General features: G+C 48.6%; 47 protein-coding genes (2 of these 47 only partly in view). 9 read left to right on the top strand and 38 right to left on the bottom strand.

Annotation, left to right across the window (positions count from 1 at the left end; translation table 11 throughout):
* From AC1S5B_RS26070 to AC1S5B_RS26025, 10 genes are all read right to left on the bottom strand, one after another.
* A protein-coding gene (locus tag AC1S5B_RS26070) for a hybrid sensor histidine kinase/response regulator (RefSeq protein ID WP_482038578.1) crosses the window boundary here: on the bottom strand, positions 1-862 show its 5' portion. It extends 710 nt beyond the left edge of the window; the window shows 862 of its 1,572 coding nt (coding positions 1-862); it begins with the start codon at positions 860-862; its stop codon lies beyond the left edge, outside the window.
* Positions 859-4,971 carry a PAS domain S-box protein gene (locus AC1S5B_RS26065; protein ID WP_482038577.1) on the bottom strand — a complete coding sequence of 1,371 codons (4,113 nt, stop codon included), beginning with the start codon at positions 4,969-4,971 and terminating at the stop codon, positions 859-861. Before AC1S5B_RS26065 ends, AC1S5B_RS26070 begins: the two co-directional genes overlap by 4 nt.
* Positions 4,972-5,262: 291 nt before the next feature.
* Positions 5,263-6,426 carry an MSMEG_0565 family glycosyltransferase gene (locus AC1S5B_RS26060; protein WP_482038576.1) on the bottom strand — a complete coding sequence of 388 codons (1,164 nt, stop codon included), beginning with the start codon at positions 6,424-6,426 and terminating at the stop codon, positions 5,263-5,265.
* Positions 6,423-7,448, bottom strand: a complete 1,026-nt coding sequence (locus AC1S5B_RS26055) for a sll0787 family AIR synthase-like protein (protein ID WP_482038575.1) — start codon at positions 7,446-7,448, stop codon at positions 6,423-6,425. The genes AC1S5B_RS26060 and AC1S5B_RS26055 overlap by 4 nt, the downstream gene beginning before the upstream one ends.
* Entirely contained in the window at positions 7,448-7,945 is a 498-nt protein-coding gene (locus tag AC1S5B_RS26050; protein WP_482038574.1) for an MSMEG_0567/Sll0786 family nitrogen starvation N-acetyltransferase, read from the bottom strand. Before AC1S5B_RS26050 ends, AC1S5B_RS26055 begins: the two co-directional genes overlap by 1 nt.
* A 269-nt stretch (positions 7,946-8,214) precedes the next feature.
* Positions 8,215-9,348 carry an MSMEG_0568 family radical SAM protein gene (locus AC1S5B_RS26045; protein ID WP_482038573.1) on the bottom strand — a complete coding sequence of 378 codons (1,134 nt, stop codon included), beginning with the start codon at positions 9,346-9,348 and terminating at the stop codon, positions 8,215-8,217.
* Entirely contained in the window at positions 9,345-9,776 is a 432-nt protein-coding gene (locus AC1S5B_RS26040) for a nuclear transport factor 2 family protein (RefSeq protein WP_482038572.1), read from the bottom strand. Before AC1S5B_RS26040 ends, AC1S5B_RS26045 begins: the two co-directional genes overlap by 4 nt.
* A gap of 94 nt (positions 9,777-9,870) precedes the next feature.
* Complete coding sequence (locus tag AC1S5B_RS26035; RefSeq protein WP_482038571.1) at positions 9,871-10,908, bottom strand: Nit6803 family nitrilase; 1,038 nt, start codon at positions 10,906-10,908, stop codon at positions 9,871-9,873.
* A 50-nt stretch (positions 10,909-10,958) separates the two neighbouring features.
* Positions 10,959-11,441 (bottom strand): MSMEG_0572/Sll0783 family nitrogen starvation response protein, encoded by a 483-nt coding sequence (locus AC1S5B_RS26030; RefSeq protein ID WP_482038570.1) that lies wholly within the window; start codon positions 11,439-11,441, stop codon positions 10,959-10,961.
* Positions 11,442-11,697: 256 nt separating this feature from the next.
* Positions 11,698-13,125: a LuxR C-terminal-related transcriptional regulator gene (locus AC1S5B_RS26025; protein WP_482038569.1), complete on the bottom strand. Its 1,428-nt coding sequence runs from the start codon at positions 13,123-13,125 to the stop codon at positions 11,698-11,700.
* Positions 13,126-13,461: 336 nt separating this feature from the next.
* On the opposite strand from AC1S5B_RS26025, the gene AC1S5B_RS26020 reads away from it, so the two are divergent.
* Positions 13,462-14,748 carry an MSMEG_0569 family flavin-dependent oxidoreductase gene (locus AC1S5B_RS26020; protein WP_482038568.1) on the top strand — a complete coding sequence of 429 codons (1,287 nt, stop codon included), beginning with the start codon at positions 13,462-13,464 and terminating at the stop codon, positions 14,746-14,748.
* 12 nt (positions 14,749-14,760) lie between these two features.
* Here the strand turns inward: AC1S5B_RS26020 and AC1S5B_RS26015 are convergent, their stop codons facing one another.
* Together AC1S5B_RS26015 and AC1S5B_RS26010 are read right to left on the bottom strand one after the other, a co-directional pair.
* Positions 14,761-15,384 (bottom strand): hypothetical protein, encoded by a 624-nt coding sequence (locus AC1S5B_RS26015; protein WP_482038567.1) that lies wholly within the window; start codon positions 15,382-15,384, stop codon positions 14,761-14,763.
* Positions 15,385-15,612: 228 nt separating this feature from the next.
* On the bottom strand, positions 15,613-15,852 hold the full coding sequence (locus AC1S5B_RS26010) for a ssr2422 family thylakoid membrane protein (RefSeq protein WP_482038566.1): 240 nt from the start codon (positions 15,850-15,852) through the stop codon (positions 15,613-15,615).
* A gap of 102 nt (positions 15,853-15,954) precedes the next feature.
* On the opposite strand from AC1S5B_RS26010, the gene AC1S5B_RS26005 reads away from it, so the two are divergent.
* A complete protein-coding gene (locus AC1S5B_RS26005) occupies positions 15,955-17,379 on the top strand; it encodes a pentapeptide repeat-containing protein (protein ID WP_482038565.1) in 1,425 nt (474 codons plus the stop codon).
* A 29-nt stretch (positions 17,380-17,408) separates the two neighbouring features.
* On the opposite strand, the gene guaD is transcribed toward AC1S5B_RS26005, so the two are convergent.
* A complete protein-coding gene (gene guaD, locus AC1S5B_RS26000; RefSeq protein WP_482038564.1) occupies positions 17,409-18,752 on the bottom strand; it encodes a guanine deaminase in 1,344 nt (447 codons plus the stop codon).
* A 290-nt stretch (positions 18,753-19,042) separates the two neighbouring features.
* On the opposite strand from guaD, the gene AC1S5B_RS25995 reads away from it, so the two are divergent.
* Positions 19,043-20,194, top strand: a complete 1,152-nt coding sequence (locus AC1S5B_RS25995) for an N-acetylmuramoyl-L-alanine amidase family protein (RefSeq protein ID WP_482038563.1) — start codon at positions 19,043-19,045, stop codon at positions 20,192-20,194.
* Between the two features lie 430 nt (positions 20,195-20,624).
* Positions 20,625-21,857 carry a hypothetical protein gene (locus tag AC1S5B_RS25990; protein WP_482038562.1) on the top strand — a complete coding sequence of 411 codons (1,233 nt, stop codon included), beginning with the start codon at positions 20,625-20,627 and terminating at the stop codon, positions 21,855-21,857.
* A 100-nt stretch (positions 21,858-21,957) separates the two neighbouring features.
* Here the strand turns inward: AC1S5B_RS25990 and AC1S5B_RS25985 are convergent, their stop codons facing one another.
* The 6 genes from AC1S5B_RS25985 to AC1S5B_RS25960 form a co-directional block, all read right to left on the bottom strand.
* The gene (locus AC1S5B_RS25985; RefSeq protein ID WP_482038561.1) at positions 21,958-23,220 is read right to left on the bottom strand and encodes a SufS family cysteine desulfurase; all 1,263 of its coding nucleotides are present in this window, start codon (positions 23,218-23,220) and stop codon (positions 21,958-21,960) included.
* Positions 23,221-23,277: 57 nt separating this feature from the next.
* Complete coding sequence (gene sufD, locus AC1S5B_RS25980) at positions 23,278-24,621, bottom strand: Fe-S cluster assembly protein SufD (protein ID WP_482038560.1); 1,344 nt, start codon at positions 24,619-24,621, stop codon at positions 23,278-23,280.
* Positions 24,618-25,403: a Fe-S cluster assembly ATPase SufC gene (gene sufC, locus AC1S5B_RS25975; RefSeq protein ID WP_482038559.1), complete on the bottom strand. Its 786-nt coding sequence runs from the start codon at positions 25,401-25,403 to the stop codon at positions 24,618-24,620. Before sufC ends, sufD begins: the two co-directional genes overlap by 4 nt.
* Positions 25,404-25,462: 59 nt before the next feature.
* Positions 25,463-26,512: a hypothetical protein gene (locus AC1S5B_RS25970; protein ID WP_482038558.1), complete on the bottom strand. Its 1,050-nt coding sequence runs from the start codon at positions 26,510-26,512 to the stop codon at positions 25,463-25,465.
* Positions 26,513-26,586: 74 nt separating this feature from the next.
* Positions 26,587-28,023: a Fe-S cluster assembly protein SufB gene (sufB, locus tag AC1S5B_RS25965; protein ID WP_482038557.1), complete on the bottom strand. Its 1,437-nt coding sequence runs from the start codon at positions 28,021-28,023 to the stop codon at positions 26,587-26,589.
* 104 nt (positions 28,024-28,127) lie between these two features.
* Positions 28,128-28,490: a ferredoxin-thioredoxin reductase catalytic domain-containing protein gene (locus AC1S5B_RS25960; protein WP_482038556.1), complete on the bottom strand. Its 363-nt coding sequence runs from the start codon at positions 28,488-28,490 to the stop codon at positions 28,128-28,130.
* A 169-nt stretch (positions 28,491-28,659) separates the two neighbouring features.
* On the opposite strand from AC1S5B_RS25960, the gene sufR reads away from it, so the two are divergent.
* A complete protein-coding gene (sufR, locus tag AC1S5B_RS25955) occupies positions 28,660-29,313 on the top strand; it encodes an iron-sulfur cluster biosynthesis transcriptional regulator SufR (RefSeq protein ID WP_482038555.1) in 654 nt (217 codons plus the stop codon).
* Positions 29,314-29,375: 62 nt separating this feature from the next.
* Here the strand turns inward: sufR and AC1S5B_RS25950 are convergent, their stop codons facing one another.
* On the bottom strand, positions 29,376-29,573 hold the full coding sequence (locus AC1S5B_RS25950; RefSeq protein WP_482038554.1) for a hypothetical protein: 198 nt from the start codon (positions 29,571-29,573) through the stop codon (positions 29,376-29,378).
* Positions 29,574-29,784: 211 nt separating this feature from the next.
* Between AC1S5B_RS25950 and AC1S5B_RS25945 the strand changes: the two genes are divergently transcribed.
* The gene (locus tag AC1S5B_RS25945) at positions 29,785-31,329 is read left to right on the top strand and encodes a S10 family peptidase (protein ID WP_482038553.1); all 1,545 of its coding nucleotides are present in this window, start codon (positions 29,785-29,787) and stop codon (positions 31,327-31,329) included.
* A 75-nt stretch (positions 31,330-31,404) separates the two neighbouring features.
* Here the strand turns inward: AC1S5B_RS25945 and AC1S5B_RS25940 are convergent, their stop codons facing one another.
* The 7 genes from AC1S5B_RS25940 to AC1S5B_RS25910 all read right to left on the bottom strand — a co-directional run bounded on the left by AC1S5B_RS25940 (position 31,405) and on the right by AC1S5B_RS25910 (position 40,671).
* The gene (locus tag AC1S5B_RS25940; RefSeq protein ID WP_482038552.1) at positions 31,405-33,318 is read right to left on the bottom strand and encodes a transketolase C-terminal domain-containing protein; all 1,914 of its coding nucleotides are present in this window, start codon (positions 33,316-33,318) and stop codon (positions 31,405-31,407) included.
* Positions 33,319-33,494: 176 nt separating this feature from the next.
* Positions 33,495-34,271 carry an SGNH/GDSL hydrolase family protein gene (locus tag AC1S5B_RS25935; protein WP_482038551.1) on the bottom strand — a complete coding sequence of 259 codons (777 nt, stop codon included), beginning with the start codon at positions 34,269-34,271 and terminating at the stop codon, positions 33,495-33,497.
* A gap of 186 nt (positions 34,272-34,457) precedes the next feature.
* Positions 34,458-36,272: a DNA mismatch repair endonuclease MutL gene (gene mutL / locus AC1S5B_RS25930; protein WP_482038550.1), complete on the bottom strand. Its 1,815-nt coding sequence runs from the start codon at positions 36,270-36,272 to the stop codon at positions 34,458-34,460.
* Positions 36,273-36,531: 259 nt separating this feature from the next.
* Positions 36,532-37,413, bottom strand: coding sequence for a helix-turn-helix domain-containing protein (locus AC1S5B_RS25925; protein WP_482038549.1), 882 nt, complete (start codon positions 37,411-37,413; stop codon positions 36,532-36,534).
* Entirely contained in the window at positions 37,410-38,204 is a 795-nt protein-coding gene (locus AC1S5B_RS25920) for a pseudouridine synthase (RefSeq protein WP_482038548.1), read from the bottom strand. The genes AC1S5B_RS25925 and AC1S5B_RS25920 overlap by 4 nt, the downstream gene beginning before the upstream one ends.
* A gap of 151 nt (positions 38,205-38,355) precedes the next feature.
* A complete protein-coding gene (locus AC1S5B_RS25915; protein ID WP_482038547.1) occupies positions 38,356-39,789 on the bottom strand; it encodes an ATP-binding protein in 1,434 nt (477 codons plus the stop codon).
* Positions 39,790-39,882: 93 nt separating this feature from the next.
* A complete protein-coding gene (locus AC1S5B_RS25910) occupies positions 39,883-40,671 on the bottom strand; it encodes a response regulator transcription factor (protein ID WP_482038546.1) in 789 nt (262 codons plus the stop codon).
* A 290-nt stretch (positions 40,672-40,961) separates the two neighbouring features.
* On the opposite strand from AC1S5B_RS25910, the gene AC1S5B_RS25905 reads away from it, so the two are divergent.
* Entirely contained in the window at positions 40,962-41,237 is a 276-nt protein-coding gene (locus tag AC1S5B_RS25905; RefSeq protein WP_482038545.1) for a YciI family protein, read from the top strand.
* A gap of 24 nt (positions 41,238-41,261) precedes the next feature.
* Here the strand turns inward: AC1S5B_RS25905 and AC1S5B_RS25900 are convergent, their stop codons facing one another.
* Positions 41,262-42,137 carry a pirin family protein gene (locus tag AC1S5B_RS25900; protein WP_482038544.1) on the bottom strand — a complete coding sequence of 292 codons (876 nt, stop codon included), beginning with the start codon at positions 42,135-42,137 and terminating at the stop codon, positions 41,262-41,264.
* A gap of 162 nt (positions 42,138-42,299) precedes the next feature.
* Positions 42,300-44,471, bottom strand: a complete 2,172-nt coding sequence (locus AC1S5B_RS25895) for an NACHT domain-containing protein (RefSeq protein WP_482038543.1) — start codon at positions 44,469-44,471, stop codon at positions 42,300-42,302.
* A gap of 287 nt (positions 44,472-44,758) precedes the next feature.
* On the opposite strand from AC1S5B_RS25895, the gene AC1S5B_RS25890 reads away from it, so the two are divergent.
* The gene (locus AC1S5B_RS25890; RefSeq protein ID WP_482038542.1) at positions 44,759-45,868 is read left to right on the top strand and encodes a hemolysin family protein; all 1,110 of its coding nucleotides are present in this window, start codon (positions 44,759-44,761) and stop codon (positions 45,866-45,868) included.
* Between the two features lie 103 nt (positions 45,869-45,971).
* Here AC1S5B_RS25890 and AC1S5B_RS25885 read toward each other — a convergent pair whose 3' ends face one another.
* From AC1S5B_RS25885 to AC1S5B_RS25855, 7 genes are all read right to left on the bottom strand, one after another.
* Positions 45,972-47,369: a UDP-N-acetylmuramoyl-tripeptide--D-alanyl-D-alanine ligase gene (locus AC1S5B_RS25885; RefSeq protein ID WP_482038541.1), complete on the bottom strand. Its 1,398-nt coding sequence runs from the start codon at positions 47,367-47,369 to the stop codon at positions 45,972-45,974.
* Between the two features lie 294 nt (positions 47,370-47,663).
* Positions 47,664-49,580 carry a molecular chaperone DnaK gene (dnaK, locus tag AC1S5B_RS25880; RefSeq protein WP_482038540.1) on the bottom strand — a complete coding sequence of 639 codons (1,917 nt, stop codon included), beginning with the start codon at positions 49,578-49,580 and terminating at the stop codon, positions 47,664-47,666.
* Between the two features lie 229 nt (positions 49,581-49,809).
* The gene (locus AC1S5B_RS25875) at positions 49,810-51,420 is read right to left on the bottom strand and encodes a Ppx/GppA phosphatase family protein (RefSeq protein ID WP_482038539.1); all 1,611 of its coding nucleotides are present in this window, start codon (positions 51,418-51,420) and stop codon (positions 49,810-49,812) included.
* A 5-nt stretch (positions 51,421-51,425) separates the two neighbouring features.
* A complete protein-coding gene (locus tag AC1S5B_RS25870) occupies positions 51,426-52,598 on the bottom strand; it encodes an LL-diaminopimelate aminotransferase (protein ID WP_482038538.1) in 1,173 nt (390 codons plus the stop codon).
* Positions 52,599-52,634: 36 nt separating this feature from the next.
* A complete protein-coding gene (locus AC1S5B_RS25865) occupies positions 52,635-52,970 on the bottom strand; it encodes a thioredoxin family protein (RefSeq protein WP_482038537.1) in 336 nt (111 codons plus the stop codon).
* Positions 52,971-53,126: 156 nt separating this feature from the next.
* Positions 53,127-53,912, bottom strand: coding sequence for a PspA/IM30 family protein (locus tag AC1S5B_RS25860; RefSeq protein ID WP_482038536.1), 786 nt, complete (start codon positions 53,910-53,912; stop codon positions 53,127-53,129).
* 143 nt (positions 53,913-54,055) lie between these two features.
* Positions 54,056-54,892, bottom strand: a complete 837-nt coding sequence (locus AC1S5B_RS25855) for a thiazole synthase (protein ID WP_482038535.1) — start codon at positions 54,890-54,892, stop codon at positions 54,056-54,058.
* Between the two features lie 85 nt (positions 54,893-54,977).
* Between AC1S5B_RS25855 and thiS the strand changes: the two genes are divergently transcribed.
* Positions 54,978-55,190 carry a sulfur carrier protein ThiS gene (gene thiS / locus AC1S5B_RS25850; protein ID WP_482038534.1) on the top strand — a complete coding sequence of 71 codons (213 nt, stop codon included), beginning with the start codon at positions 54,978-54,980 and terminating at the stop codon, positions 55,188-55,190.
* Positions 55,191-55,215: 25 nt separating this feature from the next.
* On the opposite strand, the gene AC1S5B_RS25845 is transcribed toward thiS, so the two are convergent.
* Entirely contained in the window at positions 55,216-56,940 is a 1,725-nt protein-coding gene (locus AC1S5B_RS25845) for an ABC1 kinase family protein (RefSeq protein WP_482038533.1), read from the bottom strand.
* 393 nt (positions 56,941-57,333) lie between these two features.
* On the bottom strand, positions 57,334-57,671 hold the end of the coding sequence (locus AC1S5B_RS25840) for a 5'-nucleotidase C-terminal domain-containing protein (RefSeq protein WP_482038532.1). The gene runs 1,741 nt beyond the window's last position; 338 of the gene's 2,079 nt are visible here — the last part of the coding sequence; its start codon lies off the right edge, out of view — the gene reads right to left on this strand; the stop codon is at positions 57,334-57,336.

Here is a 57,671-nt window from a genome sequence, read left to right as displayed (position 1 = left end):
GATAGTTTAACCGTTCTAATTCTTCCTTCTGACGCTCCAATACTTGAGTGCGTTCAAGCGCCCGGTTGTGTTCTTCTTGAAGGCGACGTTGGGTATCATCTCGAAAAATCAAGACGGCTCCAGTGATCAAGCCCTTCTGGTTTTGAATCGGGGCAACACTATCCGTAACGGGCAAAACCGCACCTTCTCTCGTAGTCAACAGCATAGGATTGTCGAGAAACACGATCGCGTCTTGCTGGATGGCAGTGACCGCCACATTGCCGATCGGCTGGTGGGTGTCTTCATACACTACATTAAACACTTCGGTTAATTCCCGATCGCGCGCATCTGCTTGCTGCCAACCCGTGAGCAACTCGGCAGAGCGGTTCAGAAACAGAATACAACCTTGAGTGTTCGTCACAATCATGCCGTCCCCGACGCTTTTGAGGACGGTCGCCATCAGTTGCTCTCGTTCATAACGACTGAGAGCCGTTTCAATCGCCACATACAGTTCCTTCCCCTTCACAGGCTTGAGGACATAGCCGAAGGGACAGGTGCTTTTCGCCCGATCTAAGGTGCTTTTATCAGAATGCCCCGTCACATAAATAACAGGAATTTGTAGTTGAGTCCAGATTTGTTCTGCCGCCTGCACCCCATCCATCTCACCCTGAAGCCGGATATCCATCAGCACCAAGTCTGGGCGTAGTACGCCTGCTTTTTCAACCGCCTCTGTTGCCGAACTGGCGATATCTAAAACGCCATAGCCCAAAGACTCCAGATTTTCCTGCAAATTGGCAGCAATGATATACTCATCCTCCACAATCAGGATTTGAATGGTTTCCGAGGGAGGAAAGCCCGATTGGTCGGTGTCTAATACTTTCATAATTGTCCTCTCGGAAACGTAATTGTGACGGTTGTGCCTGATTGCCTATGAATCGCCAAAGTACCCTGAAGCTGCTTCACTAGCCCCTGAACCAACGACATCCCCAGGGTGGTGGTTTGCTTCAGGTCAAAATCTTCAGGGAACCCCACTCCATTATCTTGCACAATTAGGCATAAAGATTGGTCTTGCTGTTCCTCAAGGCTTACTTGAATTTCACCCGCTTGTTGGTTGGAGAAGGCATACTTTAGGGCATTGGACACTAGCTCATTGATGATTAAGCCACAGGGGATCGCGAGGTCGATCGCAAGCGGAATGGCATTGATGTGAGTCACCAGCTTGATCTGATTGGAATGAATGTTGTAGGAGTCGAATAGGTGGGCGGTGAGATCGGAAATATAGTGAGCAATATTGATCTTTGCCAGATCATCCGAGTTGTAGAGTTTTTCGTGGACTAGCGCAATGGAGGTAATCCGGTTCTGGCTTTCTTTGAGCGTTTCGATGATCTCTGGGTTTTGCGATCGCCGCGCCTGCATTTGCAGCAACCCATCCACGATGCCCAGGTTATTTTTCACCCGGTGGTGGATTTCTTTTAGCAGCACTTCTTTTTCCTTTAGAGAGGCTTCAATTTGCTCTGCTGTTTGCTTCAGTTCGGTGATGTCATAGTTGATGCCAATCATGCGGTGCGGTATCCCTGCTTGATTACGCTCCACCCGTGCATAGGCTTTGAGGTAACGGACGGTGCCATCCGAATGCCTGATCCGAAACTCATGCTCGTAGTCTTTCTCTCCAGCTAATGCCTGTTGACTCGCGGCTTCGGCAAGGGGGCGATCGTCTGGATGTATGCAATTGACCCAATCCTCATAGATGTTGGTGAACTGATCGGGGGTGATGCCATACAGTTCACACATGCGGTCATCCCAAATGAGCCTATTCACTGTGATGTCCCAGTCCCAGGTGCCAATGGAGCCGGACTTGAGTGCCAAGGTGAGGCGATTGGAGAGGTCGCGCAGTTGATCTTCGGATTGCTTGCGCTCGGTAATATTCTGCTGCACCACCACAAAGACAGCGCCATAGTTGGGATGTTCAAACACCGACGTAGTCGCTTGACACCAAAACGTAGTACCGTCTTTTTTGACATTGTAAACTTCATAGACGGCTTCACCCTGCTCCAGAATAGTTTTAGCTAGCGCCTTGTAAAGCTCTGTGGTATTGGTGCTTCTGTCTTCGTAGTTCACGATCGCGACATGCTGACCGATCAACTCATCAGCATCGTACCCAAACATGCGATCAAATTTGGGATTGGTGTAAACAAACATGCCGTCGCTCACCTTAACCATACAAACGCCCTCCGCCATGTTCCTCACGACGATGCTTTGAAGCTCTAGCTCCACTTCAGCCTGCTTGCGAATGATTTCGTCGCGCTTCGCTTTGCTAATATCGCGTACAATCACCAGCACCTCGTCATCTCCGCAGGGGATGATTCGAGCTTCTTCAAATTGAATCTCGCCATCAATCCTGAGTTGATATTCATACACTTGTAGTGCGCGGGTTTGTAAGGCTTTCTGAACATGCGCCATGCGCTCTTGGGCTTCATCCGCTGGAAAAATAGTATGGATGTTGCTATTTGCCGTGACCAAACTTGAATTGAGCAATTTGACGTTCTCGGACTTCTGAACATCCAAATAGGTGCCATCTTGCTTCATCCGAATCAGTAAATCTGGAAGGGCTTGAATCAATGCCCGATTTCTGGTTTCGCTTTGGCGCAGGGTTTCTTCCGTATGTTTGAAGTCATTAATATCCAGCCGAATGCCATCCCACACGATCTGCCCATCGTCCAGACGGCGGGGCGTTGAACACAACCGCAACCAGCGGCTCTCCCCACTGGGTAAACGCTCTCGCACTTGCACATCAAAGACCGACAAATTCTGGGCAGAGGCTTCTGCTGCTTGAATCAGGTCGGGCAGATCCTCGGCAACCATAAGCTGAAACATGAGGCTGGAGTCTGCCAAAACTGCCGCTGGTTTGAGTCCACTCACCCGCTCCAGTCCAGCGCTCACGTAGGTGTAGCGGTAGTGCCCATCCAGTTCGCGCCTTAACTGGTAGAGGTAGCCATTGGGGATATTGTCGCCGATCGCCCGCAAAAAAGCTTCTTGCTCTTGTAATGCTTGTTCCGCTCGTTTGCGATCGCTGATATCGACCAGATAGCCAATCATCTCGGTGGGGTTGCCTGCGTCATCTCGCATCAACTGAAGTTGGTTATAAACCCAGCGGTATTCCCCATCGCCATGCAGAAAGCGGTAATCATGGGCATGGTATCCGGTGGCGAAAACCTGAGACGAATTCGCTAAGACGCGATCGCGATCCTCTGGGTGAATGTGGTTTGCCCAGAAGTGAGAGTCTGCTAAAAAGTCTTGCGGCTCATACCCAAAGAGGGTTCTGACATTCTCACTCATCGAGGTGGCTCCATAGTCACCATTTGTTTTACAGCTAAAGATCGCCACGGGAGCATGGGTCAGCAAATATTGCAGGCGATTGTTGAGCGATCGCAGGTCTTCTTTTGCCTGTTCCCGCTCCGTGATATCAACGGCAATCCCTCCCACAGAGCACTCTCCAGATGGCTCCCAAAGCGGAAACTTGTAGACTAAAAACTTGCCAAGGGTGCCATCGGCACGGGGAGCAACTTCGATCACCTCTAAAGCCTGATTCGTGTCTGTAACCTGTTGGCTATTGCGATGAAACTCTTCCGCAATCTCTGGCGTAAAGAGATCAAAAATGGTTTTGCCAATGGCATCCTGGTGGATTTGAAGTATCTGAGAGTAGTTTTGACTTTGGTAGAGAATCCGCCCCGCGACATCGGTAATCCAGGCAACGGCGGGGCTATTGTTCATAAACGCCTGAAAGCGGTTTTCACTTTCCCTGAGCGCGGCTTCTGCTCGTTTGCGTTCGGTAATATCGCGGGCAATCTTTGCCGCCCCAACGACCCGACCCGTGGCATCTTTAATCGGTGAAAGGGTGACCGCAATATTGATGTGCTGTCCATCTTTTCGCACCCGCACCGTGTCATAACTCTCCACCGGTTCGCCTTGTTTGATCTGTTCCAGACCTTGCGCCACTTCATCGGCATGGCTGGGGGGAAACAGTAGGGCGATCGGGCGATCGATCACTTCCGCCGCCGTATAGCCAAACAGCCTTTCTGCTCCCCTATTCCAGCTTGTAATCATGCCTTCCAAAGACTTGCCGATAATTGCATCACCGGATGATTCGACGATCGCTGCCAGTCGAGACACCGCTAACTCTGCCTCTTTGCGTGCGTTAATATCCGTCACCCGCACCAAATGTACAGCCTGCTCAGCCACCGTGATTGGCTTGGCAGCGATATTGCCCCAAAAGACAGTGCCCTGACAGGTCACGTATTCAATTTCTCGGCTCCAAAATCCCTGCGACTTCATTTCTGCCATGATTTCATCTAACTCAGCCTGAGAAAATTGGTAGCGTTGCAGCGTATGTCCTTCAATGCCAATCAAACGAGCTTTATCAACGGCTTGAAAGAGTTCGATCGCGCGTTGATTGCAGTCCAGGGTGAGTAAGGTTTGTGGATCAACCAGAAATAAAGCATCCGCCGATTCGTTAAAAATTGCTTCTCGTAAATCCCTGCTGTGAATGAGTTCGGTTTCGATGCGTTTGCGTTCAGCAATTTCCTGTTGCAAAGCACTATTGGCTGTATTGAGTTGGGCTGGACTGGGTAATGCCAATGCCTTTGGAATGATTTGCACTAGCGCGATCGCTGTGGTCACCGAAATCGCTGCTGTGATTAGCTTCATGCCACCTGCCAACCAATAAGTCGGATGCCACAGCGTCCAGATTTCCATCAGGTGAGTCGTACCGCAGGCAACAATAAAGGCGCTAAACAGCAGCAAGATCCAGGTGAATGGCAGATCATGCCGCCTGCGAACCACATAAAACAGCGTCAGTGGTATGGAATAGTAGGCAAGGGCAATCAGCGCATCTGAGACAATGTGCAGCCCCACCAGTTCTGGCTTCCAGAGGTAGCAATGTCCATGGGGAATAAACAAGTTCGTTTCCAAAAGCGGTTGAACTAAATTCATCATGATTCTGCCCCATCTGAAAGCCAAACGACTCAACCTTTAGTATTCCCCTTAGGATAAAAGACGATAAATTTATTTACAAAAGATTATTAGGCTTAAGCTAGTTATCGCGATCGCTCTCAAGCACCCCTAATGATAGCAGTCCAAGATTCTAACCCGAAAATCACAGAAACCGATTCTCCACAATTAAAACTCAAACTTTAGCACTGGAAGCCGTTGCAAGGACACGGAATAAGGAGTGTCGAAAGAAGAAACGGGTTGAGCGGTCATTGCCATAGAGACGGACACCAAAGTCTAAGACTTTTGCTGTTCTAAGAACGTTTGATACTCAGTGATATGGATTTTTGCAGATTTTTTCCAGGTGTAGTGAGGCAGAATCGATTGGCTGTGGTGGATTAGCGATCGCGCCGTGTCGGGTTGAATCATTTGGCGCATGGCTTGGGCGATTGCGGTGGCGGAGTTTGGGTCAACCAGGATTGCCTGAGTATCATTGAGAAACTCGGTAAAAGGAGGCTGATTTGCAGTGAGAACAGGCAAGCCAGCGGCGATCGCTTCCAACACCACCAGTCCCCACCCTTCTTTTATGGAAGGAAACACAAACGCATTAGCACTGTGATACAAAGCTGGCAAGTCTACATCGGAAATCACTCCTGGCAAGATTAAGGATTCGCCAATTTTAATCTCTAGACTTTTTACCTGATCGAAAAACTCATCTCGATAGGATTGATAATCAAACAATGTTGATCCTCCAGCAATCACCAGTTGAGCAAGCGGATAATCACATAAGACATCAGCAAAAGCTTGTAATACTCGAATCGAATTTTTGCGGGGTTCAATTCCACCGATCGTTAAGTAAATCGGTGAGCCAGATAGACCCAGCTTTTCTCGAAGGGATGCGATCGCGTCTTCAGAAACTTTTTCAAAGCGTTTAGAATTTACGCCATTAAAAACTCTCGGCGCATCAATTTTATATCGTTTCTGTAACTCTACTCGCCATACATTACTCACACAAAAGCATAGATTTGGCTCTCGAATTGAATGCTCCTGACAAGCTTGCAAATAAGGGCTATTAAACTGATCGATATGATGAACTGTGCGAAAAAAATGAGAGATAATTCCCTGCTGCTTCAAACTGAGTAATGCATTCGCGCTAATACAATCTTGAGCATGATAGCAATCATAGGGCTGAGTATGCAGTAAATCATTTTTCAGATAATCAACAAATTCTTGAATCCGCTGCTGAATCAGAGCATCAATTCCACCTATTACCGGGGCGGCTGAAATCAATTTGGCATTACAGTTGAGCGATCTCTGAAATCCAGCCCCATCCTTATCCAGGGCATACACACAAACAAAATGCCCCAAATCATGCAACGCTTCTGCCAGTTCTAAAGTGTGAACGACACTACCTCTAGGCTTGGTCGAGTAGGTTAATAGGGCAATGCGAAGCGCCATCATTTTGCAACCTTTGGAGGTGAAAATCCGGTTAGTGGTTCCTGCGCCAAATCCCAAAAAGGTAGAGTTTCGCTCTTATGTTGCAGATGAAGCTGTCGGTGCGATCTGGATGTAATTTCTCCGACTACGCCACATGCCAAGTGCTGTTGTTTAAATAAGGTTTGCACAGCCTCTACATGTTCGGCGCGCACACTCAGCAAAAAGCCATAGCTGGGAAATGAAACCAACCATCGCTCTAGGGGAACACTTTTGGGGCGGGGAATCGCTTTAAGGTCAAGCAATCCGCCACAGCCAGAGGTTTCTAACAACATCAACAAGGTGCCTAAAATACCGCCCATGCTGATGTCTTTACCTGCATCACACAACCCTGATTCTGCAATTTGAGGCAAGAGTTCTAAGCTATTTCGTAAGTGCATCCGATCAGTTTCGGTGGCAGCGTTCCAAAATGGGTAGCTGGGATGGGCGTGACCTTTGAGATCAACAGCAACCAGCAGGCGATCGCCCGGTTTAGCGTTAAAACTGGTAATCAATTGGGTTGCCTGTCCTAAAATAGCGACAGACAGGGCATTATAGGTACTATGACAGTTGGTATGCCCGCCCACAATTGGCACGTTGTAGGCGATCGCGGCGGCTTGCATTCCCTCTAACAAGCGGTGGCTGAAGTTGGTCGATTGGCTCCACAGTGTATCCACCACGGCGATCGGTCTGCCGCCCATGGCATAAATGTCGCTGACGTTGACCATGACTGCACACCATCCGGCAAACCAGGGATCATCTGCCACAAATTGAGGCAACATACCTTCGGATGCCAGTAACAGGTAGCGATCGCGGTCGGGAATGGCAGCACAGTCATCACCGAGAAGAATAGGGGAAAGGGTTCGGGTGTCTGAGTGGGCAGGTGACTGCGGCTTGATTTCTGATTGCCAGCTTCGAGTGCCTAAATTGAATCGAGAGACGGCTTGAATATCTTGTTTATGTAAAATGCCCAGGGATTGCCGCAGTTGAGCGATCAGGTCTGCCAACATTAGGATGCCTCTTGGCTAAGAATTAGAGTAGGGCGTAGCTCATGGTTGGCTGGATAATAGCGTAGGTCGGCTTTCATTAAGTGATGGGGGCGATCGCGAATGCTGATTTCTTGCTGCGATGTCCAATGGAGTCGCTGAAAAAATCGTACGTTTTGCAGTTGAACGGTTGCCAGAAATTGGGTGCAACCCCAAGCGTTGGCAGTGGTGACTGCCTGGGTGATTAAGCCTTTGCCGATTTTCCAGCCTTTGCGATAGTCGGCATGGGTTCCCAGTCTGCCGCCATACCACAAGCCCGGTTCTGGTTGATAAATTCGGACTACGCCAATGACTTGCTGTGTCTCTGGGGCAATGGCAACGATGGGGTAGGCAATGTCATCTAAGGGATCGATATCGTTGCACTGAAATAGTGCTTGTTCTTCGACAAAAATGGCGTGACGCAATGCAAAGTAAGCGTCGATTTCTTCGGGTATGGTTGCAAGTTTGAATTGATAAGACATGGGAAGAAGTTTTCAGGGATCAAGGGTCGGGTGTCAGGCTGAGTAAGAAGAGGTCAAAGGAATAATGTTGGCTTAAGTTCTATGGATTGGATGTCAAGCCTTTGGGGGATGCCCCCAAACCCCCTCCGCAAGGAGTCTGGAGATGTTGGCTTCTGTCTGTCTTAACAAGTTGTTGCGTGGGTTTAATGAATCCTGGGCTGGTTGGCTTTATTTCAAATCTCACAGTTTTATAGCCGTTCCCTGTTCCCTAAAACCTGGAACCTGAAACCCTACTCAAACGTTGATAAAGCGGAACAGGCTCCACATTTGGCACAGCCTGCTTTCATGTTGCTGGAGGACATGCCTGATTGTTTGAGTAATGCGCCAATTTGGGTATAAAGGGCGAACATAAAGGCACTATCGGGGGGCAGGTGATTGGCTAAGGGAGTGCCGGAGATAGGCACAAAGGGCACGACGAAGGGGTATACGCCGATTTGAATGAGGCGATCGCTAATTTCTACCAGTTCCTCTAAAGTGTCGCCTAAGCCTGCTAGCAGGTAGGTGTTAACTTGTCCCCAGCCAAAGACTTTGACGGCGGCAGCAAAGGCTTGAAAGTAGTAATCCAGTGGCACGGAGGCTTTTCCGGGCATGATTTGGGCGCGAACGGTGGGATTGACGGCTTCCAGGTGCATTCCTAAGTTGTCTACACCCGCGTCTTGAAGGCGTTGAAACCAGACAAAATCATCTGGTGGTTCGCACTGTACTTGGATGGGAACATCGACTCGTTGGCGGATGGCTTTAGCGCAGTCGGTTAAGTAGGCGGCACCGCGATCGCGGGTGTTAGGGGTGCCTATCGTCAGGACAATTTGCTGGATGCCGTCTAAGCGCACGGCGGCTTCTGCAACTTCTGCCAGGTGTGCTGGGGTTTTGCGGGCAATGGTGCGTCCGGCTTCTAAGGATTGCCCGATCGCGCAAAATTGGCAGGCAGTATCGCGATCGCCATAGCGCATACAGGTTTGCAATACCGTCGTAGCGAGAACATTGCGGCTATGCAATAGGGCGATTTGACTATAGGGAATGCCATCGGCGGTAGTGAGGCTATAAAACTTTGGCGCATCGGGAAAGGAAACGGTTGCAATGTCCTGTTGCTCAAGTTGTAAAACTGCTTGATTGGTGGCGGGGTTGAGCGTTGCCGTGTAAGGCGATCTCGCCGCTGTTCCAGTGTAAATCGGCACCATCACCGTCGTGCCATCGATCGTCATCGCCTTGTGATCGGAAGGTCCTGCGCCGCCTTTGCGCCCGGTTGCACCCGCAGCTATCTCAGCCGAATCCGCCCATTTCAATCCGTAAGTTTGAAGCTCCGTGATTAGCTGTTGCTTGTTCATTTGCTTAGTCACCATTGGCTTAGTCACTGGTTGGTTCATCCGGGCGATCGCTCCCACCGAAACTTTCTATCAGATTCCTGAATCAGCACATCGTTAATGCTTGCCTGCCGCCGTTGCATCAATCCATTTGCCGCAAATTCCCACTGTTCATTGCCATAGGCGCGATACCAGTAGCCAGAATCATCGTGCCACTCGTACTCAAAACACACCGAAATTCGATTCTCCGTAAAGCTCCAAAGCTCTTTTTTCAGGCGATAATCCAGTTCTTTTGCCCACTTGCGTTTGAGGAAAGCTGCGATCGCGGCTCGTCCCGTAAAAAACTCAGCCCGATTTCGCCACTCTGAATCTTCGGTATAAGCCAGGGCTACCCGTTCTGGATCGCGGCTATTCCAAGCATCTTCAGCCGCCTGCACTTTGACTTTGGCGGTTTCCAGGGTGAAAGGCGGTAAGGGAGGTTTAGTTTCCATAGTAATTAGGGGTCGGGTGTCAGAAGAGAGGCTAGGGGGCAGTTGAGTTTTGAGTTTTGAGTTTTGAATTTTGAGTTAGTGCTAGAAAGCAGGGCTAGGAATCGGGGATCAGGATAGGATTATCTACTTTTTGGGTCATTGAACTGAATGAAGCCGCAGTTGTAGCCCCATTGGCTGCCTCCTGTTTCCTATTCCCCATTCCCTGTTCCCGCACTACTGTTTGAGCATCAACGTTTACTCGCAGTTGCAGCAGTTCCGGACGAGCATAGTGACCGACGGAATCCATCATCCGTTTTCGTTTGGTGATGAGGGAAAAATCGAGATCGGCGATCGCCATGCCTTCACCCTCGGTAATGGGTGGACAGAGATGCACTCCTTCAGGGCTAATGATGGCAGTGTGGCAGCCCCCGCTCAACACCTTTTGCAGCTTGTCATCGGGGGTAATTTGGGCGATTTGCTCAGGGTCAAGCCAGCCCGTGGAGTTGACCACAAAGCAGCCTGCTTCCAGCGCATGATGTCGAATCGTCACCTCCATTTGGTCGGCAAAAATTTGTCCCACCATGGAGCCAGGAAACTGAGCGCAATGGATTTGTTCATGCTGCGCCATCAATGCAAATCGCGCCAGGGGATTGTAATGCTCCCAGCAGGCAAGCGCCCCCACTTTGCCGACGGCGGTATCCAACACGGTTAGCCCGGAGCCATCGCCCTGTCCCCACACCATGCGCTCGTGATAGGTGGGGGTGATTTTGCGCCGTTTTAATAACAGCGTGCCATCGGCATCAAAGATCAGTTGGGTGTTGTAAAGTGATCCGCCTTCTCGCTCATTCACCCCCAAAACAACCACCATGCTGTGCGATCGCGCAGCTTGACTGACTGCATCCGTGACCGCACTGGGCACCGTCACCGCTTCCTCATACAGCCGCATGTGTTCCTTCCCCATCAGTACCGGCGGTTGCACAAAGGAGAAATAAGGATAGTAGGGCACAAAGGTTTCAGGAAACACGATCAGTTGAACGCCCTCCGTGGCAGCTTTGGCGATCGCTGCCAACACCTTTTCCATCGTGCCCTCTCGACTAAACAACACCGGGCTAATTTGCACCGCCGCAGCACGAACGTTACGTGAGTAGTTCATAATCTAAAATCACTCGTCCCGGAAACCTGAAACCTACTACCTGAAACCTGTTACAGCGTCCAAGTATCCAAGATGAACGCACCATCTTTCCGATGCATCAACACTAAATCCAGCACATCTAGAGGGTTGATGGGGCGAATACCCGGAAGTAGCGCAGGTTCGCCATGACCATAGAGGGCTTGTAAGGCAAAACGGCAGGCATAAATTTTGCCGCCTTCAGCCATGAATTTGGTCAGATTATTAGCGAAGTTTTGGTGACCCGGAAACGCTTCGTCACCTAGCTTGGGAAAGCCCCGCTGAATGCCCAGTGTGACTCCGGGACCATAGAGCAAAATGGACGTTTCAAACCCTTTTCGCTGTAGGCGCAATGCTTGAAGTTGGTTCACCAATCCAATAGAGCCTTCAAAGGCAACAGTATGAAAGGTGACTAAGGCTTTTTCTCCGGGTTCGGCTTTAACGTCAGGAAATACTTTTTCTTCATAATCTACAAAAAAATCACCCGACTTATGGGCAGGAGTTGTTACTTCAGGCATGAGTCTTCCTCAATTAGAATCGCAAGTTTTGGTATGTACGATCGCAGTGCAAAGTTCGGTCTGCACCATGTAGCGAATACGATGCAGATTAAGAGGCATCACCAGTGTGATTTTGTGTATTTAGATACTAAGTTCCGAAGTCTAGCAGTAGTGATAGGTTGATTGCTAAAGAGATAAATAGTTTTTCTGACTTCATTGAGTTACCTATCTAAATCGATAGGGACTGGTAGAGTGATCAGATGATAATTCTAGTGAATTACTGAATCCAGCCCTGAACGATCGCCTGATGAAGTGCTTGATAGCGAGTTTTTGCCTTTAGCTTTGTCAGTACATTATTCATATGAAATTTGACGGTGCTTTCGCTAATGTGCAGATGGGCAGCAATATCGCGATCGCGCAATCCCTCAGCCAGTAGCTTCAGTATGTCTAACTCCCGTTCTGAAAGTAAAAAGGCAGGTTGGCTCGCGTCAATATTCCAGGTTTGTCCCTGATTAATCGCCACCACCGCTTCTAACAATTGGGCGGTCGTCGTTGATAAATCCACACACCCGATAATTCCTTTGGGCACCTGGTTGGTTTGCCGAATCCACAGCACGCGTCGACCAGATTCAACCTGGGTCAGATCATCGGTGAGTAAGGCGATCGCAGGATCAGGCACATCGCTAAGGGTGAGTCCAGCTAGAAGTGCCAGATGAGTAAATGCGGCTTGCAAGAGGGGCTGATGACAGTGGATGGTCAGCCGTTGCAGGATCTCACTTTTATCAGCATCCGTTTGGTAAGGCACCTGCAAGGACAACTGAAGCGCTTTTTGATTAGCACCCATTTGAGTGTGTACCATGCCGCCTGCGTAGGTTGTCATTAACCGCAGATTGGTTAAAGTGGCATGGGTTGCCTGGTGATCGAAGGTTGAATCTACAATAGGCACGATCGCTTCCAAGGTCACTGCTTCTGGACTGTAAAGCAAGCGGCAGTAAGTGCAGCCGAGTTGGTTCAAAGCCTGGGCAGATTGGAGAAACAGATAGATCAAGGGAGCCGCCAGGGGCTGTTCAGTGCCGATGAGGGTGAGTCGGGTTGAAGTGAGCAGCGCTGCCAATTGATCAGAAAGGGATAAATCCATTAGGCTAGGGCGCACAGCCGATGAGATCTTTAACTGCTGTTGGTATTGCAACGCGGCATCTAACGAGACAGACACCGTAGTACACAGCATTTGCAGCACTTCCAAAAATTCCGGTGCCATGGCGCGGTGGCTAAAGGTAGCTAATACACCGACTACGCGATCTCGCACCGTCAATGGATATCCGGCAAACCCGCGGATATTGTTGGCGATCGCCCACTCTCGATCTTTAACCCATGCCTCATCTGCTAAATGATTACTCAAAAACGACACCCGATTTTGGGCAATCTTGCCAACCTTATAGGCACCCATCGGCACCCGCGCAAAAGAGCCATTAATGTGGGTATACAACCCTGAAGAAGCCACTAATCGCAGAACCGTTTGCTCTGGTTCGACCAGCCAAATTCGAGCAAAGGCAATGTCAAACTTCTCGACTAATCCGTTTGTAACAGAGTGAGCAATGTCATCTGGCATCAAACAACCCGCGAAGCCTTGAGCAATTTCATTGCTGCGCTGAAGATCAAATAGCAACCGAGTTGAATCAAGTAAGTCGGCAACCATGTTCGGCATTCGATGAATTGCTTAACTATCCTGTTTCTATTGAGGCTTAGTTACGCAATAGACTTTGTATCTCAAGCTACCTCTTTCTATCATCATCCTATCTATTTAGGTAGGCTACCATTCCTCATATAAGCATTGCTCCTACTGCCCTCAATAAAGCCTGTCTATAAAATTAGACTTGAAGATTTTGTAGTAAAAGATACAGGAATACGGATTCTCAAATTCTATGGTCAAAGGATCATTGAGGAGTAAGGGTCGAGGGAAAAAGAGAATTCTTGCAGATTGCAAGATGCACCTTTCAATTGAGTCATTGACGAATGAACTAATCAACATTTTTGGTTAAAAATGAGCAATCACTATTCTGTCATCATTGTAGGAGGTGGTCAGGCTGGGCTGTCGATGAGCTATTGCTTAAAGCAGCAGGGTATTGATCACATTGTGTTTGAGAAAAACCAGATTGGCTATTCCTGGCAGGCAAAACGATGGGATTCATTTTGTTTGGTGACTCCTAATTGGCAATGTAAATTGCCCGGATATACCTATCCTGGAGCCGAACCGCACGGGTTTATGCAGAAGGACGCTATCGTTGAATATATCAAAGACTACGCAAAATCATTTGATCCACCCGTGAAAGAGGGTGTGGAGGTAACGAGCGTGCGTCAGCAGCCTGCACAGGATGGGTTTGAGGTTAGCACAACCCTTGGAGATTTCACTGCCGATCAAGTGGTGATTGCATCTGGTAGTTATCATTTGCCAAAGCTGCCAAAAATTGCGGAACGGCTGCCAGACAGCATTATGCAGCTTCATTCATCCGAATACAAAAATGCTCAGTCTTTACCGGATAAAGCTGTGTTAGTGGTTGGCACCGGGCAATCGGGCTGTCAGATTGCCGAAGATTTACACTTGGCAGGGAAACAGGTGCATTTGTGCGTGGGAGGCGCACCGCGATCGCCCCGTCGCTATCGAGGAAAAGATGTAGTGGATTGGCTGGAAGAACTCGGCTATTACGATTTATCCATTGATGATCATCCCCAAAAGGAGAAAGTTCGGACAAAGGCAAATCACTATGTCACGGGGCGTGATGGAGGGCGAGAAATTGATCTGAGACAATTTGCCTTAGAGGGCATGAAACTGCATGGCAGACTCAAAATTATTACTCCTAAAAAACTTGAATTTTGGGATGATCTAAAACAGAATTTAGATCAAGCCGATGCAGTGGCAGAAAGTATCAAAAAAACGATTGATGCATTCATCGAAAAACATCAGATTCAAGCACCTGTTGATCCACCATTTCATCCAGTCTGGCAACCGGAATCAGAATCCTTAGCATTAGAATTAGAGTCGGCAAATATTGGTGCCGTGGTTTGGTGTACAGGCTACCAGGCAGATTTTAGCTGGGTCGAAATTCCAGTATTTGACGGTAAGGGCTATCCAGGGCACGATCGCGGAGTGACCACTGTGCGAGGGCTTTACTTTTTGGGTTTGCCGTGGCTGTATACCTGGGGTTCTGGGCGCTTTTCAGGGATTGCACGGGATGCAAATTATTTGGCAGATTGCATTCTGGCGCGCCGCAAAATAATACATCCTAATCAGGCACGGGCGATCGTCAATGAAGTGGCACTGGGTTCATAGTACTAGCGGGTGTCAAGGTTGGATTTGTCGTACCCACAGGGCAAGTCCACCGCTACGTCCTCGTGCTGCAATAAAGTTTTCGGTGACGAGGAAGAAGGCGAAGAAGGGTAGCTTTGAGATCGATCGTTGCTCGAATGCGATCGCCGGATCACCGCTGCGAAAGTTGCCCGAATAAAGAGCTTTCCCAAACACCGAAAACTGTGCTTGGTTGAAGTCAAATACCAACAGATTTTTCTTGCCGGGATAGCGAAACGCTCCTGTAACCCGAAACAAAATAGAGCCGACCTGAATCTGGTTGCCAATTTCACCGCTGGAACTGTTTGGGTCACTATCAGCAGGCTGAATAAAGGAAATCTGAGCTTGGGCAATTTTAGGCACATAAATACCTTTTGCAGCTCGGAGCGATTGTCCATTTACTTTTGACAGCGTTGTGAAACAGAGCCGCCAGTGTCCCAACAATGCCTCTAAGGGGTAAGCCAACCGCTGTTGTTTTGCGACTTTTTCCGCTTCTACCATTGCAGCAATCACCACTTGAGCATTAGGGCGTTTCCCATCCCCATGAAAAGCGGCAGCGGCTTGACTCAGCGTGGCAACAAAAGTGGTATCCAGCGATTGAGAAGTATTTGAAGTTGGCATTGCTATGTCAAAAAATGGAAATGGATGAATAGTTTCATTGTCTCAGATTGAAAATAGTCTCGGTTCAGTGTAAGGGTAAGTTGATTAGCGATCGCAGATTTTTGTGAAGGCGATCGCTCTTTTACGGAAAAGATTTGCGAAAGGAACTGCTGGCAGGGTTAGGGATCGCGATCGCCCTAGGAAAACACTATGGTGCGGCTGACAATCATCACGAGTTTCATCCACCCATCAGCGTCTCAGAACAACCGTGATGATCAGCGTTAAGGTTGCCGATGCAATCAGTGTAAAAGCCAACTGTACTACCCACTGCGTCGCCTGCTGATAATTGCTAAATCGCTCATTGAACCGATCCTGATCTTGAGCAAACCGCTCTTGGTCTTGAGCAAATCGCTCCTGATCTTGAGCAAGCTTATCGAGTTTCTCAATCACATCAGATAGCGTTGGTTCACGATCGCCTGATTCTGCCATGCTCTATTTTCACCCTAGCGCTTATCCACTATCATACTGCGACGGAAAATCAAGCAATACAGGTGTATCTACTAGCAGCCCTTACCCTGGAGTCGCCATTGAATGTTTCAGTCATCAAAACTCTCATCTTTGATTAACCGTTTCAGAGCATCCTTTCCCTTAAAACAAACAGTCATTCTCCGTTTACAGCAAGGAGGTATTGGGCTGAGCTTACTTGCAGGGGTGTATCTATTTGTTCCGCCGTTGTGGAATGCAATTTCAGTCAGTCTAGAACAGCGAGTCGAGCCTCTCAAGCAACGTATTGCAAATTTAGATAAACAAATCAAGACCTCTTCCACGCCTTCAACTACAGATCTTAAGGAAATTGCCATCCTGGAGAAGGGACGAATTGATACAGAGCATAGCATTCGGACAACTATTATTCAGGCAACTGTTGGTTTTCTGGGAACCATAACTGTCTTTATTGCTTGGAAACAGTGGCAAGCTGCCCAAGAAAAACAGGTCGCTGAACGATTCAGCAAAGCCGTTGAGCAACTGGGTAGTGAGAACAATATCCACGCTCGACTAGGCGGAATTTATGCCTTGGAGCAAATTGCCAAGGATGCAGAGGAGAAGTATTACTGGCAGGTGATGGAAACCCTAACTTCCTATGTGCGGGAAAGGTCGCCCTATCTACCGAAAGATGCTGAACAACTGAATTTAGGCAACCAACCATCACCCGAAACACCGGAAGAGATTCCCTCACTGACAACCGATATTCAAGCTGTGATGACCGTTCTTGCTCGACGCAAGCACCACTATGGGCATCGCCTAGAATCTCATCCGCTAGATTTAAGAAGGGTCGATTTGCGTAACCTTGAACTCCCTCCAAACACGAACATGCAAGGGGCATACCTTACGGAAGCAAATCTGCAAGAGGTATACCTTACTGAGGTAAATCTAGAAGGAGCAAACCTTGGGAAGGTAAACCTAGAAGGAGCACACCTTATTAAGGCAAATCTACAAAGGGCACACCTTGGAGAAGCAAATCTACAAAAGGCATACCTTACTAATGCAAATTTGCAAGAGGCATATCTTGAGGAGGCAAATCTGCAAGGGGCATACCTTATAAAAGCAAATTTGCAAGAGGCATACCTTGTAAAGGCAAATCTGGAAGAGGCACAGCTTCGAAAGGTAAATTTGCAAGGGGCACAGCTTATGAAGGCAAACCTGAAAGGAGCGCATCTAGGGGAAGCAAATCTGGAAGGAGCAAACCTGTGGGAAGCAAATCTAGAAGGGGCAAAATTTAAGATACTTAAGCCTAAAGTGACTAAACAGCTTAGAGAAGGTGAGGCGATCGGATTGACTTGGGAGCAAATCAACCAGGCAGCGACTTACACCAAAGAGATGCTGCCAGATTACTTGCTCCAGCAGATTCCAGAAGTGCCAACAGCAGTGACTGAAGCAATTAACCCAGCTATGTCAGCGGCTGAATCTCCTCAGCATGAGGCAGAGGTAGAGCAGAAAGGCGATTCGGCGGCATCTTAGCCAACTTATAGGTCACAGCAAAACTGGCGCTAAACAGCCGCCAAGGAATGAGCTAACTTTCCAGCAATGTAGACGGCTTGGACGGCGCGATCGTCGCCCAACATCATCAGTCCAAAAACCTTTTGCGCCAACTCCTCTAGCGACTGGGCAGGAGATCCTTGGTTGCGAGTTGCCATTAGGGTTGTGGCTTTGGGGTCTAGCACAATAAAATCGGCTTCTTTGCCAGGATTAAAGTTACCAATTTTGTCGTCTAGGGAAAGCGCTTTTGCTCCGCCCAACGTTGCAAGGTATAACGCCTTAAATGCCGACAAAGATTCACCTTGAAGTTGAGCAACTTTATAGGCTTCGTGGGCGGTGTGCAAAATCGAAAAGCTAGTTCCTGCTCCAACATCGGTTCCAAAGCCGACCTTCACGGGGTGCAGGCTAGATTTTGCTTGGGCAAGTTTAAATAAACCACTGCCCAAAAATAAGTTTGAGGTGGGACAGAAGGCGATCGCGGATTTTGCATGGGACAATCGCTCAAATTCAGCATCCGTCAGGTGAACGCCGTGGGCGAAGATCGATTTTTCGCCGACTAATCCAGCGCGATCGTACACATTTAGATATCCTTGGCTTTCTGGAAATAGTTCCGCGACCCACGCTATTTCTCTCTTATTTTCTGACAGGTGAGTCTGCATGTAGACATCTGGAAACTCTTGCAGCAGTTGGGCGGCGATATGCAGTTGTTTAGGGGTACTAGTGGGAGCAAAACGGGGCGTGACGGCATAGAGTAACCGTCCGTTTTTATGCCATTTCTCAATCAGTCGCTTGCTGTCTTCGTAGGCAGTTTCGGGAGTATCAATCAAATAATCTGGCGCATTGCGATCCATCAACACTTTGCCAGAAATCATCCGCAAATTTCGCCGACTTGCCTCCTCAAAAAACGCATCGACGGATTCTGGATGAACCGTGGCAAATACAAGGGCTGTCGTGGTTCCTTGCTTGAGTAATTCATCAAAAAACAGCGTAGCAATTTTTTCGGCGTGAGCTTTATCTTTGAACTTTTTCTCAGTCGGAAACACATATTTACTGAGCCATTCCAAAAGCTGTTCGCCATAGGCAGCAATCATTTCATACTGCGAATAGTGAATATGGGTATCAATAAACCCCGGCATAATGAGTCGATCTGAATAAGTAGTCGTTGGAATATGGGAATAACGCGATCGCAGATCGTTGTAAGTTCCAAACTCGGCGATCGCGCCGTTCTCAACAATCAATAATCCGTCAGGAATGTATCGCACACTGTCCAACTCGGAAGTGTAAAACGGATCATCGATAAAGTCTAAAAAAGCACCACGAATGGCTTGCAGCGACTGATTGTTAGATGCAGACATAGGGTTAGCGAGTAAATTAATACTAAGGTTAAAAGTAGTTTGAGCTTTGAAATTGTAGGCTATTCCGAATTAACTTAAATCGTTTACTCAACTGCCTATGTGTTCAAAAAAACAAAGGGCGCTGTTTTAGATGCGGCTTGATCTCAAATTATTCTAAAGAGTTGGCGGGGGTTGCGAATATAGACTAGAACGCGATAGCTTTGCGCTCACTTGTCAGTTCGCTGCATTTTATCCGGATTTGATGGCGGAAGTGGAGTTTGTATCCAAGTAGCACTCCTCACACACCGCTCATGAATATTGTTTCTTCGCTTCGGTTTTTAGTCTGGAGCGCGATCGCCCTGAGTCCATTAGGATTTGCCAGTACTGCCCTAGCGGCTCCCGGTTCTTTCGTGGTGCCCACCGTGCCGATTAATGCGCCGACTGGTGGGAATTTCCCATATTCGCGATCGCCCGGTTCTGCGGTGGTCATCCCCACATTGCCCAGCCAATCCCCCTTACCCCGCTATCCCACAGCAACCAGTCCCATACAGACAAATCCACCGATCACCAGTCCCGGCAAACTGCCACCTTTGCCCAATCGCCCAAATACTGCCCCGATCGCCCAACCGCCTATTTCAACTGGCAAGCTAGCCTATCGAGTGGTCGTAAGCAATGCCGATGCTGCCAAAGTGGGCACTGTTGTTCCGGGCGCATTTCGGACGACGGTCAATGGACAAAGTGTCGTGCAGGCAGGCGTGTTTCGCGAGCAAGGCAAAGCTGCTGAACTCCAACAGATTTTGAATCGCAACAATTTACAAGCGATGGTGTTGCCCATACAGGCAAATGAGATTCCCTCCAGACAACCTTCGCCTAGTATCAACCCATCCCCTAACCCGAACTCAGTGCCAATGCCTGTGCCTAAAAGCGGCATTACCGTTGTGATCGATCCGGGGCATGGCGGCGGCGATCCTGGTGCAGTCGGTATTGGTGGCTTACAGGAAAAAGAGGTGACACTAGCAGTCTCGCAGCAGGTGGTGGCGTTGCTGAAGCAGAAAGGAGTGAACGCAATATTGACGCGATCAGGTGATCAAGAAGTTGAATTAGCGCCACGAGTAGACTTTGCAGAACGGGCGAATGCCGATGTGTTTGTCAGCATTCACGCCAATGCTTTTACGGCAAGTCGGACTGATGTGAGTGGAATTGAAACCTATTACTATGCAGGTGATGGACAAGCGCTTGCCCGAACGATTCAAAGTAATTTGCTGCAAGAATTGGGTGCCCGCGATCGCGGTGTCAAACAGGCAAACTTCTACGTCATCAAGTACACGGATATGCCAGCGGCACTGGTTGAAATCGGCTTTGTCACCGGGGCAGAAGATGCGGCTCGAATGGCAAGTGCAGCGGGGCGCAGCAAAATTGCTCAAGCGATCGCCCGTGCAATTTTGCAATATGTACAATCGTAAAAAAATGCGATCGTCTACGTTGACACCGAAACTATCGAAACTTTGGTAGGGTTTCAGAGCTATCAATTGAAAATTGAACAGTCTGAACTGTTGACAACAGTAGACATAATTCATGATGATCTTTGACAGCCGTAGACATTGGATAAAATGTGGAAAGATTCCGCCTGTGCATTCATTTGAGGGTGTTATTCAGATTTCGGGCATCGCCTCTTCAGGTAAAATATTCAGATTTTTTTTGGCTAACGTATAGGAAATATACGGAAAGTTTCTGAATTCTTCCCCGGCAAGGTGTTTATATGAAAAGTTTCTGTTTAATAATAGTTAGCCTTATATCCTCCACAACTGAGCCTGTAAAGGCTTGCATCCTAGAATATGTTGTTCCCTACCCTAAGGCAGTGTTAGTGTAGAACGAGATTATGGAATAAGGCAGATGAGTGAAAGCTATAGTTTTGAAGTTCTATGTGTCGATCCTCAAAATAAGACAGTATTACAAGAACCTCAAAATGTTATTCATGCTCTGATAGCAAATTCGATATTATGGCAATCTGCGATTCTAAATGGTACTGCCCCCAACTTAGAAATTAAGGATGGAGATCTTCTAACAATCGTAAAAAAATTAGAGGTAGCATCTTCATCAGAAACTCTGCTTAAAAGAGGTTTCTCAGTAAAGTGTTCAGGTTCCTATGAAAGATTAGAAAATATCAGGCTGCCTATGTGCCAGTATCTGAAGGCTCAAGGGTTTGACTTTGTATATATTCTTCTTGATGAAGTTTCTGAGTATATTGCACAACAGATATATCCAAGCATAAACAAAGTTGAAAATCGTCTTAGAAAGTACATCATCAAGTTTTTTATAACGAAGCTTGGTCCAAATTGGTGGGAAGTGACTGCCGATGCTGAAATGAAAAAGAAGGCTAGTTCTAGACAACAAAATGAGCCAGTTTTTGGAAAAGTAATTGACAACAAAATATACCTCATAGACTTTGGTGAACTTGGCAAAATAGTCCATCAACAGTCATCAGGTTATATTAGTCGAGAAGACATCATCAAAAAAGTCTTGTCTATGGAGGACAGTGCTGATGCTGTTGGAAAATTGAAAGAAGAATTGCAAAGTAATTATACAAAGTTTTTCAAAGAAACCTTTAAGGATCAGAATTTCCAGCATCAGTGGGAAGAGGTTGAGAAGTTGCGACATAAAGTTGCACACAACAACCTATTTACTAATGAAGATCTTCAGAACTGTCAGAAGCTCTGTACATCGCTTCTTCAAATCATTGAGGATGCAAATTCAAAGGTTGAAACTATTAGTTTTAGTCTAGATGACTTGGAAACTATCAAATCTAATATTATTGAAGTAGCTAATCCATACAAAGTAATCTCTGATGATGAACTTTTGAAATATTTGAAGGAAAGACAGGACTATTACTCGCGGACTAATGGTTTTGTAGGATTAGCCAGCTTTGTCAAAAATTATCTAGGGCTACTTGGCTATGATTACTCAGCGTCATTTTCAGTAGTTACTCAACTTGAGCAGCAGAATAAGGTTGAGGTCTATTATGTTGACGGTCCAAATGGCAACCAAGTGGCAGCCGTTAAGCTTAGTGATTCAAATACTCCTACCCATGCTCTAGCAAGGGCTAACAATTCTGGTGCAGCGGATTGACCAAGTGGCTTAGGCTATATACAAAGACCTTAGCAATCGCTGACTAGAGCCGTTAGCTTCTTCATGCTGGTAGTTTTTATCAACTCAACCACCTGATTGTTTAGCTAAAAATACCGTTAAAAAATTCCAACGTTTCTTTCAACTCAGTGATGAATACATCGATCTCCTCGCGAGTATTGTAGAAGTAGAGGCTGGCACGAGCACTAGAGGAAATATTCAAAAGGCGATGTAGGGGTTGGGTGCAATGATGCCCAGAACGGATCGCCACACCTGCTTGATCCAACAAGGTAGATAGATCATTCGCATGAACATCGCCCACAGTAAACGCTGCCAACGCTGCCCGTCCGCTGCCGTCTGTTTTGGGTTTAGGTCCCAGGATTTGCAGGTTGGGGATTTGCTCAAGCTGCTGGAACAGGTAAGCCGTCAGTTCTTCTTCATAGGCGTGAATTTTGTCCATGCCGATCGCGCTCAGATAATCGATCGCCGCACCGAGGGCAATGGCTTCTGCGATCGCTGGCGTTCCCGCTTCAAATTTGTGGGGCAGTTCGGCGTAAGTGGAGTGATCAAAAAACACATCGGCAATCATTTCGCCGCCGCCCATAAACGGAGGCATCGCATTCAGCAGATCGAGTTTGCCATAGAGAAAGCCAATTCCCGTTGGCGCACACATTTTATGCCCTGAGGCCACCAGCCAATCACAATCAATATCCTGGACATCGAGCGGCAAATGGGGCGCACTTTGACAGGCATCGATCAGCACCTTCGCGCTATGACGATGTGCCTCCATACAGATTTCCTTCACCGGATTGATGCAGCCCAAGGTATTCGACACATGCACCACCGACACGAGCTTAGTTTTGTCCGACAGCAATGATTTGAACTGGTCAAAGTCAAATTCTTCTGTGTCGGTGAGTTGCACAAACTTCAGTACCGCGCCCGTTCTCTGTGCCACAAACTGCCAGGGCACTAGATTGCTGTGATGCTCCATTACCGTCAGAATAATTTCGTCACCCGGTTTTAGCGTACTCATACCCCAGCTATAGGCAACGAGGTTAATTGCTTCGCTGGCATTGCGGGTGTAGATAATTTCATTGCGGGAGGCGGCGTGGATAAAGGCGGCAATCTTATCTCGTGCGCCCTCATAGGCATCCGTTGCGCGGGAACTGAGGGTATGTGCCCCGCGATGTACGTTGGCGTTGTCGTGTTCATAGTAGTAGCGCAGGGCATCTAAGACGGCGATCGGCTTTTGGGAGGTGGCGGCATTGTCTAGATATATCAGTGGTTTCCCATTCACGTCCTGATTGAGAACAGGGAAGTCGGCATGGACGGTGGCAGCGAGGGATTTAGCTTGAGTGAAGGTCATAAGAATAAGGGGCGAGGGATTAGGGAAAGGGGTGCATAGACCTGGACACCGGATAGCTTAAATGCACGCTTGTTGTGTCTTTACGAGATCAGCTAGCCGATTTTTCAACGAGGCAACGGGAATCTGATCAATCACTTCATAGGCAAAAGCATAGACCAGCAGTTTTCGGGCGCTAACTTCATCAATGCCGCGACTTTGGAGATAAAATACTTCATCGGTGTCGAGTTGGCTAACCGTAGCTCCATGAGCGCACTTGACGTTATCAGCAACAATCTCAAGTTGAGGTTTAGTGTCGATTCGCGCTTTGGGCGACAGCAGCAGGGTATTGCTCAACTGTCCGGCGTTAGTGAGTTGAGCAGCTTTAGGCACAAACACTTTACCGTTAAAAATCCCGTGGGCGTGATCATCAACAATACATTTGTGAATCTGGCGGCTGGTACTGTGGGGCTTGGTGAAGGAAATCAGGCTATGAGTATCGCCAACCTGATCCCCTGTAATCATCGTCAGTCCATTCAATACCGTACCTGTCTGCTCACCGATTTGATAAACCTCTAAATTATGGCGAGACAGCTTGCCGCCCAAGCTAATCGCAGTGCAGGTATAGCGAGAATCTCGCGCTTGAGCTGCAATCGTTTTGCCAATGTGAAACGCTTCAGCACTATCGCGTTGAATTCGGGTATGTTTCACCTCAGCATTGTCTGCCACCACGATTTCTGTCACCGAATTGGTGAAATATATGCCTTCATGCAGTGCGACAAACTCCTCAATCAGGGTGAACTTGCTGCCAGATTCGGCAATCACCAGGCAACGAGGATGGGCGATCGCGGGTTGAGTTGCGGTTGACACATACAAAATCTGAATCGGGATATCAACAACCTGATCTTTTTCAACCCAAATCATAGCGCCATCGATAAAGCTGGCAGTGTTCAAGGTGGTAAAAACCTCTTCTGCTCCCGGCTGCTGGGCGAGGTGAGTTGAAAACTCCTTGAATTGCGCTGCCGTTGCTAGATTGGTGACCAGCACTCCATCGGGCAAACCATCCACTGCGGACAACGCGGGATCGTATACGCCATTGACAAACACCAAGCGACTGCTAACCGCTTCTGGCAGAATAAAGGGCTGAATGTGCGGAAAGCTGAGGCTGGAGGGATCATTGACCGTTTGAAAGTTGACTTGTAATAGCGATGACAAATCTGCAAATCGCCATTCTTCATCACGAGTGGAGGGGATCGCCAGTTCTTGGACTCTGGCAGTGGCGCGATCGCGAATCACGTTTAATCCAATCAGTGACTCAGGCAGTGGGGATCGAAGATGCAGCAGGGTTTGTAGATAAGCTGCGCGATCGCCTTTGATAGAAAGCCCCACGTTGCCAACTTCAGAGACAGTCGATAGTTCCATCATCGTGCTGCAATCTCCTCTTCCCGAATCCAGGTGTAGCCGCGCTCTTCCAGTTCCAGCGCCAGTTCTTTGCCACCCGTGGTCACAATCTGTCCGCCTTCCATGACATGTACATAGTCCGGCACGATGTAATCCAACAAGCGTTGATAGTGGGTAATCAATACCACTGCATTCTCAGGGGTAGTCAACTGATTCACGCCACCGGATACAATCCGAAGAGCATCAATATCTAGACCAGAATCGGTTTCATCTAAAATGGCTAGCTTTGGTTCCAGTAGCGCCATCTGCAAGATCTCGTTGCGCTTCTTCTCGCCACCGGAAAAGCCTTCATTCACACTGCGATCGAGAAACGCCGGATTCATCTTCACGACATCCAGCTTTTGCTGCACCAAGTCTTCAAAATCGAAGGTATCGAGTTCATCCAACCCCGCAAATTTGCGCTTGGAGTTATACGCCACTCGCAAAAAGTCGAGGTTGCTAACACCGGGAATTTCGATTGGATATTGGAAGGCGAGAAAGATGCCAGAACGCGATCGATCTTCTGCTTCCAACTCCAACAAATTTTGTCCTAAATAGGTGACTTCTCCACCCGTTACGGTGTAATCAGGATGCCCTGCCAAAATTTTGGAAAAGGTGCTTTTTCCTGATCCATTGGGTCCCATAATCGCGTGAATTTCGCCCGCTTTCACTTCCAGATTCAACCCCTTGAGAATCTGGATGCCCTCCACCTCAGCAGTCAAATCTTTCACCGACAAAATCACTTCACTGTTCTCTTGAATCACCATTCGACTCCCAAACTAATTTCACCCAAAATCATTTCTTAAATCTAAATAAGCTTATGTCTTTAGCAAGCGGCAGTAAGCAATTCTGTTGTTGTCGCTAGATTCTTCTTTAATGCGGTCAAAGAAACATACCGCTGATTCTGAACAAAAGCAGTGGGTCTGCCAGAAGCACTCTTTAAGTCATTTCTAATATCATGTGAAAGTCGAACGGTTTCCGGTGAATCTAGAGAAGATAAAAAGAAGACTTTAAACTTCACTCTATACCTAGAATTATTATGGGCTTTCAATTGATCAACCAACTGCTGTAGTTTCTGCTTGACTGTCGGATCTAATTCAGTTGCTTCTGCGATCGCTTCCTCTGTCAAGTCAATCTCTTCTAGTGGTTTATGCAAAATTTTTGCAATATGCCGATCAATTACGCCATTATGGTAAAAACCGACATATTCAACTCTTTGAAATGAGCGATTCGGTTGGCAAAGATAAACAGAAAAGTTTTGGTAATCACCGATTGCTGATTTAGCAGGAACAATCAGAACAGCATCGGACTTACCACTATTGACTAATCCCTCAGCTAACAGCATTTGAACTAATTCTCGCAGTAAGAATCGTTCTTGCTCACTAGGAGGAGAGAAGTCTGAGGTTAACCAAGATTCACCAGTTTCACTATTTTCAGAAGTTGCAGTAATTTCAGCGATCGCTGAGTATAAATCGTTAAAACTTGCCCAGACAGTCAAATCAGATTTTAGATCCTTAATAACTTGAGGCTCTTCATAATCAGGAGTTAAAACCAGCAGCTTTTTCTTAGCAGAATCAGGGACTTTGCATAGTGCATCCAAATGTCCCCGAAGTTGATGAGGATCAACAGCATTTTGCACCGTCTTTGTTTCAATCCAATAAGCAAATGATGCTTGCAATGCACCATCAGGAACCCGCCCTGTTTTGCCAGACTTAATCTGATTTTTTATCTGCAAAAGTGGTAGATTTGGTTCCTCACACAAAATTTGAAGGATTCTTTCTACCAATGCGAACGAAATTCGCTCGAAGACTGCAAGAATACTTGCCGTGACGCGGTTTTCTCCTTGGCTGTAGCGTGAAAATAACGGATTAGGCATACTGATGCTTAAAAACAAACTCTACATCAACAACATTCTGGCAACGTCAGGGCTTTCAGGATTTACGATCATGATTAACCTACGCTGCCTTCGAGTTTGAGGGCGAGGAGCTTATCGGCTTCGGCGGCGAATTCCATGGGTAGTTGATTGAAGACATCACGACAGAAACCGCTGATGATCATGGAAACCGCATCCTCCGCAGAAATGCCACGTTGCTTGAAATAGAACAACTGATCTTCCCCAATTTTGGAAGTGGAAGCCTCGTGTTCGACTTTGCCCTTGTCGTTTTGCACCTGAATGTAGGGAAACGTATTTGCCTGGGCATTGTCGCCAATCAACATCGAGTCGCACTGAGAATAGTTGCGCGCGCCTGTTGCCTTGGGATTGATCTTGACCAAGCCGCGATAGCTGTTTTGAGAATTGCCAGCAGAGATGCCCTTGGAAATAATGGTGCTTTTGGTGTTCTTGCCAATGTGAACCATCTTGCTGCCCGTGTCGGCTTGTTGATAGTTGTTGGTCAGCGCCACCGAGTAAAACTCACCCACGGAGTTGTCGCCCACCAGCACACAGCTTGGATATTTCCAGGTAATGGCTGATCCGGTTTCTACTTGAGTCCAGGAGATTTTGGAGTTCACGCCCTGGCATAAGCCGCGCTTAGTAACAAAGTTGAAGATACCGCCTTTGCCCTCTTTGTCTCCGGCGTACCAGTTTTGCACTGTGGAGTATTTGATGTCGGCGTTGTCCATTGCCACCAGTTCCACCACAGCCGCGTGAAGCTGATTGGTGTCATACATGGGGGCGGTGCAGCCTTCTAGATAGCTGACGGAACTACCTTCCTCAGCGACGATCAACGTTCGCTCGAACTGCCCTGAGTCGCCGTTGTTGATGCGAAAATAGGTAGACAATTCCATCGGGCATTTTGTGCCTTTGGGAATGTAGACAAAAGAGCCATCGCTAAAGACGGCTGCATTCAGTGCTGCAAAGTAATTATCGGCAACAGGGACGACGCTGCCGAGATATTTTTTGATGAGTTCAGGATGTTCGTGAACGGCTTCGGAGATGGAACAGAAGATGACCCCGACTTCTCCCAGTTTTTCTTTGAAGGTGGTGGCGATCGAAACGCTATCAAAAATCGCATCTACAGCAACATTACTGAGTCGCTTTTGCTCAGATAAAGAAATACCTAACTTTTCAAAAGTATCCAGTAGTTCGGGATCAACTTCATCCAAGCTCTTTTTCTTCTCGGTTACTTTGGGAGCCGAGTAGTAAATGATGTTTTGGTAATCGATCGCAGGGTAGCCCACCTCTGCCCAATTTGGCTCCGTCATTTTCAGCCATTGGCGATAGGCTTTCAAACGAAACTCCAGCATAAACTCAGGTTCGTTTTTCTTCTTAGAAATTAGACGAACCACGTCTTCACTTAAGCCACGAGGAATCGTATCGGATTCAATGTTGGTGATGAAGCCATACTTATAGGGCTGATTAACCAGATTTTGAACGGATGCAGTCATCGAAGTGTTCTCTCTGAGGGATCGGATGTGGGACTGAAGATTTAGATTGAAGACTGAAGACTTTGCGCTTAATCTATCAATCTTCAATCTGCTATCTAAAATTGTTAGGTCTGATTGGTCACAGCCCGAATTTCGTCAATGGAAATTTCTTGCTGGTCGCCTACAAAAGGATTATCGGCAGTGAGGAAAAGCATACAATGACACTCTTTGCGCTCCCGCATCGGCACGCAGGGGCAGTTCCAGTACACCGCCGCCGCTTCGGCTTCCTTATCTTCATAGTGACGACAAGGGCACAGTGGCGCGCCTAAATCATCTTTATGCTTGGCAAGCCCTTCGATCACAACGGCGGTGACGCTCAGATCGGAGCAAAAATAAGTACCGGTACGCTTGGCATAGGTTTCTGAAAAGTTTCTCATTGCCTCCAAACTTTTTTCGGAAGCTTGGCTAGGTTTCATTTGAGTGTTCATGAGGCAGGCAACACTATAACAAGTGGAATAATGTAACAAATGAATTCTATAATTAAAACAACATCTTTGTTGCTTAACCTTATTGTAAAACACTTTAGAAACACTTTTGTTGCTAAAGTTAGTCTATAGACTGAAATTGTGTTTCTCAGTCTTGACTCTACCCGCGAGAATGACAACCACTCAGCAGCCCTCAACCAAGCAAGATATCCTGCAAACCCTTTTAAAGCAGGGACACGCTACTGCCCAAAACTTGGCTGAATGTTTGCACATCAGTCCTCAAGCGGTGCGTCGTCACTTAAAAGATATGGAAGAGGAAGGGCTGATTGTGCATGAGGCGGTGCAGTCGGGGATGGGTCGCCCTAGTCACGCCTATGGGTTAAGCCAATCTGGGCGCGATCGCTTTCCCGATCGCTCTGACAAGTTTGCCATTTCTTTATTAGACACATTGGCAGAAACGGTAAGCAAAGAGCAGATGAAATCCATTCTGCAAAAACAGTGGGAGCGCAAGGCATTGGAATATCGCGATCGCATGGGGAACGGCTTGCTGAAAGACCGAGTGGAAAAGCTGGCTAAAATTCGCCAAGCAGAAGGCTATATGACAGAGTGCCATTCTATAGATGGGGATGGGTCGGCGGCAGAGGGCGATCGATTTGTGCTGACAGAGCATCACTGCGCCATTTCTCAAATTGCAGAATCGTTTCCCAGCGTGTGTGGGCATGAGCTAGAAATGTTTGCGGTCGCGCTGCAAGACTGCATCGTGGAGCGGACTCACTGGCTAGTCAATGGGGAACACCGCTGTGGCTACCTGATTCAGCCTAAGTAGTGATGATTTGAGCAAGACAATGGCACGCGATCGCATCACAACCTTTGAGTCAAAGCAGGGATTTAAGATTCTTCCCTCTCTTCAAGTGTTAGGTGACTAGTGATTTGAGCATTGAGCAAGCGATTTTCGCAACGTCGATTGCGACGGCGACCTTTTGCAGGAGTGGCTCTTTTAATCGCACGTTTGTCATTCACAATATGATTGAGATCTGGCACATCGTCCCAATCTTGAATATCTTCAGAAGAGGTGCGCTTCGCCATGATGTTGCAGACGGTTAATAGTTCGTCACAATCCCTTAATTTTATCGATGACATAAGACTTTATGCAACCTGGTTCTGATTTTTTAACGCCCAAAAAGTGCGCTGAAGTAGGCAAAGCACTGCTTAGGTGGCACGATAAATTCACGACGCAAGTGACCCTCTACCCTCTATGCGCCGCGATCGCAAGTGTTTAGCCAATCATTTCTGTGAAATGCTGAACGATACTAGAATCGTTGCAGTATCGCCCCAATATTTTATGCCCGACCCTTCCACTCCACCAATCGCCCGTCAAGGTAAAACGACTGAACATACATTGTCTCTGGGCGCTCGCCAGATTCCCTATACGGCAACGGCTGACTGGCAGACGCTCTATGAAAACGAAAAGCCGATCGCTGAGATGTTTCATGTGGCGTATCTGGCAAAAACGGATTCTGCCTCGCGGCGATCGCTCACCTTTGTCTTCAATGGCGGACCTGGCGCTGCTTCTGCCTATCTACACATGGGAGCCTTAGGACCTAAACGCATCTCATTCGGAACCCAGGGCAGTTTGCCCAAACCTCCCGTCCGCCTTGTGGATAACCTGGAAAGCTGGCTGAGCTTTACCGATTTGGTGTTTATCGACCCCATTGGCACTGGATTTAGCCGCAGTCTGCCATCGGATAAAGAACCCTCTGAAAAACCGGGTGAGAAGCTGGAAGGCAAGAACGATAAGCCTAAAGAGGCAGCATTTTGGGACGTGGAGCGCGATTTGAAATCCTTGGGAGAATTCATTCAGGGATTTTTATCACGGCAAAAGCGCTGGCTGTCTCCCATTTTCATTGCCGGGGAAAGCTACGGCGGCTTTCGAGTGGCAAAACTTGCCCGCAAACTGCAACAGGATTTTGGGGTAGGGCTTTCGGGGGCAATCTTGATTTCGCCTGCGTTGGAGTTCAGCTTGTTTGGCGCGAATGATTACAACTTGACGGGCTGGGCAACCCTGATTCCCTCGTTTGCGGCAACAGCAGCGCACCACGATCGCGCTCAGTGGACAGGCAACCCAGGCGATCTCCAAGCTCACATTGCAGCAGCAGAGCAGTTTTCCCGCAAAACTTTCATTCCCATGCTGGCGATGGGCGACACGGTGTCACTAGAAGAACGTCAGAGTACTTATCAACAGCTTGCGGATTTGATTGGCTTGCCTGTCTCGTTTGTAGAAAGACAAGCCGGACGAATCGGGATTGAAGCCTTTGCCAGAGAGCTATTGCGGGATCAGCAAAAAATTGTGGGCTTATACGATGCGGCGATGACGGCGATCGATCCCTTTCCCGATCGCTTGCAGTATGAGGGCTGTGATCCGACGTTAGATGGAGTTGATCGCCTGTTTACGGGGGCAATCAACAGCCATCTGCGAGATACCTTGGGCGTGGAAACCGACTTGACCTATCATCTGCTGAATATTGAAGTGTTTAAAGCTTGGACATTTGATCCCAAGGGCGAGTTAAAACAGGGCTTTGCGGGCGCAGTAGATGATTTGCGGGTGGGGATGACATTGAATCCCTATATGCAGGTGGCGATCAATCACGGCTTTTTTGATCTGGTCACGCCCTATTTCGCTTCAAATCATTTGGCGGATTTGATGAAGCTGAATCCAGAAGTGCGCCCCAATCTAACGCTGAAACATTACCCCGGTGGGCACATGTTTTATACCTGGGAAGCCTCGCGCCAGCAGTGGTTTGCCGAGATGCAAGGCTTTTATCAAACTGCGATCGCCCAGTAGGGGCAGGTTCAGCCAAAATTAAACGGCTCTGCCAAGGCAGCTATGAAACCTGCCCCTACTTTTCTTATAGATCTCCTAGGCTACAAGCTGTTTCACCTTTGCCATGATGCCCACTGGATCGATCCCTTGATGGGGGAACTGCTCCCACAGACCGCCACAGCCTTCTTCATGGGTGCCGAGATAGGCATATTTGGGGGTTAAGCCACGCTCCAGCAACCAGCTACCAAAGCGACTACCCAACCCAGTTTTGCGGTTAAAAGCCTCCACGACGATGACGAAGGGAGACGCGCCGATCTTCGCGATCGCCGCTTCATCCACCACATTCAACGTCGATTTGTTGATCAGCCCCACATCAATCCCTTCTTGCTTCAAACGCTCCACGGCATCCAATGCGCGATATACGGCATCCCCGACTGCAACGATATAGCCAGCGGTGCCTTCCCGAATCACTTCATCCTTACCCGGTGTGAAGGTGTAGCCCTCGCCAAACAGTTCGCCGCCTTCTGCATTTAGCAAAATCGGCGTTTTGGAGCGGGTCGAGAAGATAAACCGCAGACCGGGATCAAAGAAGACCGACTCGACGCAGGCTTTCATTTGGTTAGCATCGGCAGGAAAGTAAAGCTTGGTGTCATAGCCATCATCCAAACCATTGTCGGCAAAGAAGTTGTTGATCCCAAAGTGGCAGGTGTTGTCTGCCATGTCATCGATGCCAGAGTGGGAGAAGTGACAGAGCAGGTTGGATTTGTTCAGCCGCGCCATGGTGATTTCGGAAATGCACATTTCCAAGAAAGCGGCAAAGGTTGCAAAAATGCCTTGCTTACCCTCTTCCATGCCAAATCCAGCGGCAGCAGAAAGGTTTCCCCGCTCCATGATGCCGGAGGGTAGAAAGACTTCAGGATAGGCATCGTGGATTTTTTTCAACCCACAAGAGCCTTCCAGATCACTGTCGATTACTAGCACTTTTTCTTTGCGATCGCTCTCACTCATGCGACTCAGAACCGCAACCACCGCATCCCCAAACACGTTGCGGTTAGAATCCCATTTACTGCCAATGCCCAGGAACTGGTAAGGATTTTTGGGAGTTTCGATGCTTTTGAGGACGGCAACGGCATCGGTATGTCCGCGTTTTTCCAGGAAGGCAATCGCTTTCTCCACCGAAATCACATCATGCCCATGGGTCGAGCCTTCCAGCCCTTCAATCCCAACGCACATGGGACGCTTGTTGATCACCGCCACGGGACCCGGCGTGTTAATCGCTTCGCAAATCCGGCTATACACGCCGTCTATATCTTCGCCATCGCCTTCTAACACTTTCACGCCATGACCTGCTAGAGTCTTGGCGACGGTGAAACCGGGGAGATATTTGGAGGGATGCCCCGCGATCGTCACATCGTTATCGTCAATAATCAGCTTCACGTTCAGGTGTTGCGCCACCGCCAGCCGCGCCGCTTCTGCGTCGTTTCCTTCTTGTTGCGAACCATCGGAACCCAAGCAGAACACCGCTTTACCCGGATTTGCCAACGCCACGCCATTCACATAGGGCCACATGTGACCCAAGCGACCGGAGCTAAATTTCACGCCAGGAGTTAACCCTAGTTCGGGGTGTCCAGGCAATTTGGAATTCGCTTCGCGGTAGTGCATCAGTTGTTCAGCGGGAAGTTCTCCATGCAGCGCCGCCATCAGATATTGAGTGCCGACTCGGTGTCCCGCTTCATCAAAGAAAATCGGCACAACCTGTTCAGCGGCTCCCCGAAACAGCGCATCTAAAATCACCACTTCTGGAACCGTGTCATAGGGACCGCCTGTATGACCGCCCACACCCCGTGCTGCTCCGGTCGCTGTAAAGAAGATGATGGCATCCCGGCACAGTTGAATATTCGCTTTCAATGCCTCCCGCTGGTCATCAGTCAAAGTCGGTTTCGTCGGGTCTAGCGCTATTGACTTATAAGCACCAAGATCAATGGGAAAGCGAACGGATGTGGCTGTCATAATGTGGTTTTTCCTATATAGAGCGGTGGTGGAGAACGGAGCAGGCAAAGTTTTTGGGTAGCCTTGACCCACAAGCAGCGATCGCGACCAAGGCTAGAACTCAATGCTTTAAAGGTAATCGTTCCAATGTTTAGTGTAGTGTTTTGCAGCCCACATTCTGCGACATAACTGCAAATTCACGAAGAGGAGGCAGACGGATAGTAGAGGATTTGCATCAGGGCATTACGATACAAAACTCGTCCGGTGGCATTCAGATGGACACCATCGGTCGTTAAATTCGCTTTGAGTTCTTGCCCTTGATACAACGTTCCTAACCCTTGGTCGGTCATGATCACCTGTTCATCACTGGCGACTGATCGCAGCAGGGCATTGATTTCTTCAACTCGTGCAACAGTACCTGCCAGAAATACTTTGCGGCTGGCAGCTAGAGTGGAATAAAAGACGGGCAGGACAATAATGCGAGTTGCGGTCAGCTTGCGGGCAAGGGCGATCGCTTGCCGCATATTGGCAACAAACCGATCGTTGGTAATGTCATAACAGGCATCGTTCGTACCCATGGCAAAGACGACCTGCTGACAACGAGTTGAGGCTGCTACCAGGTTTTGCATTTGGGGCAATAACGAAACGCTGCTCATCCCGCCGATGGCGAAGTTGAAGGCGCGATCGCCCAAGGTATTGCCCAACGCAGAAGAGATAGAATCTCCAAATAGGCAAACATTGTAAGTCTGCCCTTGAGAAATGCGAGTGCGATACTGCACTTCATCTTGCCACCATTGCTTTGAGATTAAATCATCGGGTTTCGGAGCCACTCCCGCCACAGCTAGCAACTCAGGAACGATCGCCGAAGGGCTGATTTGTAACAATTGCCCCATCTGCCAGCCCACAGACAATGCAATCAGCAACAACAGGGCGTTTACCCCAAGCAACAGCCGCGTTAATGTTCGCCTTACCATGCCTATGTCCCTTGTTTTTTAGAGTGCATTAATTTGTAGAGTGGTTACTAGGTTTCAGGTTTCAGGTTTTAAAGGTGAAGGGGCTTATGGGCATAGGTTTAGGCTCTATTGCTTGTCTTCATTATTCTGGATACTGGCATACAATCCGCGATCGCGTCTCAGGCAAGCGGTTGTCTCAATTCTTGCTTAAATTCCATGACTTTTGCCAATCATCCAATGTCGCCGGAAAAAGCGTGAGAGAGAAGATTCTTCCAGCGTTAGGCAAATGGGGCGACCATGGGGACAAGTGCGGGGATTGCGAGTGTGTTGCCATTGGGTCAACAGGGTTTGCATCTCCAAGTGAGATAACGGTGTGCCATTCCGAATCGCGCTCCGGCAGGCAGTTGCGACTTGGGCGGCTTGCAAGTCCCCCCCAAAGCTTAGTTCTATCAGAGCCTCGGCACAATCCGATCGCGCCGCTAGCAGGGCAGGAGCCGATCGCGCCACCCAGGATTGATCCCCAAAGGATTCCGTCTCTACTCCAATTCGCTGTAATTGTTCCACTTGGGCGCTAGTCAATCCATTCAAAATAATCGGAGTTTCCAGCGGCACTAACTGCCAGCGATCGCACAATTGCTCATACAGCACCCGTTCATGGGCAATGTGTTGTTCAATCAGCCATACTCCCCTGGGATATTCCGCCAAAATATAGGTGTTGTGAACTTGGGCAAGCGCTTTGAGAGTAGTTAGGGGCTGGGAGCTAGCGGGTGGGAATTGATCTTGGTCGCCTTCTACTTCTTTTGATGGTTGCAAGGTGTTCCACACGCCGCCAGTTTCAGCGGTTTTGATTAAGTGTCCAATGCGATCAGAGTAGAGCGTTTCCGGCAGAGTATCAGGATTTAAGCGCAATGTGTGATCGATCGCCGCTGCAATCTGATCCCGCCAGTCATCTAAATGATGCAGGTAGATTTCTGATTTGGCAGGATGACGGTTCCAATCAATCTGCTCTGGAGGCACCTGCAAATGGACAAAGCAAACCGGATAGCGATCGCGGGGTAGGGTTCGCCGAAACGCTGCCAAAATGGTTTGTTCGATTTCTGGCAAGTTTACCAGTCGCCCATTCACCGCAACTCGCACCCAATCTGGACGACGACGATGGCAGCGATCGGGTAAGCCAAGCAGGAGATAGAGAGAAGGTACGGGGTATGGAGTATGGGTTTGGGGTACAGAGTTTTGAGTTTTGAGTTCTGAGGTTCGCCTCCCTCTTGGCTCTTCCCTTTTCCCCGACCCCTGAAACCCGAAACCTGAAACCTGATCCACCTCTTGCAAATCGCTCACCTCAACTTCCCGCAAAAGCTGGGGCAAAATTTGACGAGCAGTTTTGCCAGGAAAGAGAGTGAACCACTCGCGATCGCCCCGCTCCACTTGCCAGGTTACGTGAGGATGGCAGAGGGCGATTTGATGAATCGTAGCTTGCACCGCTTTGAGTTGGTGAGCCACAGAGGGCAAGCCTTGGCGACGAGTCGGCAGGTTGGCAAATAGGTGATTTACGGTGACGATGGTTCCCGGTGCGATCGCCATCGGTTCTATTTCAATGGGCAACCCTTGGGTATCGTAGGTAATCTGCCAGCCCTCACTTTCTTGAACTAAATCGACATCACTAAAAGGAGATCGTAACGCTGGACGGCTCGCGATCTGCAATTGGGCGAACTGTGCCAAACTATGCAATGCTTCACCGCGAAATCCGAGGCTGGTAATGTTGAACAGGTCGTGGCGATCGCGAATTTTGCTGGTACTGTGCGGAATCGCCGCCTGCTGTAAATTTTGGCAACTCATCCCAATTCCGTTATCCGCCACCCGCAACCGCCACTGCTCTGCCCAAACCGACACAGTAATTCGAGTGGCACCACTATCTAAAGCATTTTCCGTCAGTTCACGGACTGCCGCAGCAAGAGAGTCGATCACCTCTCCAGCAGCGATTAAATGAACAACCTCAGTGGGTAATGGATAAATACCAGTCATGACTCCAGTGTAAGTGAGGAGCAAAAAACTGGTTATGAAACACTCACAATCAAGGTTGCTGGCATGAAAAAACTGCCGCTGAGTCAAGCGTAACGAGAGGTTGCCAGTTAATCATCGTATAAGCTGCAACTTTGAAAATTCCAAGAAATGAAACAAGGGGCTTAAGCGCCTTGTTTCTGGAATTCACAGGCACATCAGCTTAATTCTGGTAGCCAACAAATTACAAACCCCGCACCCGTATTATTTCTAGCCAAAACGGTTAAAAATCAGGAAAATTAAAGATTGCAACAATGGGTTCTTCAGAAAAATTTGCTCTAGCCTGAGACTGAGCCTCGAAGGTTTTTTCCTCAACCGTACCCGGTTCGCCTAGGAGTTTTGGCGGACTCTCGTTATAGCTCACCAAGACTCCTCCAGCGTTTCCAGCCCGAACGGTAATCTGCTGTTTCGCTGCCCACGCTTGTTGAGCGCCTTCTGATAGCACGCCCTCAAACTCCGTTTTCCCATCCGCAACAATCCGAATCCATGATTGAGCCTTGAACGCTAAACCAATCCGAACGGGCTTATTAGAGATTACAGCGGTGGAGGGTAGCGCTGTTTTGCCCGCTACTTTGCCAACGACCGCACCCGTCGGTTTTTGGCTAGGTAATGGGGGACCATACAATTCAACCTTTTGGGGGAGTACTTGTCCGGCTCCGGGCTGTTGAGGTAAGTTGGCATAGCGAAGTGCTTGAGGAGAAGATCGGTTCAACACATAAGACAAGCCGCTCACAGCCCCCACAACGAGCAGCATATAAACAAAATATAGATGCAATGGACGTAGCTGCGCCTCCGCAGCCTTACTCCAAGTTGGTTTGGGAGATCTCAGGTCGGATTGAGCCGGAAAGGCGGTGGCTATCTCGGTGCCATCTGCCCCGATCGCATCCGCATATCGGCGAATAAACCCCTGCACATAAACAGGCTCAGGCAGTTGGGTTATATCTGCTTCTTCCATCGCCGTTAAAGTCTTCACGGGAATTAGCGTTGTGGCAGCGATCGCCTCTAGAGACAGCTTTTGCTCTTGTCGAAGGCGGCGCAAATAATCACCAATTTCAGCCAACAATTGCGTTTGTTCTTTATTTAATTGAAGAGTTTTGTCTTTCATGCTCGGCACTCCTCACCCACGCTTAGCGTTCTTTTCGATGTTAAGTCAATTTGGGATCTCAAAAAACAAATCTCAGTGTTCGTCAAAGAGCGATATTGACCGCTTTCAAGCTGGGACTGGCTGGTCGTTTTCAGTCGAATACACCCAATGGCAATCCGGTGCAACGTTTGGACGGGATGCCCTAGTTGTTGTGCGACTCGCCTAATTTGGCGGTTACGTCCTTCTTTCAAAACAATCTCTAATAATGTTCCGCGATCTGGGTGCGATTTCAGGACAGAAATGTCTGCGGGAAGAGTTCTTTGTCCTTCTAACAATACTCCCTGTTGCCATTGCCTTAAAACAGACGCAGACGGATAGCCCTCAACCCAAACTTGGTAAGTTTTGGGAATGTGATGTCGGGGATGGGTCAGATAAAAAGTTAAATCTCCGTCATTGGTGAGCAGCAGTGCCCCGGTAGATTCTGCATCCAAGCGTCCAACTGGATGAATTCCTTGTCCATACCGAAGGTTAGGGGGGAGTAAATCCAAAACAGTCTGTCTTTTTTGGGGATCGTCGCAGGTCGAAACGACAGCCCTCGGTTTGTTCATCAGCAAATAAATGCGTTGTGGACATTCAACCGGGTTGACAACGACACCATCTATAGAGATTTGAACGGCAGTTGGATCAACTTTTTGACCCAGATATGCGATCGCGCCATCTATTTCGACTCGTCCTTGTTGAATCAGTTGCTCAACTTGACGACGGGCAGCAATGCCCCATCGCGAAAGTACTTTTTGAACCCGTTCATCCATGCGTTGGCGTAGCCTTGCGTTTGCAAATTGGGCGTTTATTCTCGCAAATGCCTTTTTCTAAGGCAAGTGATACTAAGACAAGCGATAAGTATTCACACTTAAATAGTACACTGTCACCTTAACAATTCTCAGCATTATAAAGTTCATGATTTTATTTCAACTCTCTAGCACCTGTTTTTAGGGGTAAAAATACCTCTAGCCAAGCTCCGCCAGTTTCAGGATGATTGCTCGCTTTGACTGAACCTTGATGAGCTTCCACAATTTGCCGAACGATCGCTAGACCTAGCCCTGTGCCGCTGTTTGCCTGGAAAAAGTCTTGCTTCCAATTTTTTGCAGAGGGCTGTGTATTCAAGGCTGGGGTTGCGCTACCCGAAAGGGCAGAGGAGGTCAGCGTTCCATTGATTGTGAGTGCTTTCATCCCAGATTGGCGGGTACGAGAGGGATCAACTCGATAGAAGCGATCAAATACTTGAGATAGGGCACCTTCTGGAAAGCCTGAACCTGCATCGATTACTTCTAGATGAACCTGTTGGTTTGTATTATTGACTACACCTGCCTGATTGTCTTGAATCAATGAAACCTGCACTCGAATCTGCTGCTGAGCGGGGCTATATTTGATGCTGTTATCTAATAGATTTAATAAAACTCGGTATAGTCTCGCTTCATCGACTAACACTAAGAGGCGATCGCAGCCCACGTAATCTAACTGGAGTTGCTTTTCTCGCGCCAGGGGTTCTAGGCTCAGCCAAGCTGACTGCACCAAGCGAGGAAGATCAACGGGTTTTAGCGTTAAACGAGCAGAGGGCTGCATTTCAAGCTGGTTAAGGTCAAGCAGGTCTTGAACTAACCCACTGAGGCGAATGGTTTCATTCAACAACCGATCGACCCAATCGCGAGTGGGCGGCTCTAAGCGAGACTGCAACGTTTCAGCCACCAGCCGAATGGATGTTAGGGGAGTTTTTAGCTCATGGGCAACATCCGAAATCCAGCGATCGCGCTGTTGCGTCAGCATCACCACCTGTTCTCGGCTTTCTAAAAACACCCCAACACAGCCATTTGGCATGGGGGTGCCGTGACCTCGCAAAGGACAGGACTGCTTTTGCGCCAGTTTGGCATAGTCGGGATCAACCGGATGAAACACCCATTCGCTCTGACGCGGTTGTTGAGCATGGCGAGTTTCTTCAATCAGGGCATCTAATTCATAGGAGCGCACGAGTTCTAGAAGTAAACGGGGTCTTCCAGAAATATAAGGCTGCATACTCAGCAGTTCACAAGCTTTACTGTTGCAGGACAATAGCTGATTGTCTTCATCCACCTGCAAAAAACCAATAGGTGCGATTTGAACGAGTGTTTGTAGGGTTTGCAACTCGTTTTGCAGCGAAAAATGGGCTTCTTGGTAAGCCGCGATCGCCCGTGTTAGCCGAGAAGTAGAGGAAAACGCCGCGGGGTCATCCGGTCGCCATTTTTGCACAATTCGCCATAGCTTGGCATTGAGCCGCAGCCATCGCCATTCTAAAAGCGCCAGACCTATCAGTAGCCCGATTAAAATCCATAGTTCCATGGCAAACCGATAGAGTGCAGCCAAAACTAACCCCTAAATTAGGGCTATTGTTATTCTAGGTGGCTTATCGATTGCGATCGTGAACCTTAATTAGTAAGTGTCTCCGTTGCAAACACTTTAGCCAAAGCGATAGCCAAACCCACGAACCGTAACTAAATATTCTGGACTGCTGGGATCGCGCTCTAATTTTTCACGTAGCCAGCGAATATGCACATCAACGGTTTTGCTGTCGCCAATGAAGTCAATTCCCCAAATGCGTTCTAGCAGTTGCTCCCGCGACCAAACTCGACGGGGATAGCTCATAAATAATTCCAAAATTTTGAATTCTTTAGGAGAGAAATTAACCTCTTCGCCCCGCACAATGACGCGGCATTCTTGCGGATATAAAATAATCTGATCAAACTTCAGCAGGGGCTGCTCTGGCTCTGCCTGAAAGTGATGATGACGGCGCAGCAACGCTCGACAGCGAGCAATCAGTTCTCTCATGCCAAAGGGTTTAGTGAGATAGTCATCTGCGCCCACTTCTAACCCAACAACGCGATCGGTTTCACCGCCCTTAGCACTGAGCATTAAAATGGGCACATTGTTGCCTTCACGACGCACAATGCGACAGAGATCTAGCCCATTCACGTAGGGCAACATTAAGTCTAGAATGATCACATCAAATTCAGAATTGAATTGCTCTACCGCCAAGTTTTTTCCGGAACGAAGGTCAATCCCATCTTCTTGGTGCAATAAGTCAAGCGCAGCCCGTCCATCTGATGCTGCAACCACGTCGTACCCTTCTTCAGTTAAGGCAAGGGTGATAGTTTCGCGAATGAGTTCTTCATCTTCAACCACTAAAATTCGCCCAATGCGAAGTCCATTTTGAGCTTTGGCTTGGTCAGCGGTCAGCGTAAGCGACATGATGGTGCTGGCTCCTAGTTATCTAAAGAATTCTATCATTAACAGCAGTTTTGGTAAGCGCTGATACTTTCTCAATCAGAGCTTTACTGATTGAAAAGACTAATCGGAGGCAGGTAGTGGAAAAAATGATTGGGAGATACTCTAAAAGTAGTCTGATTTATGAGCGATCGCCCACCGGTTAAGTCACGAAAAAATGACGTATGAGGAAATGTGTCTTGGGCTTTTTGAAAGCCAACCTAGATGGAAAATGAATAGGTAAACATTTTTTATAATGCCTTGTGAGGAAAGGAATGACCGTCATGCCGTGGTTTGTGAAGATCGAGGAAGGGATTGTTAATAAAACACTGTTTGATCAATACGTTCCTGCTCACAAGGAATTTGTCCAAAGGCTGATTGCGAAGGGTCATCAGGCAAAGACGGGCTATTGGGGCTGTCGAGGCGGAGGCATGTTGCTATTTGAAGCTGCTTCTATGGATGAGGCGCAGGCGATCGTCGGGCAAGATCCTTTGGTGGTGAATCAGTGCGTCCATTACAAACTGTATGAATGGCGCATCGTCGTTGAATAAGAGTACTCATTTAAGGCAGTGGGCTTAAGAAGCCGTTTCTGGCAGCGGAATGAATTCTGTTTCTTGGGGTACTTTGGCAAATCGATCTGCCTGCCAGTCTTGCTTTGCCTGTTCAATGCGCTCTGGTCGGCTAGAAACAAAGTTCCACCATTTATGCCGATCGCCCAAGGGTTCACCGCCAACAATAATGCAGCGCGCTTCTGTTTCACAGGTCACTTCAATGGGGGTGTCCGGGGTTAGAATCGCCAACCGATGCGGCTCAAGGAGTTGATCATCAACCTTTAGACCTGCTGTAACGCTGTAAATGGCGCGATCGCTGTACCCATCTGGCACAATAAACTGCGTTCCAGGAGAGAGCTGCACATCCAGATAGACGATCGGGGAGAAGGTTTTGACAGGCGAGGTGTAGCCATAGGCTTGTCCGGCAATCAGCTTGAAAGATACGCCGTTGTCTTGCCAGGTGGGTAAATTGGCAGATGGATAGTGATAGAACGCAGGCTCAGTTTCTTCCTCTTCTTGGGGAAGCGCGACCCAGGTTTGAATGCCATGTAACCTTGCCTCGTGACTCCGAACATCAGCAGGCGTGCGCTCGGAATGGACAATTCCACGACCTGCCGTCATCCAGTTGACCGCCCCAGGATGAATTTCTTGAACGTTGTTTAAACTATCGCGATGCAGCAAGATTCCTTCAAACAAATAGGTGACGGTGGCTAAATTAATATGGGGATGGGGTCTGACATCGACCCCGTGATCGGGCGGAAAGACAGCGGGTCCCAAATGGTCAAAAAAGATAAAGGGTCCAACCATCTGGCGATCGCGGTGAGGAAGGATGCGCCGCACTTCAAAACCACCCAAATCCTTCATTTCCGATTCAATTATTTGAGTAATGCAATTGGGCATAACAGATTAGCTTGCTGATGTCAGCAAGAGTGAGCTATTGCCTCTTATTGTAAACTTGCTAGCTATACAACAGAAATACGTCTGTTACTCCGAACTTAAAACTCCGAACTCCAAACTCAGAGCTTAGAACTCAAAACTCAAAACTCAAAACTCAAAACTCCCCTACAGCGATACCCGCAAGAGGCGTTCTTCAATACCTGCCCAGGTGCGAGGCGAAACCCTGACAGCCGTTTGTTTGCAGCGCACCAGCAGCCAGTTGGCGTAGAGATAGCGATCGAGTTTTCGCAGTTCTTCTGTAGAAAGGCTAATCCAGGTTGGGTTTAGTTTGAGAGTGCTAAACCAGGTGTGAAACACTTGTGTGTGAAAGTCTTGCAGGACGGTTGCCGATTGGCGAATATCGGGCGATCGCAGATTCAATGCTTTTAGCTGCGTCACTAATTGCTGTAGGGTTGTTTCTTGAAATGCCTGTAGCCTGCCCAGTTCATCGGTAAAGGTTTTAGTAAATGTTTTGGTGAGTGCCTGCCCCATGGGACGAGTCGGCTGCGATCGCGTCAGGGCGATCGCCAGCGCACGAGTGGGGATCGCGGATCGAGCGGGGGTGTTGTCTTCGGTATAAGCGGATTCTAAGGTGCGAATATTTGCTAGGGTGCGCGCCAGTTCCAGCGTATTTGCCAGATTGGGATCAAGCACCCGCGCTAGATTCAACGCCCGATGGTTGACCAGCGCTAAAAATAGGGCAGTCGTGCGTTTAGCCGCAGGCGAGAGGCTTCCCCCCGCTCCATTGGTTAAATCCTCAGTCCATTGCAGCAACGCTTTCAGTTTGGGCGTATTGATGAACGTGTTTGCCTGTACTTCCATTGCCAACAGCAGAGCATCCGCGCCACTCCGCATCACTCCCGCCACGAGCAAAAACACTTCTTGCCAACGCTCATGGGTTAAATGCTCTTGCACGAGGGTTTGGGTGAGGTGGTGGTCGTCAATATACTGGGCTGCTAGATACTCCTGCAAGGTTAGGTGAGAAAAAGAGTAGACTTCCTGTGCCCGTTCCACGATGATTCCTTGCTGAATGGCGATCGCCTCCAGCACTGCTTCTCCATCTAAATGCTTGGGTGCATTCAGATTTTCCGCCAGAAAGGTACGAATTTGCTCTACAACCTCGCGCTTCGTAAAAAATAAGCGATTTGCCTCAAAGTGTTTGTAGGCAATCTCTGCCAACATCATCTCTTCCAGCGCAATACTGAGATCTTGGTAAATCGGATCGCGCTGAATTCGTCGTTCCGATGCCCACTTTTTCAACAGCACATCCAACGCTTCTCCATACAGTACCGCTCGATTTTTGGGAAAGGTTTGGGAATCATCAAACACCAAGCACAGCAGGGTGAGGAGGAGGGGCGTGTGAGCGAGTTCCTTGGTGGCAGCATATTCTGGCTGCTGCAATAAATGCCAACAGCGCTGCGCCGTATTCAATTTCACATCTTCTTCCGACTGAAACCATCGGTGAATAAACTGCTTCACCTGCTCGTGGTCAAAGTCTGCCATCGCCACATCGGTAAATCGATAAAAGTTGTTGCGGTAAGCGGCAAGGCGACAGGATGCCACAAACCGATTTTTGTCATATTGATCAACAAAATTTTGAATCTGCTGAATGGCATGGGTCATTTGTTTGGTGGGCACTTCATCCAGCCCATCCAGCAAAATCAGCAGGTTGCCTGCTTCTAGCAGTTTGGTGGTCACAATCTCTGGCGATGGAATGCCGCAAATGCGAAACTCTTGGGCGATCGCTTGCTCAATCGCAATCTCATTCGAGGAAAAATTTTTTAACTCAATCAGCACCGGGATGCACTCATGCACATAGCCATTTTCGAGACTATTGCCCTTTAGCGCTTCCAAGCCCATTTTTCGTAAAAAGGTGGATTTGCCTGCACCTGGACCACCCAATACCATCAAATATTGTTTGTCGTTGGCAACTCGTAGCCCATCGATTTTTTTTGCTTTCTTTTGAAAGCGGCGATCGCCCTGTTCGCGAAATGCCTTTTCTAGATCTTCAATCGAGTCAAATCGGCTAATGCTCTCTCGATCCAAAAATCGTACTGCTGTATAAACTGACTCTAAAGGGACTGGCTCTCGCATTCCCAGCACTTTCATCATGCCGTGACGTTTGGCATAGTTCCAGGCATATTGCTCCGATGCTTTTTGAATAATCTGTGCAGCATCATCGCTGCTTTGTGCTTCTACCCAACTGGCAAATCGGATGCCGCCTTCACATAACACACGGCTACAAATGGAGCCAATGGTTAAGGCTGCCGCCGAGATAAACATCTGCTCTAATGCCATAGGGAGATCATCCGCCGCAAATTATTTGTTCGCTGTAAAACTACTGTAGTCCACAGCCCCGATTGTCCCCACCCGATTTTGAGTGAGGCGATCGCGTTTCATTCATTACTACGGTGGACTGTTTGCAAAATATGCATGGCGCAAAAGATCAGAATCCAGTTAGCCATAATCCCGATTGTTCAGAAAGTCTGATGAATTGGCGGGAATAAGGGAGCTATCATCACAGAAGAACAATCCACATGGGTTGAATTGATGTCGCCTCATGGCAGCCTGTGATTATACCTATTTTGTCTCCGATCTTAGCAATTTCTGAAGGCGCTCCCCTCTTGGGAGATGTTCGCGTTGATATTGCGGTTGTCGTGTTGACCCTGTTGCTATCTGCTTTTTTCTCCGGCTCCGAAACGGTGATTACGGCGCTAGACAACCTCAAACTGCGATCGCTGATTAAAGAACAGGGCGATCCCGATCGACTGTTTACCCTAGTGCTTCACAAGCGGCGACGCTTCATTACCACGCTGCTTGTGGGCAATACCCTGGTTAACAATACCACCGCCATTCTCACGAGCAATCTGTTTACGCTGTGGTTGGGCAATCAGGCGATCGGGATTGCGACCTTTGTCGTCACCTTTTTGACGCTCACTTTCGGCGAAATTGTGCCGAAGTCTTTGGCAATTAATAACGTCATTCCCCTGTTTAGGATCGTGGTGCGCCCAATTTATTGGATGTCGCAGATCTTATCCATGCTTGGGATTATTTGGTTGTTTGAAACCATTACTCAGTCTGCCATTCGCACCTTTCAAGGCGGCGTAGTCCAGGAAGGCGAGTCCGTCAAAGATCTGCAATTAATGATTGAGATTTTGGGCGGTAAAGGTCATCTGGATTTGAACAAACACAACATCTTGAACAAAACCTTCATGCTCGATGAGCTTAGCGCCAGGGATATTGTCAAGCCTCGCGTTGACATGCGAACCATTTCGCGAGAGGCAACCTTGCAAGAGTTGATTGATCTTTGCCTGGAAACTGGCTATTCACGGGTGCCAGTGCAGGAAGAGTCGAAGGATGAAATTGTGGGGGTTGTCAACCTAAAACGGGCACTGCAACAGCTAAATATTCGCCGCAAGGAAGGGCAGCAAGATGGATTGGTGACGGAGGCAATGGACCCACCGGTTTATGTGCCCGATACCAAGCGCTTGACCGATTTACTGAAGGAGATGCTGCAAGGGCGGTTGCACATTGCGATCGTGGTGGATGAATATGGCGGGACAGTAGGACTAGTCACTTTAGAAGATATTTTGGAAGAATTGGTGGGTGAAATTTACGATGAAAGCGACTATCCCAATCGGGGCGCTTCCCGCAATGTTATGGTTGGTAGCCGATTGGGTAAGGGAAGACGGTAGGAAAAAGTTTTGAGTTTTAAATTTCACTCCCCTGTTTCCTCACCCTTCTGCCCTGACACTTGACACCCGGCACCTGGCACCCGACCCTTTAAGTTTTGAGTGATTATGTGTGGATATCGCGACAGAATTGATTCACTACTTGGTCAAGCTGAACGGCGCGGGATGCTTTGAAGAGTAAGCGATCGCCCCTCTTAGCGAGTCCTTTCAACCGTTCAACCAGTTGTAACGGGCTGGTAAAGCATTCAGTCGGAATTCCCGCAGCACCGGCTTTCATGGCAGCAGCTTCAAGCGGATCGGCGAGGATCAGCAGGTAATCAACTTGGAGTTGTTGAGCCGTCAACCCAACTCGTTGATGAAACTCTAGCGATCGCTCCCCCAATTCTTTCATGGTGCCCAGAACGGCAATATGTCGTTTACCAGGGGTTTGCATCAGTAAGTCCAGCGATGCCAGCATGGATTCTAGCCCCGCATTGTAGGTTTCATCCAAAACTACAACATCATTGGGCAAGTCATAGCGTTTTGCGCGTCCACTGGGAAGCTCTACAGTGATTCCTGGGGTAAGCGGCGACCAGTCTAAACCCAAGACTTTAGCCACGGTTAAGGCTGCCAGATAATTCAGGGCATTGTGGCGACCCGGCAGAGGCAAGGAGAAATCGATACCATCGACTCGCAGTGTGTTTAGATCGAGCAAGTGCCCATGAACATCTCCCCCTTCTAGCCCAAACGTCAGTGTTTTACCCTGCCAAACGGCGGCGGCGGTTTTGAGGAGTAAAGGATTGTCATGGTTGAGAATGGCGATGCTGCTAGGAGAAAGTTCGGCTAGAAGTTCGCATTTTGCCTCGGCGATCGCTTCTTCTGATCCCAACCGTTCAATGTGGGCGGTGCCAACGTTGGTAATCACGGCAATGTCAGGTTGAGCAATGTTGCACAGTAATGCAATCTCTCCTCGCCCCCGCATTCCCATTTCCACGATTGCATAGTCATGGCTGGCATCCAGTTCCAACAACGTTTTGGGGACTCCAATTTCGTTGTTGTAATTTGCCTGAGTTTTTAAAACTTGGGGTAAGCCAGGGCTGGAATGGCAGAGAACGGCAGCAATTAGCTCTTTGGTCGTGGTTTTGCCCACGGAACCCGTCACCGCAATCACGGGAATGGTGAATTGAGTGCGCCACCAGTGGGCGATCGCTTGATATGCCGCCAAGGTATCCTTGACTTGAATCAGCGGAAATGGGCACTCAGCAAGCGGCACGTCGAAATCTGCGCTTGAAAATTCGCTATCCACAATCGCAGCGATCGCGCCTTTCTCAAACGCAGTAGTCACAAACCGATGCCCATCAAATTGTTCGCCGCGCAGCGCTACAAACGCTTCCCCAGGCTTGATGGAGCGAGTATCGGTGGTGATCCCGGTTGCTAATTTTGTTAGGGCGGCAGCTTCTAACGAATTCAACAAAGTAGCGTTGAGCAAACTAACTAGCTGAGCTAGGGTTGCTTGGCATGGCATAGGGCAACAATCAAAAAAGGTCTAGCTGTTATTGAACGCCTAACCCTTCCCCATTGGCAAGTCTTTAGTCCAAAAAAGTGGAGGGAAGTTTTCTTCTTCCCACAGATCTCACCTCATTTAAGCGGGTTGCCCGATCTTGTAGGAATCATAAACAAGACAGTTTTTCTACGCACTGAAATCTTTTTTCTTTGGTGAGGGCGAACGAATCGACAAAAAAGGCTGATCGGAAAACGATCAGCCTTGTGGTTGATGGAGCGATAAAACACTCCAAGTTCACCCTATTTAGATGGTGCCTTATTTGCTTTCCGTGAAGTCGGCATCAATCACATCTTCCTCAGTACCACTACTGGAAGAACTCGATCCGGCAGCGGGATCATCGGGAGATCCTGCGCCTGGAGCAGCTGCTCCATCTGCTTGCTGGTAGATGCTGGTACCAATGGTGTAGAGGGTCTGCTGAAGTTCGGTGGTGAGGGTTTTGATGCGATCGCTATCGTCTTGGGCGATCGCCTCCCGCAGATCTTTGATCAACCCTTCGACCTTCGTTTTATCTTCAGCGGAAACCTTGTCACCTAGTTCAGCCAGTTGCTTCTCTGCTTGATAAGACAAGGAGTCTGCCTGATTTTTCAGGTCGATTTTTTCGCGGCGCTCTTTGTCGGTAGATGCGTTTTGCTCGGCTTCGCGCACCATCCGCTCGACATCATCCTTGGGTAGCGTGGAAGCCCCAGTGATGCTAATCGATTGCTCTTTGCCGGTGCCCTTATCTTTGGCAGTGACTTGCAAAATCCCGTTGGCATCAATGTCAAAGATCACTTCAATCTGAGGAACGCCACGGGGAGCCGAAGGAATGCCATCTAAGCGGAAGGTTCCCAAGCTCTTGTTGTCGTTCGACATTTCGCGCTCACCTTGCAAAACGTGAATTTCCACGTTGCTTTGACCATCCACCGCCGTTGAAAAGACTTCAGATTTTTTGGTAGGAATGGTGGTGTTGCGGGGAATGATTTTGGTCATGACACCACCTAGGGTTTCTACGCCAAGGGATAGCGGGCTAACGTCGAGCAGCAGAATGTCTTTGACTTCGCCTGCCAACACGCCAGCTTGAATCGCTGCGCCGACTGCAACCACTTCATCGGGGTTCACGGTTTGGTTGGGTTCTTTATCCAACACGCGCTTAACCAATTCCAAAATGGAGGGAATCCGGGTGGAACCGCCCACCATGACGACTTCATCGATGCTTTCTTTGCCCAACTTGGCATCCCGCAAGGAATTTTCTACCGGAATCCGGCAGCGATCGATCAAGTCGGCACAGAGTTCTTCAAATTTGCCACGGGTCAGTGTGGTGTCCAAATGTTTGGGACCATCTTGAGTGGCGGTAATGAAGGGTAGGTTGATTTCTGCTTGGGTGACGCTAGATAGCTCAATCTTGGCTTTTTCTGCGGCTTCAGTCAGGCGCTGTAGAGCCTGTTTGTCTTTGCGGAGGTCGATGCCTTCCGATTTGCGGAACTCGTCAGCTAAGTAGTCTACGATTTTTTTGTCAAAGTCGTCGCCGCCCAAATGAGTGTCGCCGGAAGTCGCCAGCACTTCAAACACGCCGTCGCCCACTTCCAAGATGGATACGTCGAAGGTGCCGCCACCCAAGTCAAACACGAGGATGGTTTCGTTGCTTTTTCTATCTAAACCGTATGCCAGGGAAGCAGCAGTGGGTTCGTTGATAATTCGCAGGACTTCTAAACCAGCGATTTTTCCGGCATCTTTGGTTGCCTGACGCTGGGAGTCATTGAAGTAAGCGGGAACAGTAATTACCGCTTGGGTGACATCTGAGCCTAGGTATTTGCTGGCATCTTCTTTCAGTTTGCGAAGCACTTCAGCGGAAATTTGCTCAGGGGCATACTGTTCACCCTTAGCGGTGCTATCAATCTTGATATTGCCGTTTACGTTTAAAACTTTGTAGGAAACTTCGGTTAGCTCGTTGGCGACTTCATCAAACCGACGACCAATGAAGCGCTTTACCGAATAGAACGTGTTTTCGGGGTTCATGACGGCTTGGCGCTTGGCAATTTGACCGACCAGGCGATCGCCATTTTTTGCAAAAGCAACTACAGAAGGCGTGGTTCGGAAGCCTTCCGCATTTGCAATGACGGTGGGCTTGCCCCCTTCCATCACCGCCACACACGAATTTGTTGTCCCTAGGTCAATTCCGACGACTTTTGCCATTGCTGCTTCCGCTCCATCAACTACTGCGAGAGATTAAAAATATCTGAGGGGCTGTTCACTGCTCACGAGTATCATTCGTAAGAAGACCGGAAATCATCGTTTATTACTCGATTCAGTCCATGGCTCAGCGCTCCTCCTTACATAGTCGTCTCAATTACGCTTTCTGATGAAGGAGTATTTACCGTACCTAGGGGGGCGGTTCGGTTGAGGAGTGAATCAAATAGACTGCTTAAGTTGAAATGGTAAAGGTTTGAACTTCTAATACAGGGACAAGCTTGAGTCCAAATTGGCTTTCAAAACTACTCTTTTTAGTTTCCAGGCTCCATAGCTCTAAAGCGCAATCGTCAGTGGGTTTTGCGGCTTGAAGATGCAGCCGTAGTTCGTGAGCGGTGGGCAAAAACTCACAGGTGATGGTTTGAATTGCTCCAATCTGACGGCGATCGAGGGCAACTGCTAGCCGCAACAAAGGACTTAGTTGATCGACGACGTGTCGATACTTTTTGCTGGTGAGATTGCGATAAGTTTCGTGCTTTTTCTTGGGGTTATTTTTGCGGTGATAGCGCGCCAAGTTTGCGATCGCTTCTATTTCTGTTTCGGTGTAACCCAAAAGTTCGCCATAGCGAATCAAGTAGTAGGAATGCTTATGATGGGCAGAGTGACTGACAAAGTGTCCGCAATTATGCAAAATAGCGGCTGCCCACAGCAGTTCCCGTTCTTCATCTCCCCATTCATGCAAAACTCCTTGAGTTTGATCGAATAGGCTGAGGGCAAACGCTGCCACCCGTTCGCTGTGATCCAAATTCACCCGGTATTTTTGGGCTGTGTTAAGAATGCTACGTTTACGAATGGAGCTTTGGTAGCGCAGCCGATCTTCAATTAGCCCGTGGGTTAGCATCCAATCTACGATCACCCCTTCCCTCAGCGATCGCTGACAGATGGTAATTGCTTCGAGGTTTAGCAGGGTCATTGCCTCTTGCAAAATCAGCGCACCCGCCAAGATGATCTCAGCCCGACGATCGTTGATGCCCGGAATGTGCGATCGCTCTGCAATCGTCATGCGTCGCAAACGCTGGGTCATTTCCTGCAAATCACTCAGCGTAAAGCTGTAGCCTTGGAGTGGCGCGGGCACGATGCCCAAATGCTCCCGTGCGTGCATGATTGCCAGGGTTTCAATCGTGCCAGAAGTGCCAATGAGCCGGGGGATTTCCCCTGGTTTAAGATGGCTGAGCAATTCCTCTGTTGGACGCTCTAACATCCCACGAATATAAGCTTGCAGCGCTTCAATTTCTTTATTGCTAATGGGATCGGTCGTGACATACTCATTGGTTAGCCGAACCGCGCCAATTTTAGTGCTGCTCAAGCTGCGGGGATCATGACCATCACCCAAAATCAGTTCGGTGGAGCCGCCGCCGATGTCGATCGCAATGTGGGGCTTATTATTAAATTCAATGCCCGACAGCACCCCCAAATAAATCCGGCGCGCTTCTTCCACGCCCGAAATTAGGTTGATCCAAAGCCCTAGGTCGGATTCCACTCGCTGCAAAAACTCCCGTCCGTTGGGGGCTTCACGAACTGCACTGGTAGCAACGGCGATAATCTGCTCTGATCCCAAACTTTGAGAAATTTCTTGGCAGCGTTTGAGTGCTTCGATCGCTCGTTGCATAGCCGATTCGGTGAGTTGTCCAGTTCGGTGACATCGTTCACCTAGCCGAACCGTATCTTTTTCACTGGCGATGATAGTAAACGCAGGTAATGTAGGCTGAATGCGAACCACTACCATATGAATGGAATTGGTTCCCACATCAATTGCCGTAAGAATGCGATCGTGTTCCAAAGTCATGCCCACTAACTTGTTTTTAAAAACTGCTGGATACGGGCGATCGCGGCTTCCAACACCCGTGGCTCCTGCACCAATGCCAGTCGTATATAGCCTTCGCCTGATTTGCCAAAGCCTGCACCGGGCGATACGGCAACCCCGGTGGCTTCGACGAGTTGGGTCGCAAAGCCGATGGAGTCCTGCGTCCACGGGTCGGGCAGTTTTGCCCAAAGATACATAGTGGCGGCAGGGGTAGACACGTTCCAGCCAATGCGATGCAGCGCAGCAACCGCAGCATCTCGACGCTGCCGGAACGTTTCAACGACGGTTTGAATCGAAGCTTGGGAGCCAGTTAAAGCCGCGATCGCCCCGTTCAAAATACCGCGATATTGGTTAAAGTCGATCGCGGCTTTTACCTGCCGCAACGCCCGAATTAACTCGGCATTGCCAATCGCATACCCCACTCGAAAACCGCCCATGTTGTAGGACTTAGACATCGTGAAAAATTCGATCGACACCGTTTTTTGCGGGTCTGCCTGAAGCACAGATGGAACAGTGATTTCTGCAAAAAACAAGTCCGCGTAGGGGAAATCGTGAACCAAAACAAGAGTGTGCTGTTGGCAGAAGGCAACGGCTTTTTGAAAAAATTCTAAAGGCGCGATCGCGGTGGTGGGGTTGTGAGGATAGCTCAACACCATCATTTTTGCTTGCGCCAGTATGGTTTCTGGGATGTCTTCCAAGACTGGCAAAAAGTGATTCTCTGCCAACAGCGGCATGGGGTAGATCTGTCCACCAGCAAGGTAAACGCCGCCTGCATGGGAAGGATAGCCCGGATCTTGCAGCAGCGCAAAGTCTCCCGGATTGAGAATTGTTAAGGGCAAATGGGCAGTGCCTTCTTGAGAGCCAATCAGTGGCAGCACTTCGGTTTCGGCATCAACAGGAACCCTAAACTTTTGGGTATACCAGTGGGCGGCAGCTTGGCGAAATTCTTGTGTGCCCGAAAACAGCAAATAGCCATGGGTGCTAGGGTCGGCTAGGGAATCGGCGATCGCCCTGAGTACAGGCTCCGGCGTGGGCAAATCCGACGATCCGAGGGACAAATCGATCAGTTCCCGCCCTGCAACGCGCGCGTTCGCTTTTGCCTGATCCATGTCGGCAAACACATTGAGTTGGAGGGGCGCTAACCGCTGGGCAAACTGCATAGTCGAGGTTCTATCAGGGTTCTAGACGGATTGAATTTAGGCTAAAGCTGGCATGTTCTCAGTTAAAAATGCTTCCACCTGTTTTTTGGGAATTGCCCCTTCTACGGATGCCACCACTTCACCTGCCTGGAATAAACGAAAGGCAGGAACCCCATCCACTTTATAGGTTTTAACGGATGCTGGATTGGGATCAACTTCCATTTTGATTACCTTCAGGCGATCGCCATAATCTGCTGCGACTGTTTCCATCATCGGAGCCATCAGCCGACAAGGACCACACCAAGTTGCCCAAAAATAGACCAGCACGGGCTGTTCGGCTTGCAGCACTTCCGCCGAAAATTCAGCATCCGTAATAATCGTGACGCTACTCATACGCTTTCCCAAATAACATCAAAAACAAAGCCTTCGTATTTTGACTTGTTTTGAACCTCAAAGGCAAACCCAGTCAATATAGAAGGCTAGAAAAATGCTGCAATGATGAGTGAGGAGCGATCGCCGATGGCAGACTATTCGCTAACGTCTCACCGCCTAAAGTTGATCGAGCTTTGTTTTTAGTGCTTCTAGTTCAGCATCCACCTCAGGATTGCTCGTTTGCTGAGCCGTCACTTTGTCCGCCGGAGCGCTAGACGAAAGCTGTGCCTGGTCTTGAGCCGCACCGCCTAATAGCTGAGCTTTCATCGCTGCCAGTTCATCATCTACATCGCCACCCGATTCCAACAGGGCAAACTGGCTTTCCAAATCGGCTCCAGCCAATTCCGCTGCGGCTTGAGATTTTGCCTCCATTTGCAGCACTTTTTCTTCCATACGCTCAAAAGCTCCCATAGCGCTGCCCGTGCCCATGCGACCCACCACATTTTGCAGTTGCTCGTTGGCTTTTGCCGCCGATGCCCGTGCTTTGAGCATATCTTTTTTAGTTTTGGCTTCCGAAATCTTGCCTTCTAGCGCAATTAGATTCCGCTTCAGCGTATCGACCATGGTGCTTTGTTGGTCGAGTTGAGTTTTGAGGGAGGCAGCAGTTTCAGAATTGGTCTTTTTACGAACCAACGCTTCCCGCGCTAATCCTTCGTCGCCCTTCTGGATTGCCAACTGCGCCCGTTGCTGCCAGTTGTTTGCTTCAGTCTGAGCCTGGTTATGTTGCTGCTGACTCCGCTTTTGGCTTGCGATCGCGCTTGCCACCGCCTGACGCATTTGCACCAGGTCTTCCTGCATATCAATAATCGTTTGCTCTAGAATCTTTTCGGGGTCTTCAGCTTTACTGACGACATCGTTCAGATTTGCACGGACTACCCGGCTAACACGGTCAAACAATCCCATGACTGCCAATCCTTAATTTTATAAGAAGCCTAATCTACAGTGTAGGACTTCAAGCCGCGATCGCCCATTTACAGAGATTTTTTTTAAGGTGGAACCGCAGTATATGAGCGCGATCGCCTGCCCCGTCCCGACAGGGGATAAGATTAGGTCGTTGTGCTGGCGATCGTTCCCGTTGTAGGGGAACTAGCGCTAGCGGTAGGTTTTACCGGAATTCGTCCGGCTTGGTATGCCAACCGCCCTGCTTCTGCCGCAAGACTCATCGCCCGTGCCATCGCTGGAGAATTTTGAGCTTGGGCGATCGCGGTATTAATTAACAGTGCATCCGCCCCCATTTCCATCGCTTGAGCCGCTTCGCTGGGCACCCCAATACCCGCATCCACCACCACCGGCACCTTTATCGTTTCAATGATGATTTGAATATTGGCAGCATTATTGATCCCTTGCCCGGAGCCAATTGGAGAGCCGAGGGGCATCACGGTCACACAGCCAACTTCCTCTAACCGTTTTGCCAACAGCGGATCGGCATTGATGTAAGGCAATACGGCAAATCCTTCTTTGACCAATTGCTCTGCGGCTTGCAGAGTGCCAATCGGGTCAGGCAATAAATATTTAGCATCGGGAATCACTTCCAGCTTGACAAAGTTATTGTCTTCCTGACCCAGCAATTTTGCCATCTCACGACCCAATCGCGCCACTCGGACGGCATCTTCGGCAGTTTGACAGCCAGCAGTGTTGGGCAACATCCAGATTTTGCTCCAATCTAAAGCGTCTGCCAGACCTTCATGCCCAGGAGCGTTGGTTTGCACACGACGGACGGCGACGGTGACAATTTGGCAACCGCTTGCCGCCACGCTTTGTCGCATCTCATCAAAATTGCGATATTTTCCCGTTCCCGTCATCAGGCGCGAGTGAAAGGTGCGTCCAGCAATGATTAGGGGATCTTGGAGCGATCGCTCTGTGGGCTTATCTAGGGTATACATAGTTCAATCAGGGAATAAGTGGTCAGAGAAATAATCAAAGGACTTTCTAGTCTAAAGCGTTCGCAGCAGCTTTAAAATTGAACCTATGGATAATCTAATCACGCTCCAAGTCAACGGCGAGCCGCAAGGCTGCCCTAAAAACACATTGTTACCGATGTTCTTAGACCAACTGGGCTTAAATCCCAGACTGATTGCCGTGGAATACAACGGCGAAATATTACATCGTCAGTTTTGGGACACTACGGAAATGAAACCGGGCGATCGCCTAGAAATTGTCACCATTGTGGGAGGCGGTTGAGTTCGGAGTGTGAAGAATTTAGGGATTAGCGCGCGTTGGCAAGCAGGGCAGAGGTTCCCGCAGTCGAAAATTCTGCGATCGCGCCCATTGCCGCGCTCAACAATCGTCCGGGCTGAAAATCATCTTTAATCAGGTGCCAAAGTCGTTGAACTTCTTCAGTATGGATGCGATCGTCTTCAGTCAGGGCAATGATTAACTGCTGCCGTAAAAACGCTCCTTCCTCTGAAAGCAAAAATTGAATGCCCATTTGAGCCGAAGGCAGGAGATCAAAGTTGCCATTGGTGCGGGCGATCGCAATCAAATTTTCCAACCGCGACCACTGAAACTTGCCATCCTTAAATAACATCTCTAACAAGCGGCGACGCAGTTGAGGCGATTCTCCGGTTAACAAGCGCTTTGCCACATAAGGATAGGCAACTTCAATAATTTTGAAATTGGGGTTAATCGTTAACGCTAACCCTTCTTGAGTCACCAACGAGCGAATAATTAAAGCAAACTTGGAAGGCACCCGAAACGGATACTCATACATCAGTTCCGAAAAACTATCCGTGATGGTTCTAAAGTTGAAATCCCGCACACTTTCGCCAAAAGCTTGAGAGAAAACCGCTTCTAAGGCGGGCACAATCGGCTGAATATCAACCTCTGGGGTTAAAAAACCGAGAGTCACAAAATCTTTTGCCAGGTCTTCATAATCTCGGTTGATCAAATGAACCACCGCATCGACCAAGGTTTCTTTGGCGCGCTCATCTAGCTGATCCATCATGCCAAAGTCGATATATGCCATCCGAGCTTCCACCGACTCACCCGGCTGAATGCCGCCTATGGCACATTGGGGAGTCATGGCAAATAGATTTCCAGGATGGGGATCGGCATGAAAAAAGCCGTGTTCCAAAAGCTGTTGTAAGCCGCTAGTCACGCCAATTTCGATCAGATCATCGCTGGCTAAACCAGCTTCCCGAATGCGATCGGTATCCGTCAGCTTATAGCCGTGAATCCATTCCAGCGTCAGCACCCGACGGCTGCTGTAGCGCCAATAAATTGCAGGGACTTTCACCTTTGGATTATCGCGGAAGTTGGTCGCAAATTTTTCGGCATTCCGCCCTTCATTCAAATAGTCCACTTCTTCAAACAACTTGATGCCAAACTCATCCACAATCAGCGTCAAGTCATGCCCTAGATTCAGCGGTAGCCATGGCGCAATCCAACTAGCTGCCCACCGCATCAGATACAAATCTAAGGTCAGTATAGGCAACAAGTTAGGGCGCTGCACTTTGACAGCGACTTCTTCGCCGCTGTAAAGAAAAGCTTGATAAACTTGACCCAAACTGGCGGCGGCGACAGGCTGAGGAGAAATTTCGCTGTAAACGTCCTTCACCGATCGCCCCAACTCTTGCTCAATGATCCGAAAGGCTAGCTCAGTCGAAAAAGGTGGCAACTGATCTTGGAGTTTGGTCAGTTCTTCGAGAAAATCTTTGCGAATCAAATCAGGACGGGTAGAAAGCGCTTGCCCAACTTTAATAAAGGTTGGACCTAAACGAATTAAGGTGTGGCGTAACTGTTCTGCCCGCTTCAGGCGATTTATCTCTACTCGATTTCGCCATGAATCTATTTTTAACCCAAGGAAAAAACTTAAAAATGAAACTGCGACATTTAAGGTGCGCCAAAGTGTTAGCCAGGGGCGAAGCCGATAATATCGAGCGATCGCGATCGCGTCGTAGCGTTTCAGCAAAGCAAGGGGATTTTGACCCACCGTCTCATGAACCTCTTAAGTTAAAACAGAACCGATACAAAAGGTTCGAGGAGCAACTCAACATTCACGGTTTTGAACTAACGATGCAGAATCGCTCAACCAAGCCTTTGACATAAACTGAAAAACCACCGTTAAATAACAAGATGGTTATTTCATTTCATTAACTATAGTATAGAAAACTACAAATATTTTGAGTGCAGAGTTTAGTGCTTAAGCGACTCGTTTACTTAATAGTTCGTTGAAATTTTTTAATAAAGGCGATCGCTACAGGAATAGAAGCGATCGCCTTTATTAAAGTTTTATCGGAATGGAAGGTTCGGGAACCCTTAAAGCCCTTATCTTTTGAGCATAGGGATGTAAAAGAGGTTCGGTGCGTGTCAATTTGCAGATTAACTACTTTTGCTTGCTCTTAGCCTGACGACGTTTCAAATAGCCCATCCCCAAGCTAGCGCCTAGCATCCCTAACATTGTGGTTGGTTCTGGCACCGCCGCACTATCCCCGCTCACAATCACTTCTCCACCCGTCGCATCAGAGATTAGCGACGAAATATCGCGCACGCGGATATCTGCACCGCTAGCGATATCAGTGGCATCAACCGTGCCCTGCAAGTCTTCGCGGATGTATTGCTCTAAAGCAGACTGATAAGTGACACCGCCGAGAGTGAATTTCCGGCTGTCAGAGATGCCTGCCAGGGTCGCAAAGTTATCGCCCCCGTTGGCAGTGAAGTTGA

The sequence above is a fragment of the Leptolyngbya sp. CALU 1928 genome, assembly GCF_056784215.1.
This window is presented reverse-complemented; position numbering and strand designations above follow the sequence as displayed.

Excerpts from the sequence above, each read along its gene's own strand:
- AC1S5B_RS26065 (WP_482038577.1), bottom strand. The coding sequence starts at position 4,971 with ATGATGAATTTAGTTCAACCGCTTTTGGAAACGAACTTGTTTATTCCC.
- AC1S5B_RS26060 (WP_482038576.1), bottom strand. The coding sequence starts at position 6,426 with ATGATGGCGCTTCGCATTGCCCTATTAACCTACTCGACCAAGCCTAGA.
- AC1S5B_RS26055 (WP_482038575.1), bottom strand. The coding sequence starts at position 7,448 with ATGTTGGCAGACCTGATCGCTCAACTGCGGCAATCCCTGGGCATTTTA.
- AC1S5B_RS26050 (WP_482038574.1), bottom strand. The coding sequence starts at position 7,945 with ATGTCTTATCAATTCAAACTTGCAACCATACCCGAAGAAATCGACGCT.
- AC1S5B_RS26045 (WP_482038573.1), bottom strand. The coding sequence starts at position 9,348 with ATGAACCAACCAGTGACTAAGCCAATGGTGACTAAGCAAATGAACAAG.
- AC1S5B_RS26040 (WP_482038572.1), bottom strand. The coding sequence starts at position 9,776 with ATGGAAACTAAACCTCCCTTACCGCCTTTCACCCTGGAAACCGCCAAA.
- AC1S5B_RS26035 (WP_482038571.1), bottom strand. The coding sequence starts at position 10,908 with ATGAACTACTCACGTAACGTTCGTGCTGCGGCGGTGCAAATTAGCCCG.
- AC1S5B_RS26030 (WP_482038570.1), bottom strand. The coding sequence starts at position 11,441 with ATGCCTGAAGTAACAACTCCTGCCCATAAGTCGGGTGATTTTTTTGTA.
- AC1S5B_RS26025 (WP_482038569.1), bottom strand. The coding sequence starts at position 13,125 with ATGCCGAACATGGTTGCCGACTTACTTGATTCAACTCGGTTGCTATTT.
- AC1S5B_RS26020 (WP_482038568.1), top strand. The coding sequence starts at position 13,462 with ATGAGCAATCACTATTCTGTCATCATTGTAGGAGGTGGTCAGGCTGGG.
- AC1S5B_RS26015 (WP_482038567.1), bottom strand. The coding sequence starts at position 15,384 with ATGCCAACTTCAAATACTTCTCAATCGCTGGATACCACTTTTGTTGCC.
- AC1S5B_RS26010 (WP_482038566.1), bottom strand. The coding sequence starts at position 15,852 with ATGGCAGAATCAGGCGATCGTGAACCAACGCTATCTGATGTGATTGAG.
- AC1S5B_RS26005 (WP_482038565.1), top strand. The coding sequence starts at position 15,955 with ATGTTTCAGTCATCAAAACTCTCATCTTTGATTAACCGTTTCAGAGCA.
- guaD (WP_482038564.1), bottom strand. The coding sequence starts at position 18,752 with ATGTCTGCATCTAACAATCAGTCGCTGCAAGCCATTCGTGGTGCTTTT.
- AC1S5B_RS25995 (WP_482038563.1), top strand. The coding sequence starts at position 19,043 with ATGAATATTGTTTCTTCGCTTCGGTTTTTAGTCTGGAGCGCGATCGCC.
- AC1S5B_RS25990 (WP_482038562.1), top strand. The coding sequence starts at position 20,625 with ATGAGTGAAAGCTATAGTTTTGAAGTTCTATGTGTCGATCCTCAAAAT.
- AC1S5B_RS25985 (WP_482038561.1), bottom strand. The coding sequence starts at position 23,220 with ATGACCTTCACTCAAGCTAAATCCCTCGCTGCCACCGTCCATGCCGAC.
- sufD (WP_482038560.1), bottom strand. The coding sequence starts at position 24,621 with ATGATGGAACTATCGACTGTCTCTGAAGTTGGCAACGTGGGGCTTTCT.
- sufC (WP_482038559.1), bottom strand. The coding sequence starts at position 25,403 with ATGGTGATTCAAGAGAACAGTGAAGTGATTTTGTCGGTGAAAGATTTG.
- AC1S5B_RS25970 (WP_482038558.1), bottom strand. The coding sequence starts at position 26,512 with ATGCCTAATCCGTTATTTTCACGCTACAGCCAAGGAGAAAACCGCGTC.
- sufB (WP_482038557.1), bottom strand. The coding sequence starts at position 28,023 with ATGACTGCATCCGTTCAAAATCTGGTTAATCAGCCCTATAAGTATGGC.
- AC1S5B_RS25960 (WP_482038556.1), bottom strand. The coding sequence starts at position 28,490 with ATGAACACTCAAATGAAACCTAGCCAAGCTTCCGAAAAAAGTTTGGAG.
- sufR (WP_482038555.1), top strand. The coding sequence starts at position 28,660 with ATGACAACCACTCAGCAGCCCTCAACCAAGCAAGATATCCTGCAAACC.
- AC1S5B_RS25950 (WP_482038554.1), bottom strand. The coding sequence starts at position 29,573 with ATGGCGAAGCGCACCTCTTCTGAAGATATTCAAGATTGGGACGATGTG.
- AC1S5B_RS25945 (WP_482038553.1), top strand. The coding sequence starts at position 29,785 with ATGCTGAACGATACTAGAATCGTTGCAGTATCGCCCCAATATTTTATG.
- AC1S5B_RS25940 (WP_482038552.1), bottom strand. The coding sequence starts at position 33,318 with ATGACAGCCACATCCGTTCGCTTTCCCATTGATCTTGGTGCTTATAAG.
- AC1S5B_RS25935 (WP_482038551.1), bottom strand. The coding sequence starts at position 34,271 with ATGGTAAGGCGAACATTAACGCGGCTGTTGCTTGGGGTAAACGCCCTG.
- mutL (WP_482038550.1), bottom strand. The coding sequence starts at position 36,272 with ATGACTGGTATTTATCCATTACCCACTGAGGTTGTTCATTTAATCGCT.
- AC1S5B_RS25925 (WP_482038549.1), bottom strand. The coding sequence starts at position 37,413 with ATGAAAGACAAAACTCTTCAATTAAATAAAGAACAAACGCAATTGTTG.
- AC1S5B_RS25920 (WP_482038548.1), bottom strand. The coding sequence starts at position 38,204 with ATGGATGAACGGGTTCAAAAAGTACTTTCGCGATGGGGCATTGCTGCC.
- AC1S5B_RS25910 (WP_482038546.1), bottom strand. The coding sequence starts at position 40,671 with ATGTCGCTTACGCTGACCGCTGACCAAGCCAAAGCTCAAAATGGACTT.
- AC1S5B_RS25905 (WP_482038545.1), top strand. The coding sequence starts at position 40,962 with ATGACCGTCATGCCGTGGTTTGTGAAGATCGAGGAAGGGATTGTTAAT.
- AC1S5B_RS25900 (WP_482038544.1), bottom strand. The coding sequence starts at position 42,137 with ATGCCCAATTGCATTACTCAAATAATTGAATCGGAAATGAAGGATTTG.
- AC1S5B_RS25895 (WP_482038543.1), bottom strand. The coding sequence starts at position 44,471 with ATGGCATTAGAGCAGATGTTTATCTCGGCGGCAGCCTTAACCATTGGC.
- AC1S5B_RS25885 (WP_482038541.1), bottom strand. The coding sequence starts at position 47,369 with ATGCCATGCCAAGCAACCCTAGCTCAGCTAGTTAGTTTGCTCAACGCT.
- dnaK (WP_482038540.1), bottom strand. The coding sequence starts at position 49,580 with ATGGCAAAAGTCGTCGGAATTGACCTAGGGACAACAAATTCGTGTGTG.
- AC1S5B_RS25875 (WP_482038539.1), bottom strand. The coding sequence starts at position 51,420 with ATGACTTTGGAACACGATCGCATTCTTACGGCAATTGATGTGGGAACC.
- AC1S5B_RS25870 (WP_482038538.1), bottom strand. The coding sequence starts at position 52,598 with ATGCAGTTTGCCCAGCGGTTAGCGCCCCTCCAACTCAATGTGTTTGCC.
- AC1S5B_RS25865 (WP_482038537.1), bottom strand. The coding sequence starts at position 52,970 with ATGAGTAGCGTCACGATTATTACGGATGCTGAATTTTCGGCGGAAGTG.
- AC1S5B_RS25860 (WP_482038536.1), bottom strand. The coding sequence starts at position 53,912 with ATGGGATTGTTTGACCGTGTTAGCCGGGTAGTCCGTGCAAATCTGAAC.
- AC1S5B_RS25855 (WP_482038535.1), bottom strand. The coding sequence starts at position 54,892 with ATGTATACCCTAGATAAGCCCACAGAGCGATCGCTCCAAGATCCCCTA.
- thiS (WP_482038534.1), top strand. The coding sequence starts at position 54,978 with ATGGATAATCTAATCACGCTCCAAGTCAACGGCGAGCCGCAAGGCTGC.